At 41.7% G+C, this 57,671-nt stretch carries 52 protein-coding genes and 1 pseudogene (1 of these 53 running past the window's edge); 20 read left to right on the forward strand and 33 right to left on the reverse strand.

The features are described from left to right. Positions 1–1,426, forward strand: a pseudogene (locus tag ACR2F3_RS11570) (glycosyl hydrolase 115 family protein); the annotation flags it as partial. A gap of 6 nt (positions 1,427–1,432) precedes the next feature. Continuing rightward, positions 1,433–2,530, forward strand: coding sequence for a glycoside hydrolase family 43 protein (locus ACR2F3_RS11575; protein WP_432710132.1), 1,098 nt, complete (start codon positions 1,433–1,435; stop codon positions 2,528–2,530). A 95-nt stretch (positions 2,531–2,625) separates the two neighbouring features. On the opposite strand, the gene ACR2F3_RS11580 is transcribed toward ACR2F3_RS11575, so the two are convergent. The 7 genes from ACR2F3_RS11580 to ACR2F3_RS11610 all read right to left on the reverse strand — a co-directional run bounded on the left by ACR2F3_RS11580 (position 2,626) and on the right by ACR2F3_RS11610 (position 12,259). After that, positions 2,626–4,272 carry a glycoside hydrolase family 43 protein gene (locus ACR2F3_RS11580; protein ID WP_432710133.1) on the reverse strand — a complete coding sequence of 549 codons (1,647 nt, stop codon included), beginning with the start codon at positions 4,270–4,272 and terminating at the stop codon, positions 2,626–2,628. Between the two features lie 112 nt (positions 4,273–4,384). Beyond that, positions 4,385–4,894 carry a GNAT family N-acetyltransferase gene (locus ACR2F3_RS11585; RefSeq protein ID WP_432710134.1) on the reverse strand — a complete coding sequence of 170 codons (510 nt, stop codon included), beginning with the start codon at positions 4,892–4,894 and terminating at the stop codon, positions 4,385–4,387. 249 nt (positions 4,895–5,143) lie between these two features. Continuing rightward, positions 5,144–6,355, reverse strand: a complete 1,212-nt coding sequence (locus ACR2F3_RS11590) for a Gfo/Idh/MocA family protein (RefSeq protein WP_432710135.1) — start codon at positions 6,353–6,355, stop codon at positions 5,144–5,146. 2 nt (positions 6,356–6,357) lie between these two features. Further along, the gene (locus tag ACR2F3_RS11595; RefSeq protein ID WP_432710136.1) at positions 6,358–7,719 is read right to left on the reverse strand and encodes a Gfo/Idh/MocA family protein; all 1,362 of its coding nucleotides are present in this window, start codon (positions 7,717–7,719) and stop codon (positions 6,358–6,360) included. A 7-nt stretch (positions 7,720–7,726) separates the two neighbouring features. Next, a complete protein-coding gene (locus tag ACR2F3_RS11600) occupies positions 7,727–9,091 on the reverse strand; it encodes a 3-keto-disaccharide hydrolase (protein ID WP_432710137.1) in 1,365 nt (454 codons plus the stop codon). A gap of 186 nt (positions 9,092–9,277) precedes the next feature. Then, positions 9,278–10,615, reverse strand: a complete 1,338-nt coding sequence (locus tag ACR2F3_RS11605) for a TldD/PmbA family protein (RefSeq protein ID WP_432710138.1) — start codon at positions 10,613–10,615, stop codon at positions 9,278–9,280. 3 nt (positions 10,616–10,618) lie between these two features. Further along, positions 10,619–12,259, reverse strand: a complete 1,641-nt coding sequence (locus ACR2F3_RS11610) for a TldD/PmbA family protein (protein ID WP_432710139.1) — start codon at positions 12,257–12,259, stop codon at positions 10,619–10,621. Positions 12,260–12,513: 254 nt separating this feature from the next. Between ACR2F3_RS11610 and ACR2F3_RS11615 the strand changes: the two genes are divergently transcribed. Beyond that, positions 12,514–14,091, forward strand: coding sequence for a serine hydrolase (locus tag ACR2F3_RS11615; protein WP_432710140.1), 1,578 nt, complete (start codon positions 12,514–12,516; stop codon positions 14,089–14,091). Positions 14,092–14,093: 2 nt separating this feature from the next. On the opposite strand, the gene ACR2F3_RS11620 is transcribed toward ACR2F3_RS11615, so the two are convergent. Beyond that, positions 14,094–14,999: a DUF5996 family protein gene (locus ACR2F3_RS11620; protein ID WP_432710141.1), complete on the reverse strand. Its 906-nt coding sequence runs from the start codon at positions 14,997–14,999 to the stop codon at positions 14,094–14,096. 112 nt (positions 15,000–15,111) lie between these two features. Between ACR2F3_RS11620 and ACR2F3_RS11625 the strand changes: the two genes are divergently transcribed. Then, the gene (locus ACR2F3_RS11625) at positions 15,112–15,564 is read left to right on the forward strand and encodes a rhodanese-like domain-containing protein (RefSeq protein ID WP_432710142.1); all 453 of its coding nucleotides are present in this window, start codon (positions 15,112–15,114) and stop codon (positions 15,562–15,564) included. A 75-nt stretch (positions 15,565–15,639) separates the two neighbouring features. Here ACR2F3_RS11625 and ACR2F3_RS11630 read toward each other — a convergent pair whose 3' ends face one another. Then, positions 15,640–17,151 carry a RagB/SusD family nutrient uptake outer membrane protein gene (locus ACR2F3_RS11630; RefSeq protein WP_432710143.1) on the reverse strand — a complete coding sequence of 504 codons (1,512 nt, stop codon included), beginning with the start codon at positions 17,149–17,151 and terminating at the stop codon, positions 15,640–15,642. An 18-nt stretch (positions 17,152–17,169) separates the two neighbouring features. After that, positions 17,170–20,199, reverse strand: coding sequence for a SusC/RagA family TonB-linked outer membrane protein (locus ACR2F3_RS11635; RefSeq protein ID WP_432710144.1), 3,030 nt, complete (start codon positions 20,197–20,199; stop codon positions 17,170–17,172). A gap of 244 nt (positions 20,200–20,443) precedes the next feature. On the opposite strand from ACR2F3_RS11635, the gene ACR2F3_RS11640 reads away from it, so the two are divergent. The 3 genes from ACR2F3_RS11640 to ACR2F3_RS11650 are packed head-to-tail and all read left to right on the forward strand — an operon-like array spanning position 20,444 to position 21,587. Then, positions 20,444–21,223, forward strand: a complete 780-nt coding sequence (locus ACR2F3_RS11640; protein WP_432710145.1) for a 3-keto-disaccharide hydrolase — start codon at positions 20,444–20,446, stop codon at positions 21,221–21,223. Positions 21,224–21,274: 51 nt separating this feature from the next. After that, a complete protein-coding gene (locus ACR2F3_RS11645; RefSeq protein ID WP_432710146.1) occupies positions 21,275–21,442 on the forward strand; it encodes a DUF6496 domain-containing protein in 168 nt (55 codons plus the stop codon). Positions 21,443–21,464: 22 nt separating this feature from the next. Beyond that, positions 21,465–21,587, forward strand: coding sequence for a hypothetical protein (locus tag ACR2F3_RS11650; protein ID WP_432710147.1), 123 nt, complete (start codon positions 21,465–21,467; stop codon positions 21,585–21,587). Positions 21,588–21,600: 13 nt separating this feature from the next. Here ACR2F3_RS11650 and ACR2F3_RS11655 read toward each other — a convergent pair whose 3' ends face one another. From ACR2F3_RS11655 to ACR2F3_RS11695, 9 genes are all read right to left on the reverse strand, one after another. Continuing rightward, positions 21,601–22,398, reverse strand: coding sequence for an AraC family transcriptional regulator (locus ACR2F3_RS11655; protein WP_432710148.1), 798 nt, complete (start codon positions 22,396–22,398; stop codon positions 21,601–21,603). A gap of 101 nt (positions 22,399–22,499) precedes the next feature. Further along, positions 22,500–23,288, reverse strand: coding sequence for an SDR family oxidoreductase (locus ACR2F3_RS11660; RefSeq protein WP_432710149.1), 789 nt, complete (start codon positions 23,286–23,288; stop codon positions 22,500–22,502). 3 nt (positions 23,289–23,291) lie between these two features. After that, positions 23,292–24,128 carry an amidohydrolase family protein gene (locus ACR2F3_RS11665; RefSeq protein WP_432710150.1) on the reverse strand — a complete coding sequence of 279 codons (837 nt, stop codon included), beginning with the start codon at positions 24,126–24,128 and terminating at the stop codon, positions 23,292–23,294. Beyond that, entirely contained in the window at positions 24,121–24,972 is an 852-nt protein-coding gene (locus ACR2F3_RS11670; protein WP_432710151.1) for a fumarylacetoacetate hydrolase family protein, read from the reverse strand. The genes ACR2F3_RS11665 and ACR2F3_RS11670 overlap by 8 nt, the downstream gene beginning before the upstream one ends. Positions 24,973–24,981: 9 nt before the next feature. Beyond that, complete coding sequence (locus tag ACR2F3_RS11675; protein ID WP_432710152.1) at positions 24,982–25,746, reverse strand: SDR family NAD(P)-dependent oxidoreductase; 765 nt, start codon at positions 25,744–25,746, stop codon at positions 24,982–24,984. A gap of 9 nt (positions 25,747–25,755) precedes the next feature. Beyond that, positions 25,756–27,417 carry a UxaA family hydrolase gene (locus ACR2F3_RS11680; RefSeq protein ID WP_432710153.1) on the reverse strand — a complete coding sequence of 554 codons (1,662 nt, stop codon included), beginning with the start codon at positions 27,415–27,417 and terminating at the stop codon, positions 25,756–25,758. A gap of 2 nt (positions 27,418–27,419) precedes the next feature. Continuing rightward, positions 27,420–27,755 carry an L-rhamnose mutarotase gene (locus ACR2F3_RS11685; protein ID WP_432710154.1) on the reverse strand — a complete coding sequence of 112 codons (336 nt, stop codon included), beginning with the start codon at positions 27,753–27,755 and terminating at the stop codon, positions 27,420–27,422. Then, positions 27,724–28,965 carry an L-fucose:H+ symporter permease gene (fucP, locus tag ACR2F3_RS11690; RefSeq protein WP_432710155.1) on the reverse strand — a complete coding sequence of 414 codons (1,242 nt, stop codon included), beginning with the start codon at positions 28,963–28,965 and terminating at the stop codon, positions 27,724–27,726. Before fucP ends, ACR2F3_RS11685 begins: the two co-directional genes overlap by 32 nt. A gap of 291 nt (positions 28,966–29,256) precedes the next feature. After that, positions 29,257–29,685: a CBS domain-containing protein gene (locus tag ACR2F3_RS11695; RefSeq protein WP_432710156.1), complete on the reverse strand. Its 429-nt coding sequence runs from the start codon at positions 29,683–29,685 to the stop codon at positions 29,257–29,259. 208 nt (positions 29,686–29,893) lie between these two features. Here ACR2F3_RS11695 and ACR2F3_RS11700 point away from each other — a divergent pair, with 208 nt between their 5' ends. The 4 genes from ACR2F3_RS11700 to ACR2F3_RS11715 all read left to right on the forward strand — a co-directional run bounded on the left by ACR2F3_RS11700 (position 29,894) and on the right by ACR2F3_RS11715 (position 35,308). Then, positions 29,894–31,069, forward strand: a complete 1,176-nt coding sequence (locus ACR2F3_RS11700) for an acetyl-CoA C-acyltransferase (RefSeq protein ID WP_432710157.1) — start codon at positions 29,894–29,896, stop codon at positions 31,067–31,069. 191 nt (positions 31,070–31,260) lie between these two features. Further along, positions 31,261–32,901: a peptide MFS transporter gene (locus tag ACR2F3_RS11705; RefSeq protein WP_432710158.1), complete on the forward strand. Its 1,641-nt coding sequence runs from the start codon at positions 31,261–31,263 to the stop codon at positions 32,899–32,901. Positions 32,902–32,932: 31 nt separating this feature from the next. Next, positions 32,933–34,471, forward strand: coding sequence for a peptide MFS transporter (locus ACR2F3_RS11710; protein WP_432710159.1), 1,539 nt, complete (start codon positions 32,933–32,935; stop codon positions 34,469–34,471). 102 nt (positions 34,472–34,573) lie between these two features. Beyond that, positions 34,574–35,308 carry a polyprenol monophosphomannose synthase gene (locus ACR2F3_RS11715; protein WP_432710160.1) on the forward strand — a complete coding sequence of 245 codons (735 nt, stop codon included), beginning with the start codon at positions 34,574–34,576 and terminating at the stop codon, positions 35,306–35,308. Here the strand turns inward: ACR2F3_RS11715 and ACR2F3_RS11720 are convergent. Genes ACR2F3_RS11720 through proS form a run of 4 tightly spaced genes read right to left on the reverse strand, consistent with a single transcriptional unit; the run spans position 35,305 to position 39,339 of the window. Further along, positions 35,305–35,808, reverse strand: coding sequence for a YdeI/OmpD-associated family protein (locus ACR2F3_RS11720; protein WP_432710161.1), 504 nt, complete (start codon positions 35,806–35,808; stop codon positions 35,305–35,307). The genes ACR2F3_RS11715 and ACR2F3_RS11720 overlap by 4 nt on opposite strands. Positions 35,809–35,816: 8 nt before the next feature. Then, complete coding sequence (locus ACR2F3_RS11725) at positions 35,817–36,680, reverse strand: TIGR02757 family protein (RefSeq protein WP_432710162.1); 864 nt, start codon at positions 36,678–36,680, stop codon at positions 35,817–35,819. Positions 36,681–36,682: 2 nt separating this feature from the next. Next, positions 36,683–37,822 (reverse strand): cystathionine gamma-synthase, encoded by a 1,140-nt coding sequence (locus ACR2F3_RS11730; protein WP_432710193.1) that lies wholly within the window; start codon positions 37,820–37,822, stop codon positions 36,683–36,685. A 44-nt stretch (positions 37,823–37,866) separates the two neighbouring features. Continuing rightward, positions 37,867–39,339 (reverse strand): proline--tRNA ligase, encoded by a 1,473-nt coding sequence (gene proS / locus ACR2F3_RS11735; RefSeq protein ID WP_432710163.1) that lies wholly within the window; start codon positions 39,337–39,339, stop codon positions 37,867–37,869. A gap of 102 nt (positions 39,340–39,441) precedes the next feature. Here proS and ACR2F3_RS11740 point away from each other — a divergent pair, with 102 nt between their 5' ends. Beyond that, a complete protein-coding gene (locus ACR2F3_RS11740) occupies positions 39,442–40,317 on the forward strand; it encodes a hypothetical protein (RefSeq protein WP_432710164.1) in 876 nt (291 codons plus the stop codon). A 21-nt stretch (positions 40,318–40,338) separates the two neighbouring features. Then, positions 40,339–41,844 (forward strand): OmpP1/FadL family transporter, encoded by a 1,506-nt coding sequence (locus ACR2F3_RS11745; protein WP_432710165.1) that lies wholly within the window; start codon positions 40,339–40,341, stop codon positions 41,842–41,844. Between the two features lie 71 nt (positions 41,845–41,915). On the opposite strand, the gene ACR2F3_RS11750 is transcribed toward ACR2F3_RS11745, so the two are convergent. Beyond that, complete coding sequence (locus tag ACR2F3_RS11750; RefSeq protein ID WP_432710166.1) at positions 41,916–43,712, reverse strand: UbiD family decarboxylase; 1,797 nt, start codon at positions 43,710–43,712, stop codon at positions 41,916–41,918. A gap of 97 nt (positions 43,713–43,809) precedes the next feature. After that, positions 43,810–44,289 carry a Dps family protein gene (locus ACR2F3_RS11755; RefSeq protein WP_432710167.1) on the reverse strand — a complete coding sequence of 160 codons (480 nt, stop codon included), beginning with the start codon at positions 44,287–44,289 and terminating at the stop codon, positions 43,810–43,812. Positions 44,290–44,455: 166 nt separating this feature from the next. On the opposite strand from ACR2F3_RS11755, the gene ACR2F3_RS11760 reads away from it, so the two are divergent. Then, positions 44,456–45,667: a LysM peptidoglycan-binding domain-containing protein gene (locus ACR2F3_RS11760; RefSeq protein ID WP_432710168.1), complete on the forward strand. Its 1,212-nt coding sequence runs from the start codon at positions 44,456–44,458 to the stop codon at positions 45,665–45,667. Then, positions 45,657–46,301, forward strand: coding sequence for a uridine kinase family protein (locus ACR2F3_RS11765; protein ID WP_432710169.1), 645 nt, complete (start codon positions 45,657–45,659; stop codon positions 46,299–46,301). The genes ACR2F3_RS11760 and ACR2F3_RS11765 overlap by 11 nt, the downstream gene beginning before the upstream one ends. Here ACR2F3_RS11765 and ACR2F3_RS11770 read toward each other — a convergent pair. From ACR2F3_RS11770 to ACR2F3_RS11785, 4 genes are read right to left on the reverse strand one after another with little or no spacing between them, the layout of a single operon-like run. Next, entirely contained in the window at positions 46,298–46,957 is a 660-nt protein-coding gene (locus ACR2F3_RS11770) for a 3-oxoacid CoA-transferase subunit B (RefSeq protein WP_432710170.1), read from the reverse strand. The two genes, ACR2F3_RS11765 and ACR2F3_RS11770, sit on opposite strands and share 4 nt — an antisense overlap. An 11-nt stretch (positions 46,958–46,968) precedes the next feature. Next, the gene (locus ACR2F3_RS11775; protein WP_432710171.1) at positions 46,969–47,670 is read right to left on the reverse strand and encodes a CoA transferase subunit A; all 702 of its coding nucleotides are present in this window, start codon (positions 47,668–47,670) and stop codon (positions 46,969–46,971) included. Between the two features lie 44 nt (positions 47,671–47,714). Then, the gene (locus tag ACR2F3_RS11780) at positions 47,715–50,093 is read right to left on the reverse strand and encodes an endonuclease MutS2 (RefSeq protein ID WP_432710172.1); all 2,379 of its coding nucleotides are present in this window, start codon (positions 50,091–50,093) and stop codon (positions 47,715–47,717) included. A 2-nt stretch (positions 50,094–50,095) separates the two neighbouring features. Then, complete coding sequence (locus tag ACR2F3_RS11785; protein ID WP_432710173.1) at positions 50,096–50,617, reverse strand: DUF4296 domain-containing protein; 522 nt, start codon at positions 50,615–50,617, stop codon at positions 50,096–50,098. Positions 50,618–50,689: 72 nt separating this feature from the next. Between ACR2F3_RS11785 and ACR2F3_RS11790 the strand changes: the two genes are divergently transcribed. The 5 genes from ACR2F3_RS11790 to ACR2F3_RS11810 are packed head-to-tail and all read left to right on the forward strand — an operon-like array spanning position 50,690 to position 55,121. Further along, on the forward strand, positions 50,690–51,379 hold the full coding sequence (locus tag ACR2F3_RS11790) for a YggS family pyridoxal phosphate-dependent enzyme (protein WP_432710174.1): 690 nt from the start codon (positions 50,690–50,692) through the stop codon (positions 51,377–51,379). After that, a complete protein-coding gene (locus ACR2F3_RS11795) occupies positions 51,376–51,840 on the forward strand; it encodes a GNAT family N-acetyltransferase (RefSeq protein WP_432710175.1) in 465 nt (154 codons plus the stop codon). Before ACR2F3_RS11790 ends, ACR2F3_RS11795 begins: the two co-directional genes overlap by 4 nt. 11 nt (positions 51,841–51,851) lie before the next feature. Next, entirely contained in the window at positions 51,852–52,667 is an 816-nt protein-coding gene (locus ACR2F3_RS11800) for a DUF3298 domain-containing protein (RefSeq protein WP_432710176.1), read from the forward strand. 1 nt (position 52,668) lies between these two features. After that, a complete protein-coding gene (locus ACR2F3_RS11805) occupies positions 52,669–53,931 on the forward strand; it encodes an aspartate kinase (protein WP_432710177.1) in 1,263 nt (420 codons plus the stop codon). 14 nt (positions 53,932–53,945) lie between these two features. Then, positions 53,946–55,121, forward strand: a complete 1,176-nt coding sequence (locus tag ACR2F3_RS11810) for a THUMP-like domain-containing protein (protein WP_432710178.1) — start codon at positions 53,946–53,948, stop codon at positions 55,119–55,121. A 56-nt stretch (positions 55,122–55,177) separates the two neighbouring features. On the opposite strand, the gene ACR2F3_RS11815 is transcribed toward ACR2F3_RS11810, so the two are convergent. The 4 genes from ACR2F3_RS11815 to ACR2F3_RS11830 all read right to left on the reverse strand — a co-directional run. Next, positions 55,178–55,378, reverse strand: a complete 201-nt coding sequence (locus tag ACR2F3_RS11815; RefSeq protein WP_196860224.1) for a cold-shock protein — start codon at positions 55,376–55,378, stop codon at positions 55,178–55,180. A gap of 87 nt (positions 55,379–55,465) precedes the next feature. Further along, entirely contained in the window at positions 55,466–56,101 is a 636-nt protein-coding gene (locus ACR2F3_RS11820; protein ID WP_432710179.1) for a peroxiredoxin, read from the reverse strand. A gap of 204 nt (positions 56,102–56,305) precedes the next feature. Beyond that, entirely contained in the window at positions 56,306–57,397 is a 1,092-nt protein-coding gene (locus ACR2F3_RS11825) for a S1C family serine protease (protein ID WP_432710180.1), read from the reverse strand. A 7-nt stretch (positions 57,398–57,404) separates the two neighbouring features. Then, a protein-coding gene (locus ACR2F3_RS11830) for an RNA polymerase sigma factor (protein WP_432710181.1) crosses the window boundary here: on the reverse strand, positions 57,405–57,671 show its 3' end. It continues 300 nt past the right edge of the window; the window shows 267 of its 567 coding nt (coding positions 301–567); its start codon lies off the right edge, out of view — the gene reads right to left on this strand; the stop codon is at positions 57,405–57,407.

Genomic DNA, 57,671 nt, shown 5'->3' on the forward strand with positions numbered 1-57,671 from the left:
CTATGCCTGGGCACCCGATGCCCTACCGGTAGAGAAACTTCAGCAATACACCATCAGCTGGGCAGAAAAACAGTTTGGAAGCACTCATGCCCGTGATATTGCACGTTTAATCGACCTAACCTTAAAATATAACGGTCGGATCAAACCAGAGTTATTAGATGCTGATACCTATAGCTTAAACCACTATAAGGAATTTGAGACGGTAGTGGCTGACTTTAAAAATCTGCTGGTACAGGCAGAATTTATTAACAGCAAACTGCCCGCCAACCAGAAAGATGCATATTACCAATTGGTACTTCACCCGATCCAGGCGGCAGGAAATTTGAATGAGCTGTACTTCGCGGTAGCCAAAAACAGGACGTATGCCAAACAGCAGCGTAATACCACTAACGAACTGGCAGAACAGGTGAAAACGCTGTACCAAAAGGACGAGGAAATTACCAACTACTACAACAAAGTAATGGCTAATGGAAAGTGGGACCATATGATGGATCAGACCCATATTGGTTATACCTATTGGCAACAACCTGAGCAAAATTCCATTCCCAAAACAGAAACCATTACAGTAGCTTCAAAACCTGCTATGGGCATCTATGTAGAAGGTAACGAGAAGGTCTTGCCAACAATTGATTATTACAACCAGGCAAGCCCCTACCTTGAAATCTTTAACAAAGGAAATGGCAACATCAAATACACAGTAAAAACCCCTGCCTATCTTATTCCAACGAAGACAAGCGGGGAAACTAGCACCCAGGAACGTATAGCGTTCAGTGTGAACTGGGACAAAGCACCAAAAGGAAAAACCAGTACTTCGGTGGTGGTAACAGGTAATGATGGCACTAAAATCACTGTTCCGCTAACTGTAGATAACCGCAGATTTAGTGAAGACCAAGTGATTGGTTTTGTACAGAAGGATAACTATATTGCCATGGAGGCCGCACACTTTACTAAAAAAGTAGATAACAGGCCTATTTTTTGGAAAGTGATTCCAGGATACGGAAAAACCAAAGATGGCGTGATGACGGTTCCGGTAACAAGCAGTCCACAGACCCTATCGGAAACCACACCGCATCTGGAGTATACTATATACACACATGATGCTGGTGATTTTAACCTCCATAGCTACATCTCTCCGACCATCGATTTCACCAATAGTGACGGATTGAAATTTGCCGTTTCGGTTGATGACCAAGCACCTGTTATTGTGAATATCAGCAGTGACTACAAAACTGAAGCTGCGTGGCGCAAGTCGGTAGCAGACAACATCAAGATTTTTAAAACTTCACTTAAAATAGATAAACCTGGTAAACACACCATCAAATACTGGATGATTACCCCTGGAGTAGTACTGCAAAAACTTACACTTGACATGGGTGGATTGAAACCAAGCTTTTTAGGACCACAAGAAACTTTTGTAAACCAATAATAAACGATGATGAAAACACTTAAAACGCCCGCTATGTTGCTCCTTGTAGCCATAGCTACAACAGCTTGTCAGCAAAACGACAAGCTAACTTCCGGACAGGAAACGACAGACTCCACTTCGACCAGCAAATACCTGTCTGAACCTGTTATTGAAGCTATTTACACCGCTGATCCATCAGCACATGTTTTCGACGGCAAGATTTACATCTACCCTTCGCATGATATTGATGCGGGAACACCGGAAAACGACATGGGCGAACATTTCGCTATGAAAGACTACCATGTGTTATCGATGGATAGTATAAACGGAAAAGCAACTGATCATGGCGTAGCCTTGTCGGTAGAAGATGTTCCATGGGCGAGCAAACAAATGTGGGCACCTGATGCGGCTTATAAAAATGGTACTTATTACCTGTATTTCCCGGCAAAAGATAAAAATGAAGTATTCAGAATTGGTGTTGCTACCTCAAAAACACCAACTGGTCCTTTTAAAGCGGAAGCCAAACCAATTGAAGGAAGTTACAGCATGGACCCTGCTGTTTTTACAGATACCGACGGCAACAGCTATATGTACTTTGGTGGTATTTGGGGAGGACAATTACAACGCTGGAAAGACGGAAAATACGATCCAAATGGTTCTAAAACCGATTCACAGAAAGAAGATGAACCTGCAATAGCGCCAAGGGTAGCAAAAATGAGTAAAGATATGTTAAGCTTTGACGGTCCGGTAAAGGAAGTTAAAATCTTGACTAAGGATGGCAAGGAAATCTTAACTAAAGATCACGACAGGCGCTTCTTTGAAGCTGCATGGGTACATAAATACAATGGTAAGTATTATTTTACCTATTCAACCGGCGACACGCATTACCTGGCTTATGCTATTGGTGACAGTCCGATGGGACCATTTATTTATCAGGGGAAATTTATGGATCCAGTTCAAGGATGGACAACACATCATTCCATTGCAGAAGTAAATGGCAAATGGTATTTATTTTATCATGATACACAGTTATCAAACAAAACGCATTTGAGGAATGTGAAAGTAACACCATTGGAACACCAGGCTGATGGCAGTATCAAACTGATTGAACCATTGAAAAAATAGACACATTGCTTATTAAAAGAAGAAGCCATATCATATAAAAATGATATGGCTTCTTTCGTACTTAAGAATTCTCAAGTCAGTAAACACGAATATTTTTAATTTCCCTCGTAATCCAACCATTTAAAAGAGGCCTTGCTATTTGAGGTTTCACCATTTGAACTGGCATAAAGAGCGAATAGTACACCGATAAAACCGCCAGCTTGTTTAGTGCTGATAAACTTGCCGTCTACGTTATCTTTCAGCACCTTCCAGTCTCCCGCTTTTTCCGCAAAAAGAAAGTTGTAAATTCCACCTTTGGCATCAATGCGTAAATAAAGTGGCGATGTGGCGTTCGCTAATTCTTGCTCTGCTAAAACCTCTTGTTTACCACCTCTTCCTGGTCCGCGTACCAACTGCACCATAGGTTTACCATCTACAATTGACTTACACAAATAATAGAAGTGTTTTTCACTTTGAAAAGCTAACAAACCTGCTTGTTCTTTTTCGTTAGCAGCCTTAAAGTCGAGCACGGTAGATGCTGATGAATACAGGTGCTGCTGGCGTTTACCAATAAAAGCTGGCTGTGCAGACCCCATAACAGTTTCCGGCAGTAATTTCATAGTCAGCCCTTGCTTTTTGGTTAACGTATACCAGCTTGGGTCATGTGTTCTTAAAAACAACAAAGCAGGATCCAGCTTTTTATCGAAGCTTAGTCTATACTTAAAAGCACCACTTTGTGGTAAGGCACCGGCTTGTTTAACTTCTTTAAAATCGGCGGTATACTTGTATTGTATTTCTTCTATGCCAGGGTTAATGATAGGCCATCCGTCGGTCCAGGTTACCGGTGCAATAAAAGTTTCACGCCCTGTGTTGTAGTAATCCCCTTCGTAAGGTCTTACCGCAAGAAATATGGCGTAGGTCTTACCATCCGGCCCGTCAACCAGCTCGGCATGTCCGGCTGATGTAATTGGGTTAGGACGATTTGGATCGAGGTGACGTTGTGTTAAAATAGGGTTTTTATCGTAAGGAATAAATGGACCTGTAGGCGATTTACTTCTTAAAATTACCTGGGAGTGATTTACCGAAGTACCTCCTTCTGCAGCGCAGATGTAATACCATTCTCCGCGTTTAAACAAATGCGGTCCTTCAATCCACACCGGTTTGGTGCTGATGTCTACACCCCCATTTACCATGAGCATCTCATCGCCTTTAACTTTGAGGTTTTCAGCATCAAATTCATACATGCGGATGGTACGGTGTCCATCATATAAAGGTTTACGATCTGGTGCATCGCTGTTATAAATGATGTAAGCTTTATTATCGGTATCGAAAAATAAAGAGGGATCAATGCCATTTACACCCTTTAGGTATACAGGGTCGCTCCAAGGACCTGCTGGATTTTTAGCCGTAACCACAAAATTTCCCTTGTTATCTATGTTAGTACAGGTAACATAATATGTACCCTTGTTAAAATAGATGGAGGGTGCAAATAGGCCCCTCGAAGTTCCGTCACCAATAAAGGTCATCTGTGAGGGGCGATCGATAACATTGCCAATCTGTTTCCAGTTCTTTAAATCTTTACTGTGAAATACCGGTATGCCAGGAAAATAAGAAAATGTAGAATTGACCAGGTAGTAATCTGTGCCCACACGGGTAACACTTGGATCAGGGTAAAAACCTGATAGCACTGGATTGGTAAAAGTAATTTGTGCAGATGCGTTAAGGCTTAACATTGCAAATACAAAGAATAATAGCTTTCTCATACAAATATATAAATGGTTTCTAAAAGCTGAATATAAGCATATTTACGCAATCGCAACCGATTGCGTAAATAATATTGTCGATACATAACCAGTATCGAGTAGCTTCTTTATCTTATGGATTTAGCACTTTCTCGTAAGCCTTTCTCGGACTATTTCTAAAGTACACCTCCCCACAATACACATAACCCTGCCTGTCAAATGTTTTCATCATCGCAATATTATCAAAGTTGGTATCCACCTTGATGCTATAAATATGGTTATCCAGGGCATATTCTTCAACGCTGGTCATAATTTTTCTCGCTAACCCTTTACCCAGATAATTTTCTGCAATTGCAATCCGATGAATTACAATAAAATCATCATTTGTTAACCATTTTCCTTGAATACCTTCATAAGCAGGTTCATTATTTATGATTACTGCACAATATCCTGCAATCGTTTCTCCATCAGTTAACACAAACCCAGCGCCATCTGCGATATCGTTTTGTACTACATTTACGTTAGGATAACCATCCTGCCATTGTTTGCTGCCGTCTTCCTTCCTGCGGATAATAGCTTGTTGTAAAAGTTCCCAGATTGAGTCAAGGTCCGCAGCGGTAGCCTTTCTAAACTTGTATTCCATTTGTTATAAAATGTGGTGTGAGGGAGAATAAATGATCAAGGTAATAATTTAACAGCTATTTTATATACTGGTACTCTATCCCCTGGTTTCAGCGTCATCAACCCCTTTAGCGAACATTCAGCAGCGCTGTTAGCCATGTAAAATTCTATACACTGGAGTATCCGCGATACATCCAGCAATATAAAATGAAGTCAAAAAATGAATATATCGACAAGTATTTATTGTTAATCGACATGCGGCATCCCCCTGTTAAGTCGCCGCTAAATCATAAGCTGGTTTCCAACTCTCCAGTGATTTATTAGTAATCGAAGTATTTATCATATCAACCGTAATGGCTGTGCGCGCGCCTGTATACACGTTGGAACTAGGCAGCTGTAACGTACTTACACATTGGTGAAAGTCTTTCATGGCATACCAGGAGCCGTCTTTTAGAGGTCCGGTCATAATGGGTGTCCCTCCATCTTTATTCCAGGTGATTTTAGTTGCTCCGGTTACGCCATCTACAGTCTCCTGCATGGCCTTACGTGTTTCCTCTTCGGGATAATAGATCCCTTCATCCATCAGTAAAGATACCGTTCCTTTAGAGCCACGGAACTTAAACAGGTAGCCATCATGGCGATTGGCGCAGGTAGCCCCGAAACTGCCAACCATACCTGCTTTATTGAAACGTAAAATGGATTGTACATTGTCGCAGGTTTCCCGGCCATCTTTGTAGAAATCTATGCCACCTGTTCCCTGCACTTCATCAACATGGGTATCAAAAGCCCAATTTACAAAATCGATCTGGTGCGATAATAATTCCGCTGGCAAGCCACCGGAATATTCTTTGTACATCCGCCAGTTGATTTGCCTTTCCAGTGCCGGATCATGCACTGGGCGACGCCATGTACCATTTCTATCCCATCGGCAATCTATGTTGGTGACCTGCCCCAGGTAGCCGCTACCAATCATCTCCTTCACCTTGTAATAAAGTGGGGTGTAACGGTATTGGTGACCAACCTGTAAAATCTGCTTTGGTTTGTTACGCATCAGGTTAACCAGTTCAATGGCCTCCTGGCGGTTATAAGTCATGGTTTTTTCCAGGTATATATGTTTGCCTGCCTGCAAAGCGTCTTTACTGATTTGGAAGTGACCGTTCAGGGGCACAGAAATGATGACCGCATCAATACCTTTTTGCTCCAGCAGTTTACGGTAGTCTTTATAAGGTGTTGCTTCTGGTGCCAGTTTTTTTGCTTTCTCCAATCGGAAATCTAGCACGTCGCATATGGCTTTAACCCGGTATAAGTCAGGCAGCTCATGCAACACATGGATCAAGCCATTCCCGCGGTCGCCGCAGCCAATTACTGCAATATTTATTTTATCCGCAACAAACATTGGCGTAACGGCTTTTAACACAGAATGTTGTAAAAGAAGGCCACCAGTAGTTAAGCCTGCTTGTTTCAGGAAATTTCTTCTGCTCATGGTTAGTATTTAAATACTTTTCCGCCAGCCATCACTTCCTGGGTTTTTTCGTCGAAAGTGACTTTAGACCCCGTTCGTGCAGCGGCATTGGTCATTATTGTTGCAATAGAATGGTAATAACCAGCTTCTACGGGTGCATTTGGTTGTTTACGGCTACGGATACATTCCATCCAATTCAAAATATGACTGGTTACCAGAGCATCACCGCCAGTATTGGCTGAAGCTACTGCACGCATTTTAGGATCTGCTAAAACCAGCTCTGGCAGCAGGTTTGGCTCCATGCCCATTTCTTTGGCATAGCCTGCACCTAACCCGCCTTTTGGAGATACCGTATTATTTACAAGGTTCAGTTCACCCCCGGTGGCATAGTAAATTTCTGCCGGTCGCTCCTCTCCATTGTTCATTCGGGAACTAAAAGTTACCTGGAAGCCTTTTGTCATGTCGTCCTGCGGGCCATAATCGAATACTGCTGTGGTAGTATCCCAGTTCTTACGTCCATCTTTCCAGGCATAAATACCCCCATTGGCTACTACGCTGCGTGGATGTTTTAACCCTGTAAACCAGTGTACCGTATCAATCTGGTGGCTCATCCATTGACCTGGCATTCCCGATGAATAGGGCCAGAATAAACGGTATTCCAGGTATTTCCTTGGATCCCATGCTTCGTAAGGCCTGTTCATTAAGTAACGTTTCCAGTCAGTATCAGCTTCTTTTAACTGTGCCACCAATGCAGGGCGGCGCCAGCGACCAGGCTGGTTCACATTCCAGGTCAGCTCAACCATGGAAATATCACCAAACTTACCCGACCTGATAAAATCATTTGCAGCCATATAATTCGTACCACTGCGACGTTGGGAGCCTATCTGAATGATCCGGTCTGATTCGCGAACGGCTTTTAAAGCTGCCCGGTTATCTTCCATGGTTTCCGCAAAAGGTTTTTCTACATAGGCGTCGCATCCGGCTTTTACCGCTTCAATGGCATGCAAGGCATGTTGAAAATCTGCCGTGCTTACAAACACAGCATCAAGGTCTTTCATCTGGTATAACTCGTCATTATTGCGGCAACCTTTAATGCTATGCCCCATTTTTTCTTGTAAAAATGATACACCTTGCTCACGACGTACGCTCCACAGGTCTGAAACTGCAACCAGGTCAAAGTTCATGGCTTTGTGATGTCCAAAGAATGGTGGAAACAGTGAGGTACGGAAACGGTCAGAAAAACCAACCACTCCAACTTGTACCCTATCGTTGGCACCGATAATTCGCCCGTAACTTTTAGCACTCATAGCCATGGTCCCTGCATAAGTTCCTGCAGCGGCTATTGCCGCTTGTTTTATAAAATGTCTTCTTGAAGTAGATAGCATCTGTGTGTTATTTTAATTCCTGAATTTTGATACTTCTGAAGGATACGGTATTTCCGTGATCCTGTAAAAGGATGTGGCCTGTTTTAGCCATTCCAAAATTCTCCCAATCTTTGTACTTGCTGGAGGCCACAAGGTCTAAATACTCGGGTGATCCACGTTCAAATTCAATTACTTTATAACCATTCAGGTAATATTCAACTTTATTATCCGGAAATACCTTAATCACCCCCTGGTTCCACTCGCCAATTGGCTTACGTGCTGCAGGGGTTCTAGCCGAAGGGATTAAATCATACAGGGACGCCAGTGTGCGGTTATTATTACGGCCTAATTTTGCGTCAGGATGACGTTCGTCATCCAATAACTGGTATTCCAGGCCAATGGCTGAAGCGCCTTTTTCTTTTTCCGTTACAAAATACTTCACACCACTGTTTGCACCTTCAGTAAGTTTGAAATCAAATTTCAGCACAAAAGCACCATATTCTTTCTCTGTAACAATATCTCCGCCTACGCCACCTTCAGAGCCATCTGATGCCTTAATGGTAAACTCGCCATTGTCAACTACCCAACCTTTAGTGGGAAAACTTGTTTTATAAGCGCCACGCCATCCTTTGGTTGTTTTTCCATCCCATAAAAGGGAGAATCCTTGATGTTTCTCCTGAGGTGAAACATGGTTAGGTATGGTATTCACCACAAATACCTCATCAGCAGGTGATGGTTTAAGGTTAGATGTTTGAATCCGGATGTTGCGCCAGCGAATCTGTTTACCGGTATGCTCGGGTTTATAAATTTCATGTACCTGCAAGGCGATAAAACCTTTAGCTGTTTCCGCATCCACCACATGAGCTGCAGGAATACCGTTCACCCAGGTACGAATGTTGTTACCTATACATTCGATGCGGTATTTGTTCCATTGTCCGTTTTTGAATGCTGGTTTTGCAGCCTGGTTAAGCTCCAAGGGATATAACCAACCTCTGCGGGCCTCATCATATATTCCCCCGCTCCACTGCCGTGCTGATGGATCAACTTCTACCTGATAGCCATGTACACGTCCATTTTTATAATCTGATTTACTTAAACTTCTGATTTGAATCCCTGAATTCATGCTGGTATCTACCATAAGTTCCAGCTCAAGGATGAAATCGCCATAATCCTGATCGGTTACCAGAAAAGAGTTAGGCTCATTAGGTACCGTTGTACCAACAATTTCTTGATTACTAACGGTATATTTTGCTTTGCCATTAAGCTGCTTCCAGCCAGACAAATCTTTTCCGTTGAATAACGGTTTCCAGTCTTTGGCATTATTATTTTGTGCGCTGGCAGTAAATTGAAGCAACACGGCGAAGGCCATCACAAGCCTGAGTCTTTGTTTCATACGGGATATTTTGGTTTTAAATCGTACTAAAAATAGTGATTTATTTGCCAGAACTGCCTTACGCAAACAAAAAGTTACTTTAGATGTGTCAACATTTAAGCGTTAAATGCTATGGCTTGCTAACAGGCCATAAAAAAAGGACTGAACACCTTAACGTGATACAGTCCTTTGATAAGTTATATGTTTTTAAACCGCGTCTGACAACGAAGTAAAGGTGAAATCCCTTATTTTTAATGGAGGCAGGAGGTAATTCTGGTTACTTTCCGCACTGACCGTCCGCTCCGGAATGCCCATCTCTTCTAAATTATTGAGCATAATTACCGGACTTTCATTGAAACGGAAGTTTTTCACCGGAAACTTGATCTCCCCATTTTCAATGTAAAAAGTACCGTCTCGTGTTAAGCCTGTTAAGAGCAACGTTTGCGGATCTACCGATCTGATATACCACAAACGCGTCACTAAAATTCCTTTTTCGGTACCTTTGATGAGCTCAGCCAGGGTTTTGGTACCGCCATCCATAATTACCCCATCTGGCGATGGAATAGCCTTTGCACCTTTTTTAGCGGCCCAGTAGCGTGAACTCGACAAATTCTTCACCACACCTTTTTCAATCCAGTTTACCTTTTCCTGCGGCCTGCCATCGCCTGCCCATGTTCTGCCAGGTAACTCATTATTCCAGGGATCAGAATAAATATTGACCCTTTCGTCCACCAATTGCTCTCCTAATCGGGTTTTACCCCCTGGTTTACTTAGAAAACTCCGGCCCTCGTCAGCCTGGCGGTCGTCAAGGCTATACATGATATTTTCCAGCATCACTGCCACAGCAGTAGGCTCCAGGATTACCGTGTATTTACCTGGTTCTATTGCTCTTGCCGTAGCCGATGCCCTTGCTTTTTGTGCAGCCACCTCGGTATCTGCCTTGGTACTTAATTTACTAAAATCATTATATCCACGGGTAGCGTAACCAGATCCCTTACCATCTTCTGTACGCATGGTGATGTTAAACGCTACATCCGTGTTGGTGTTGTAAGCAAAAAGCCCCTTACTGTTCATCATGGCACTAAAACCTGTACTGTTTTCCAGGAAACCAGCAGCCTGCAGTTTTGCCGCTTTAGCAACATTCAAACTTTGTGCTACGGCGTCTGCCCTTTCTTTAGGTCCTACTTTAGCCGATACCGGTGAAAAAGTAGGTGAGTCCGGTCCATATTTTTGTGGTCCAAGGATAGACATGTATTCAGGGTTCTCCGGTGCCAGCTGTGCCAGTTCTTCCGAGCGGCGAACTACTTTTTCCAGGGAGACATCATCCAGTTCATTGATCGTTGCGATACCCATTTTTTTACCAAAAGCAGAGCTTACCACTAAACTGGTGGAACTTACACCCCCACTGGTATTTACCGAGTTGCGTGCATATCGAATATTGCCGCCATCAGAACTATCAATGTTAACTTCACATTCATCTGCTTTGGAGTATTTCAGCACTTTAGTTAAAAGCGCTTTGGCTTGTTCTTGAGTTAAAATTGCCATAGTCTATCCTATTTTTCTTGCCGTATTGATCACATTAATTCCGTTAAATCTTGCTGTTGCCGAGCCATGCGAAACCGCACTTGATTGCGAAGGCTGTCCTTTTCCATCAAAGAAAGACCCCCCTAAGCGATAATCGCTGGCGTCGCAGATGGCCGTACAGGAATTCCAAAACTCTTGCGTATTGGCCTGGTAAGCCACGTCCTTTAACATCCCCGTAATCTTACCATTTCTAATCTCATAGTAAAGCTGTCCGCCAAACTGGAAATTATACCTTTGCTGGTCTATGGAGAAAGATCCGTCGCCTACGATATAAATCCCTTTTTCCACATTTTTGATTTGATCGGCAATGGTTAAAGGCTTTTTACCAGGTTGCAGGGAAATGTTAGCCATCCGCTGAAATTGAATGCTACTCCAGTTATCGGCATAACAACAACCTTGCGAATGATCCAGGCCAATAATATGAGCCTGGTCGCGGATAGCCTGATAATTCATCAGTACGCCATCCTTAATTACATCCCACTCGCCACACTTCACACCCTCGTCATCATAACCTACGGCGCCTAATGAGCCATTTTCAGTTTTATCCGCCTTGATGTTCACGATATCACTGCCGTATTTGAACTTTTTGCTTTCCCATTTATCAAGGGTCAGAAAGCTGGTTCCGGCAAAGTTAGCTTCGTAACCCAATACCCTGTCTAGTTCGGTCGGGTGACCAGTAGATTCGTGAATTGTTAACCACAAATGTGAGGGATCGAGCACCAGGTCGTATTTACCTGGCTCTACCGATTTAGCAATGAGTTTTTCACCCACCTGCCGAGCCCCTTGTTTGGCGTCTTCCAGCATATCATACCTTCCTTTATATAAGGTACCCGTTGAATGCAGAATTTTATGCTCAGGTTTTGCATCAAGGTATTCGTAACCCATTCCCGATGGCGCACTTAAGGCATTCCTGGTTTCATATTTACCACTTTCTTTATTGATCTTGGTGATGAAAAACGTTGGCCAGATGCGGTGTATATCCTGATCGATATAGGAGTTATCTGTAGAAGCAAAATACTTTTGCTCGTTAACCATAAAAAGAATGGAATTGATATAATCAGCACCACCTTTCATGGCAGCATCGTTAACGGATAATAAAAGGTCCACCTTTTCTTTCATAGGAATTTCGAAAGCATTCTTTTCGATAGGCGCTTTCCAGGTCACTTCGCCATATCCTTGCTGTGGAGCTAGCTGCACAGGTTCCAGCTGCAAGCGCGAGTTCTCTTTAGCAATAGCCACGGCCAGTTCTGCTGCCTGGGCAATCCCGTCTTTGTCTAGCTTATCGGTAGCGGCAAAACCCCAGCTTCCATTAGCAATTACGCGAATGCCAATACCATAAGATTCTGTGTTCACAAGATTCTCCACCTTGTCTTCCCTGGTAACCACATATTGATTAAGGTATCGGCCAATGCGAACATCAGTATAGGTGGCACCCTTGCTTTTAGCGGCGTTTAATGCCACATCGGCCATCACTCTTTTAACGGCGGGATCGACATATTCGAGCGACTTTTCCAGGGGAATCTCATTTCCCCATACAGGTATGGCAGGTAGCATCGCAGCAGCGGCACCCACCCCGGTTAAATAAATAAAATTTCTTCTTTTCAAGTTAGTTGGTTTAAAGGGGTTTATGAAATAAAACTAACTATTATATAACACATTTTAAAGTAAATAGAAAAATTTAATTATTGAATCATAACGTTTGATTAGTGATAAAAAGTTAATGACTGATTTCTCCACCTTAGCATCATCCGTTATGATTAAAACCCTGGCTTGAAGTTCCTGTGTGTATAATCGCACTATCGTTCAAGAAAACTGTAGATGTAATTGAAAATTAGCTAATTTTAGGCACGAAATAAATTATGGATATCTTCTCATTTAAAAAACCTTTATTAGTTGCCGCGTTAATTGTTATTGGTGCCTCCACAACTTTAAAAGCGCAAGTATTAACATCTGCTCAGATAGACAGTATTGTCAATAAAACCTTAACTACATTTAATGTTCCAGGTATTGCAGTGGGGATTGTAAAAGATGGTAAACTCATACATGCCAAAGGTTATGGCCTGCGTTCCATTAAAAGCTCAAAGAAGGTAGATGAGAATACCCTTTTTGGTATTGCATCAAACACAAAAGCCTTTACCGCAGCGGCTTTAGGCATGCTGGTGGATGAAAAGAAAATAACCTGGGACACCAGGGTTACCGATATTATTCCTGAATTCAAACTATACGATAACTATGCCACCCAGGAATTTACGATCCGTGATTTATTAACGCACCGAAGTGGATTAGGCTTAGGAGCAGGCGATTTAATGATCTGGCCTGATTCTTCCAAGGTAACCAAACCACAAATGATTCACAACCTGAGGTATCTTAAACCAGTTTCATCCTTTCGTTCTAAATACGATTATGACAATTTGTTATACATCGTAGCTGGTGATATTGTTACCCGTGTTTCCGGAATTCCTTATGAAGATTTTATTGAAAGCAGGATCATCAAACCACTGGGCATGAACAAAACTGCGGCATCATGGTACCGGTTAAAAGATAAATCCAATATTATTGATGGCCATGCGCCTATCGACGACCGCAGTCTGGTGACAGTAGGTTTAAGTTTTACCGAACTGGCTAACCCTGCAGGTGGCATTTACTCGAATGTTACCGATGTAAGTAAGTGGGTAATTGCCCAAATAAATGAGGGTAAATATGGCGACAAATTGGACAAATCACTATTTAGTAAAACAGTGCAAAAAGAAATGTGGACTCCACAGACCATCACAAAATCAGGATCGCCATACAACACCCACTTTAGCAGTTACGGCTTAGGCTGGAACCTCAGTGATGTAAATGGTTATTTCCAGGCTTCACATACTGGCGGTTTAGCGGGTATTGTTACCCAGGTAACCATTTTACCTGAATTGAAATTAGGTATTATTGTTTTAACGAACCAGCAATCAGGCGCCGCGTTCACCGCCATCACCAATACCATCAAAGATGGCTATTTCGGAATCAAAGGCAAAGACCGCATTTCACAATATAATGAGTCACGACTTGCAGTAGAAAAAGAAGCTAAAGCCATCACCGATAAAATATGGACTGACATCAACAACCAACAAAAAGCCAATGCCGGTAAATATGCACTGGAAGGCGTAGCAGGTTTATACCGCGATAAGTGGTTTGGCGATGTAAGTATTAGTAATGAAAATGGGGGCTTGTATTACGTGGCCAAAAATTCCCCAAAATTACAAGGCAAAATGTACTTTTATAAAGGAAACACCTTCATCGTAAAGTGGAATGAAAGGAGCCTGGAAGCCGATGCGTTTGTAACCTTTACCTTAAACCATGATGCTAAACCCGTAGGTTTTAAAATGGAAGCGATCTCCCCTTTAACAGATTTTAGTTTTGATTTTCAGGACTTAGATTTCGAAAGGGCAATAAACTAAAATTAGTAGGCATCTAAAAGATTCCGGTCCCAATGTGCCAGTTCTGCTCCTATTTGGTAGGTACTTTTCAAAAACGTCAGCAGTTTTTTCCCGGGGTCTGCGGCAGATTGCACAGAGGAATAAGGAAGAATATATTCGCCTAAAGTCTGGTGATAGTAAGCCTCAGCAGGTTCAACTTGTGCGGTTTTATAGCCCTCTGGCTCAGGATAGTGGTAGCAGTAAAAAGCGGCTTCCGGTAAGGCCGCGTTTCCTGGCCAGAAACCACAACTGCTCACCTCCCTGCAATAAGCTTCTTCTGCCACCCAGTTTGGCAATCCCGGCACACCACCTGGATGCTTTGGCGCTTCCCTGCCAGAGAAAAAAGAAAGTGCCATATCAAAACTTCCCCAGAAAAAATGAAAAGGACTGCTTTTACCTTTAAAGCCACCGCGAAATACCATAAAAACAGCCTGCATCATTAGCAGTGCCTGATGAAGTGCAGAAACCTGTTCTTTGTCGTATATGGCATGAACTTCGTCATCCGGGAAACGAATTGGGTCCGCAATTTCTACCGGAACAGGCATAATCTTAATGGGCAGCTGTAATTCATCTAACAACTCAAAAACCTTTTTATAGAACATGGCAACAGACAAACCAGGTAAAGCGAATCCCTTGGCTATGCCGTCACTGGTGGTTATATGTAGCTCATGACTGATAAAGTCAAAATCGACCTGGAAACTTCTACCCTGATACGGCATGGGCTGAGTACTTAGGCCTCTGGCAGTAAGTTGAAGTGCCACGTGCCAGGAATGATTTACCCAGGATAAGGTGGCTAATTTTAATTTACCAATGACCTGTGTAAATAAGTGTAAAGTCTCATAGGTATCCTTCCCTTTTTCGTAGGATAGTAACGGCCATAATTGTCTCATATGTTCAGCTTTACCTTCAGAACAATACAACTACCAAATTGTGTTTTCAAAGCAGAAAGTTTCCTTTATGATATAAACCCTATCTTTACCTTCAGAAATTAGTTTACGATTCATGAAAAAACAAGTCGCAATTCTCTTATCCTTCCTTTGCCTGTTGGCCATAAGTAGTTCAGTAAGTGCCCAAACCATGGGTAAACTTGAAATCTGGAAAAAAAATCAGGTGATCGAACCAAGTACGCTGATGGCGCTAATCAAAAACAAAAAGGCAGCAAAACCACCCATTTACAACATTGGTTTTGTAAGCAATATACCTGGTGCGGTAAGTGTAGGGTCAGCGAATACGTCCAAAGGACTGGCATCTTTAAAAAATGCTGTAAAAGGCGTTTCTAAAACCAGTACTGTAGTTATTTATTGCGGTTGTTGCCCATTCGAACATTGTCCAAACGTTCGTCCAGCGTACACCCTACTTAAAAGTCTAGGATATAATAACACCTTAATTTTAAATCTTCCCACCAGTTTAAAAGCCGATTGGATTGATAAAGGTTATCCCTTAGCTGCGAAATAAAAACGAATATTTTGAAATAAGAAAAGGGTTAACAGCATTACTGCGGTTAACCCTTTTTAACTTTAATACTAATTGTTAGTATCCCGGATTCTGGGTGAAGTTTATATTACCCAGTTGGTTATCAGGAATTGCAAACACTAAATACTTGGGATCATCGGTTGGTTTTTCTTGCCATGGCGTTAAAAACTTGCCAAAGCGAATTAAATCCTGGCGGCGTATTCCCTCCCAGAAAAACTCACGACCACGCTCATCCAAAAGATTATCCAAATTAACGGCGGTAAAAGGTGTCGCTCCCCTGATCGTCCGAATGGAATTTACAATTGGTAAAGCGGCGCCATTCTGCCCGGTTCTTACCATGGCTTCTGCTTTCATCATCAGCACATCTGCGTATCTGTAATATACCCAATCATTTTCAGGCAGATTAGTCGCCGAGTTCGCATAATCAATAGGATATTTTACTACCCGGATACCTGCAACTTCAAGGTGATTGGGATCACGCTCAATAATGCTCACTTCCGGTGTAAAAATTAGTGGGTTCCCCCTACGATCCTTAAGGGCTACCCCGTTTTGGTCAAACTGCTGTCCAACCAGGAAACCTACTTTAATACCTGATACGTTGGTAACACCAGGATAGTTTCCACCCAAACGGGTATCAGTAGTTTCAAATTTATTGTAGAAGTCTGAAAGCGTAGAAAAGCCGTTGTAACCACTTGGGTTTTGATTATAGTGCAATCCAGGCACCCAAATATCTTTCAAACCACCTGCATCAGAACCGCCAATGTTTTGTGCGGTAAAGATATTTTCACGAGATAAGGTGTTATTCCGTGGTGCAAAGTTATCATAGTAGTTTGCCGTTAGTGCATATTTACCACTGTTGATAATCTGGTCAGCAAGGGTGATAACTTGCTGCATATCTGCCGGATCAAACGTAGGTGTTGCTCGGTTCAGAAACGCACCTTTGTTCAAGTAACATTTCATTAATAACACCCTTGCTGCATCTTTATTCGCGTTATGTATTGGTCCGTCAGGAAGCGTAGGCAATATTTCATTCAACTCTGAGATCAGGTAATCAATTTGCTCTTGGGCACCACGAACTTTTGATGGCAAGGTTACATCCTCCCCTGGCTCGCGGTAAGGTACCTGGCCCCAGCCATCAAGGATAGCAAACTGGGCGAAGGCACGTAAGAACCTTGCTTGTGCCGCTTGTAAAGGTGTAGGATTAAAGTTTAATACGTTTGTAGTCACAAAACTCACACTATTTAAATCTCTGAAGGTATCTGAAATTCTGGAGTGATCTGGCGCCCACCGGTGTAAAAACAATGCCCTCCAGGCACCATTATCATCCCAGTCACCCGCTCTGGTTGGCACAATGGCCTCGTCGCTGGTAAATTCCTGCAAAGCCCACCAGCCCCATGGACCCTGAAACGGGTTTCGCATGGCGGTATAGCTGGCGTTTAGTAATGCGGCCACATTCTCTTCGGTAACACCCTTATTACCAATCTGCCCGTGTAGATCTTCATCAAGTTTAGTACAACTTGTTACTGATAAGATAAAAGCAACAAATGCAATGATATATTTATTTTTCATGTCTGTTCGAATTAAATATTAAAGAGAAAAGTTCACGCCAAAATTGAATGTCCTGGCTGTTGGGTACGACACATATTCAATACCTGCAGAAGGCACACCATTAATGCTTTTATCCACGTTAACTTCGGGATCAAAACCTGTATATTTGGTGATAACAAAAAGGTTTTGACCGTTCACAAATATATTAAGCCCTTTAATCGACTTACCAATGTTACCCAGGTTGTAGTTAAGTGTAGCGTTAGCCAGCTTCAAATAATTTCCTTTTTCAATATACCTCGATGAAGCCGCAATAGGATTCGCTAATGATTCCTGGATAGGACTATCTAACAATTTTGATGCAATGTTTCTCCCGGTTCCAAGATTGGCAATTGGCAAAACAGAGTTTGCTGTATTGTTGTAGATATCCTGACCTAACAAGCCGTTGAAATTGGCCGTAAAAGTAAATTGTTTGTAATTTAAAGTAGTACTTAACCCCAGAATCACTTTAGGATTTGGATTACCCACATAATAATAAGTAAAACCTTCATCCCTGTAAGTTGAGAAACCAGCTGGGTCTAATCCTGTAAATTCACGAGTCACCATGGCAAATAACGGAAGACCGCTTTGGATTACCTCAACAGTTACACCGCTTAAACCCTGTCCGCTTAAAGCACCTGTTTTGATTACCCCTACGATGTCTTTCACCTCATTTTTAAGGAAAGTTGCGTTACCGCCAATCGACCAGGAAATATCTTCTTTCTGAACCACGTTAGCATTCAAAGTTAACTCCACCCCTTTATTGGTAATTTTTCCTGGTAAGTTAACCCAGGTTACTGTTACACCAGCATTTGCAGGTACCAATGGAATTTGTGGGAATAATAAATCGGTGGTTGTTTTGTTAAAATAATCAATGGAACCAGTGATTTTGTTTCCAAGAAAAGCAAAATCGGCACCAATGTTAGTTTGCTCATCAGCTTGCCATTTCAACTTTGTATTTTCGTTATTTACACCAACCAGCGATTGTTCGCCACTGGAGTACGTAATGTTATAACGCTGCTGCGCCGAACCGGAAGGAAACTCCTGGTTACCTGTTTTACCATAACCAACGCGGAGTTTCAACTGGTTTAACCATTCTACATCCTTTAAGAACGTTTCATTTTTAATCACCCATGCAGCTGCAAATGAAGGGAAATAACCATATTTATTATCCGTACCAAAACGGGTAGATCCATCCGCCCTGAAAGTTGCCGTTAATATATATTTTTCATCATAATTAAAGATGGCACGTGCGAAGTACGATTGTAATTCTGTAGTAGGATCATTATAGGAGTTAATTACCCTGTTAGCCGGAGCCGTAGCCTGCATGGCATCCGTATAATCCACTGCAATATCACCGAAACCTCTCGAATTACTGTTCACCCCTTTACTTTCATAATTGGTGTACTCATAACCTAAAGTTGCATTCAGGTTCAATTTACTGGCAATCTCTCTGTTTAAATTTAAAGTATTAGTAAATTGTTGCGTTAACAACTCGGTATTTCCAATATTTGCATACCCCCCCAGAAAGTCATTATTAGCTTCAATACCAGGTAAATTCAGGTAACTTCGCGTAGACGAACGTCTAACCCCTGTGCTATAATTTAAACTCACTAACATGCGGTATTCTAACCATGGTGTTATTTTATAGTATGGGGAAACTGAACCTATAACAGTAGTTACCTTAGATTTATCATTGGTGGCTTCAGACATTACCATGGGATTAATGGTTGTTGAACCACGTTCGATAAACAGACTACCATCTGGATTATATAACGGACGTGTTGGATTCCATGCTAATGCCTGACTGATTAAACTGCCCGTAAATCCAGCATCAGTAGTAATCGGAGCAATATTTTCTAGATATTGACTCGAGTTTAAGCCAACATCTAACCCTAATTTTTTACTCTCCAGGAACTTGAAGCTACCGGTAAATGAACCGCTGTATCTTTTAAAATCAGTTTTACGAATTATACCTTGCTGATCCTGGTAACCGAGTGAAGTACGGTAAGTACTGTTCTCCCCACCGCCACTGATACCAACAGAGTAGTTCTGAACAAATGCCGTACGCGTAATGGCATCCATGGCATCAACGTTACTGCCGAAATCACCTGTAGTTTGTCCGTATTTCTGCAAAGCAGCCCTGTACTGATCGCCATCCAGAACATCAACACGTCGGGCCAGGTTACTCACCCCTGTTGAAGCAGAAATGTCAATCTTGGCATCACCAGACTGGCCACGTTTTGTGGTGATTAAAACTACTCCATAGGCAGCCCTCGAACCATAAATTGCGGTTGCCGAAGCATCTTTCAAGATCTCCATGGAAGCAATATCAGCCGGGTTTAAGAAATTGAGTGGATTACCCCCCGGAACAGTTCCCACACCCCCACTTTGTGAAGGACGGGCAGATCCATTAGGAAGCGCTACCCCATCTACAACATACAAAGGCTGACCAGTACCTGTGATGGCAGTATTACCACGGATCCTAACCGTAGATGATCCTCCCGGCTGTCCGCTATTATTTATCATTTGCACACCAGCTACTTTACCCTGAATTAACTGGTCCGGGGCAATAAGCGGCCCCTGGTTGAAGTCTTTTGCAGTAACGGTAGTGGCTGCACCTGTTAAATCACTTTTAGGTACCGAACCGTAACCAACTACGGTAACCATTTCCAGATCGTTTGCCGAAGAAAGTGTTACATTGATGACGGTTCTATTGTTAATGGAAACTGTTTGCGACTGCATACCCACATAGCTGAAAATAAGCTGGGTGACCCCTGCAGGTACATTCACCGCAAATTTGCCTTCTGCATCAGTAAGTACACTGGCTTTGGTGCCCGCAGGCGTCACTGTCGCGCCAATTAAAGTATTGTTCTCATTGTCCCGAACCACGCCACTCACTACCGTTTGCGCAAAGGCCGGAAGCGTAGTGAACAGGTAGAAAATCATGCAGAGCAATATTTTCTGAAACAATGCGAATTTGTTGTGGACGGCAAACACAGTCCATCTTTGAGGTGGTAAAACTAGGTTCATAATTTGGTTAGTTAATGTTTAAAATTATTTGTTACTTGGTGGTCCTTGTAATAATTTTTAAATCGCTGAATAATAGAATACCCAGCTTAAATTTACAGTATTCTTCTTGAACAATACAACAAACGCAATAAAAAATATAATTTGTTGCGGAGGTGCAATTTCCCTAAAAGAAGGAAATATTATTATCTTTAAATGCTCCAAAAATGTACATCCTAAAATAGTATTAAACCGATTATTTAAAGTTATGAAATTAAACACAGCAATTATTACCACCACTTTATTGTGCTCAAGCCTAGGTGCAACTTTTGCACAAGAAAAAGCCAAACCTGAAGATACCGAATTTTATACACCGGTCCCCAAAGTGGTGACGCCTGGAAAAGCCATTGGCGAAGCACCGTCTGATGCCATTATCCTTTTTGATGGCAAAAACCTTGATCAATGGGTGTCTACCAACGATCGCTCTAAAAAAGCCCCATGGACAGTAGCCAACGGCGTATTTACAGTAGACAAAAAAACAGGTAATATTGAAACAAAACAGTCCTTTAACAATTACCAATTACACCTGGAGTGGCAGGTTCCTGCAAAGATTAGTGGTAAAGGTCAAGGACGTGGTAACAGTGGATTATTTCTGGCCTCCATCGGAAAAGGCGACGATGGTTATGAGTTACAAATCCTTGATGCCTATGATAACCCCACGTATACAAATGGTATGGCGGGCAGCATATATAAACAAACCACACCGTTGGTAAATCCTGCAAGAAAACCAGGTGAATGGCAAACCTACGACATCATCTGGATGGCCCCAACCTTCAATGATGATGGCAGCGTGAAAACACCTGCAAGAGTAACTGCATTCTTTAACGGCGTATTGATACAAAACAATTTTGAGCTTAAAGGTCCTACCCAATACATTGGACAAGCTGCATATCGCAAGGCACATGGTCCTTCACCTATTAAATTGCAGTCACATGGCGATCCAAGTGAGCCATTAAGCTTCAGAAACATCTGGATCAGGGAATTGTAAACCTTTTTTAGTCATCAGTTGTTCTAACCGAAAGATCTAATCTGAAAGGTTATGGCAAAATATTCAGAAAAAGCATCGGAGAAAGTAGCTGAAACGATGCACGAACAGAAAAAAGGCACCTTAAAAACCGGGAGCGGAAAGAAAGTTACGTCGAAAAAACAGGCAGTAGCCATCGGACTTTCCGAAGCCCGTAAAGAAGGTGCCAAAGTTCCAAAATAGAAAGATGACTAAATCAAACCCTATGAAGACTGCAAAAAATCCAACCGAAAAAAAAGAAACGGAAACGAAAAAATCTAAAGGCGCTAAACCTGAAGAAAACACTTCCGCAAAGGATGCCAAGAAAGTAAAGGTGACCAAAAAGTAAAAAGACGCTGGTGCTAACGAAGCACCAGAAAATGCTTTTGGTAATTTAACGGACTTTTTCCCGTTATCTCTTTAAATGCTTTATGAAAACTGGCGAAATTATGGAACCCGCTTTCATAACAAACCTGTTTAATATCCAGGGCGTTATCAACAAGCAATTTACAAGCCTTACCCACCTTAATCTCTGTTAAAAACTGAGAATAAGTTTTATGGGTAAGGCTTTTAAAATACCTGCAGAATGACGTTGGACTGATTCTAGCTATTGCAGCAATTTCTTCAAGGGAAATCTTCTTTTTAAAATTCGCATAAGTATAAGCATACACATCCCTAATGCGCTCATCACAATTTTTCTCCTGCACCTGACCATAACCAAGCGACGACAAAAGTTCTAGGTCCTTACATTTCGCAATTTCCAGCAATGACTGCATAAGCAAGATTAGCTTGTCTGTGCCCTCAGCCTGCAACATTTCTTCCAAAAAGCCTGCAACTTTACTCGCACTTTTTCCACGGATACGGATTCCACGATTGGCTTGCTGCAATACTGCCTTTAAACGCCTGTTTTCCGGAAGATTTAAAAAATACTCACCAAAAAAGTTCTCGGTAAAATGAGCTACCCGCACATCAGCATGGTGCTCGCTTCTACTTTTGCTAAGCTCACCTTCAAATCGCCAGTAATGTGGCAAATTCGCGCCAACCAGTAATAAATCACCAGGTGAAAAAGCCGAAATACTATCCCCTATAAATTGCGCACCACTGCCTTGATTAAAATAAATAAGTTCCACCTCTGCATGGTAATGAAGTTTATTATTCATGCTCGGCATTAAATCATGGCGAACACTAAAACTTTCGTTAGGATATTTGGAAATTTTCAAAAGTTGTGGTTTCATAGGCACTAATACTTAGGACCTTAAAACTAATCTTTATTTATGGCCCTGTCAAGATGCACATAACCCCCATCTACATTTAATAACTGTCCTGTCGTGTGGCTCGATTGATCCGAAAGCAAAAATACCGCTGTCTGAGCGATCTCAGCTGCTGTGGTCATGCGGTTTCCTAAAGGTATTTTAGCAGTGATCGATTTCAGTTTTTCTTCAGGATTTTCCATGGTATTAATCCAGGTCTGATATAAGGGCGTAAAACATTCAGCAACAATAATTGCATTAACCCTGATGCCAAATGGCAATAAATCAACTGCCCACTCCCTGGTCAGCGCATTTCTGGCACCATTAGATGCCGCATATCCTGAAGTTCCACCCTGCCCAGTTTCGGCAACTTTGGAGCCGATATTCAGAATCGACCCTTTCGAAGCTTTTAAGGCATCTAAACATTCCTGGGCCATTAAAAAGTAATGAACCACATTTTTATGCAAACTGCTAATAAAACCCTCATAGGTTCCGCTTGATAAACTAACACCGTCGTTTACCCCAGCATTATTAACCAGTCCGTCTATGCGGCCATAAGTTGCCAGTACGGTAGCTACGGCATTTCTACAAGCCAAGGGTTCCGAAAGTTCGGCCTCCACCTGTCCCGCCTGCAGCCCCCGTTGCTGAAGTGCATGCACCACTTTCAGATTATCGCTTTCCTTGCGGCCAATGATAACAGGTATGGCTCCTTCTTCAGCCAGCATTTTAACAATTCCTTCTCCAATGCCTTTGGCACCACCGGTAACCACAACAACTTTATCCTTTAATCCTAAGTCCATAATCTATATACTGATTTGATAAAAATCCAAGGCATTTAGCCCCCAAAACTGCGCCTGTTCATCTTTAGAAAAAGACTTCAGGTAAGCGTCCATTACGCCGAAAACCTCAGCATACGAAGCTGCCAGTAAACAAACAGGCCAGTCTGAACCAAATATTAAGCGCCCTGTACCAAAAGTTTCAAAAAGCACATCGAGATAGGGTCTGAAATCTTCCTTTTTCCAATGCTGCATATCGGCTTCTGTAACCATCCCTGACGCTTTACAGTAGACATTTTCATGTTGAGCGAGGCTTTTAATGTCTTCCGCCCATTCGTCGATATCCTGCGCTTTAATAGCAGGTTTGGCCAGGTGATCCACTATAAAAGCCTGATTAGGATGCGCGGAAACCAATTCTCTTGCGTAAACCAGCTGATCAGGTAATATAAGAAGGTCGTAGGTGTAGCCGTATCGCGTTAAGGCACTGATGCCACGCTGGAACGCAGGGCTTAACATTAGGGCACGGTCTTTTTCACCTTGCAACACGTGGCGAAAGCCTTTTAGTTTTTCATAAGGCATTAAAGACTCCAGCCGTTTTTCTATATCTTCCGCCTGCAAGTCTACCCAACCTACAACACCTTTAATAAATTCGTGCTTCACTGCATTCTTTAACTGAAAGATGTTTTCTTCCCGATTTTGAGCAGACTGTATCACCACACTTCCAGAAAAACCATGCTGTTTAAGCAGCGGTTCCAGTTGCTGTGGCAGGTAATCCTCACGCAGCACCGCCATGTCCTCCGTTATCCAATCGTCGCGTTCAGGGTTATATTTCCAGAAATGTTGGTGACCGTCAATTTTAAGCATAGGCTTTCACTACTTGCTTAGAAGTACCTAAACCGTCAATACCCAGTTCTACTACATCACCAGCTTTAAGATATACTGGCGGGTTAAAGCCCAGACCAACACCAGCTGGCGTTCCTGTAGAAATCACGTCACCAGGCAATAAAGTCATAAACTGACTGATGTAAGAAATAACGAAAGGCACGTCAAATATAAAATTGCTGGTATTGCCGTCCTGCATCATTTCACCATTTACACTTAGCCATAAACGCAATTGGTTTACATTATCAATTTCCGAAGGAGTTGCCAGAAACGGACCTAAAGGCGCGAAAGTATCACAGCCCTTTCCTTTATCCCAGGTACCGTTCCTTTCCAGCTGAAATTCACGTTCTGAAACATCATTGTGCAACACATAACCTGCTACATAATCTATAGCATTCTCTTTCTCTACATAAGATGCCCTTTTGCCAATAACCACTGCCAATTCTACCTCCCAGTCTGTTTTAACCGAGTTTTTAGGCATCACAATTGCATCGTTCGGACCTACTATGGCCGTGGTAGACTTCATAAAAATAATCGGTTCTGGTGGCAAAGCTGCGCCGGTTTCCTTAGCGTGATCAGCATAATTTAACCCAATACAGATCAATTTTGAAGGTCTGCCTATTGGCGATCCTAAACGTACATGATCAGCAATTACGGGCAGTTGTCCTTCTTGTGCCGTTAAAAATGCCTCCAGGCGATTCAAACCATCGTTTTCAAAAAATCGCTCATCGTAATCTTCTCCAAAAGCCGAGGTATCATATTTTACATCATTTATGATTACACCTGTTTTTTCCTCACCTTCTGCACCCCATCTAATTAATTTCATTCCTGTTCTTTAGTTATTTAATTTAATAAAACCTCCGTCTAGCGGATAATCATTTCCGGTTACAAATCCAGCTTCATCTGAGCATAAGTACAAGGCCAGGCTAGCTACTTCTTCCGGCTTGCCCATTCGGCCTATAGGCTGACTGGCAGATAACTTTTCAAATGTTTCCTGCTCTTTACCCGCATAATTTTTAGCAATAAATCCGTCTACAAATGGCGTATGTACCCTTGCCGGGGATATGCTGTTGCAACGGATATGGTCGTCGATATAATCCCGGGCAACCGACAAGGTCATGGCCGCAATGGCCCCTTTACTCATTGAATAGGCGAAACGATCTGTAATGCCCACTGTAGCTGCTATCGAAGCCATATTCAGTATTACCCCACCGCCATTTTTCTTCATCATAGGAATGGCCGCATGCAGACAATTGTAAGCACCCTTTACATTCACGTTGAAAACCCTTATAAAATCTTCTTCCGAAGTGGTATCCGCTTTCCCAATATGGGCAATACCGGCATTGTTAACCAAAACATCAATATTACTTATTTCCTTGAACGTTTCATGCACACGTTGCTGACTGCTCACATCGCAACTGTAACTTTGAGCCTGACCTTGGGCTAACTTAATGTCATTCACCGTTTCTATAGCCGACGATGCATCAAGCTCCAGAATATGAACCTGTGCACCTCTGCTTGCAAAAAGCATGGCTATTGCTCTTCCAATTCCACTGCCACCCCCTGTAATGACAGCAGATTTTCCTTTTAAACTAAACATCTATCTTATTTATAATGAAACTCCTCTTTTCCATGGAATAAAATCATCCTGCCCCAGCCTTACCGAAGTGGGCTTTTCCTGCCCGCTAGCCACAGCAATTACATATTTCAAAATCCGCTCTCCTGCTTCAGCTATGGTCTCGGTACCTTCAATGATAGTCCCGCAATTAATATCGATGATATCTGGCATTTTTTCAAACAACCTGGTATTGGTACTTAGTTTAATCACTGGTGCTATGGGATTACCAGTTGGTGTTCCCAATCCTGTAGTAAACAAAACAATATTTGCCCCTGCGGCAACTTCTGCGGTAGTACTCTCTACATCACTGCCAGGTGTACACAGTAAGTTTAAACCTGCTGTGGTCACTTTTTCCGGATAATCAAGTACTGCAGCCACCGGGGCATTCCCCGCTTTCTTTGCTGCACCTGCAGATTTTATGGCGTCGGTAATTAAACCGTCCTTAATGTTTCCTGGAGATGGGTTAGCATAAAACCCTGATCCCGTAGCTTCTGCCAATTCATTGTACCGGCGCATCAGTTGCATGAACCGACCTGCTGTTTCTACGTCCACACAGCGGTCACTCAATTCTTGCTCTACTCCGCATAACTCAGGGAATTCTGCGAGGATCACACTTCCACCCATGGCAATCAGTAGATCTGAGACGTGTCCTAAAGCTGGATTTGCCGAAATACCAGAAAACCCGTCAGAGCCACCACACTCTAACCCAATGCACAATTTTGATAAAGGTGCAGGCTGGCGTTGTTGCTGGTTAGCCTGCATCAAACCGGCAAAAGTTTGTTTCAGTGCCGCTTCAAGCAATACCTTTTCAGTACCTAACTGCTGTTGTTCCAGAACAAACAAAGGTTTTTTAAAATTAGGATCTCTCTTCCTAATCTCCTCGGTGAGTATACTCGCCTGCGCATGCTGACAACCAAGACTGAGTACTGTGGCACCTACCACATTGGGATGAGTGATGTACCCAGCTAACAAACCGCAAAGTGCTTCTGAATCCTGTCGTGTACCACCGCAACCCATGTCGTGACTTAAGAATTTAACACCGTCGATGTTCTTAAACAACGGATGTTCGGCGGTGGCTTCCGCGGAATGCTGAAAATCGGCCTGTAGAATTTCCTCTACACTTTTCCCTGCGTGGTATAGACTTATCAGTTGCTCTACCTCATTTTCGTAGCTTTTGGCTTTTCTAAAACCAAGTTTATCCACCAGGGCCTCCTTCATTACTTCCAGGTTTCTGTTCTCGCAAAAAACCAAAGGAATGACCAACCAGTAATTAGCAGTGCCCACCGATCCATCTGGCCGGTGGTAACCCAAAAAAGTGGTGTCCGCGAAAGCGGAAACATCAGGTTTGTTCCAGGCAGTTTTCCGTTCACCTAACTGGTAATCGGCTGCTGCGTGTACCAGGTTATTAATGGTTACTGCTGCCCCTTTAGCTACAAAAGTTGAAGCCTTTCCAACCAGCACCCCATACATATAAACCGGCGCCCCAGGTTGAAGATCAGCGGCTGTAAATTTATGTTTGGCCTGCACCGGCGTCAATAGTTCAAACTCGTCCATGCCCGTATTTATCTTGAACCCTGCAGGCAAATCAGTTAAAGCTACCCATAAATTATCCGCCTCATTTATCTGTAAATAAAGGCTTTTTTTGATTCCCATTTCTATAATTCAAATATTTTATTCATCAACACCCATTTCTCACCCGGTTTAGCTCCGGGTACTGCCCGTTGATATTTCCACATCAATCGCTCCCATTCCTGCACTTTAACATTTTGTAGGTCGGCCTCGCTTTTCCGTTCGAAACTAAAGCTATCTACCACCTCCATGATCATCACAAGCCGTTGCTCATACCTGTAAATCTCCATGTTGGCAATGCCACTACTTTTTATACTTTGAATAATTTCCGGCCAAACTTGGCGATGCATTTCTTCGTATTCATTAATCAGCTTTTGATCATTAACCAGATCAAGCGTCAGACAATATCTTCTTATCGGCATTTAATATTTCGTTTTCAGTTTTTACTTGGTATCCTTTTAACCCATATACAAAGACCACAGCAAAACAGGCCAATGGAATGATATAAGCAATAGATGTGGCATAATAATCGGCTAGTAAGCCCATAAAATAAGGAATTAGCGCACCACCTACTATAGACATAATTAAAAAAGAGGAAGCCTTTTTAGTATCATGTCCCAGGTTTTTGATGCTCAGGGCAAATATGGTTGGAAACATAATGGACATGAAGAAAAATGTGGCCAATAGCGCGTAAACCGACACCCATGCCTGGTTAAAGACCACCAGCACACATAGCATCATGTTAATAAATGCGTATGCAGCCAATAATTTCGGCGCTGCAATAAAGCGCATGGCTACCGTACCAACGAAACGGCCGGCAGTAAAAAGGATCAATGCGATTGATAATAAGGTAGCCGCCCTGGCATTAGTGATGCCCACACCATTCTCCGTACAGTAATTGATAAATAGTGCGGCAATTCCTACCTGTGCGGCAACATAAAAGAACTGCGTAACTACCCCCAATGTAAAATGAGAATGCTGCATTAAAGGTTTGTCTACACGCGTACCTTTCACCAACAGATCGTCTTCTTTAATCTCCGGCAAAGTGGTTCTCACAAATATACCAGCCACCACCATGACCACGATTCCTATTATGACATAAACCGTTTTTACAGACTCCAGACTTTCAGGATTATTGCTTTGGCTATCGCCGAAAAACAGGAACGAAGCTATAACAGGCCCCATAAATGATCCGACGCCATTAAAACATTGGCTTACATTGAGGCGGTGAGTGGCTGTTTCAGGACTTCCAAGTACCGTTACATAGGGGTTTGCTGCTGTTTCCAGGAAGGTTAAACCGGATGCCAGGATAAATAGCGCCAATAAAAATAAATTGAAACTTGCTGCTTCTGCAGCAGGGTAAAATAAAAAGGCACCAAAGGCGTAAAGCAATAAGCCCAGAATGATCCCGGATTTATAACCATAGCGGCTCATCAAGTAACCTGCGGGTAAAGCAATGAGGAAATAGGCACCGAAATAGGCCGCCTGCAATAACGTAGACCGGCTTTTGGTTACATTTAGCGTTTCCTGAAAATGTTTGTTTAGAACATCGAGTAGACCATAAGCAAAACCCCATAGAAAAAACAGGGACGTGATCATGATGATGGGCAGAAAGTATTTGTTCTTTGACATAGTTTAGATTTGGTACTCAAAGAAAAGTAAAATTGCAGTCTAAAAGTGTATAGAATTATCCAATTAATCAGCAATTTTATCATAGTGACAGATATCGTAGAGAAGAAGGCGTACTGACTAAAGTAATCCTGGAGCATAACCTGATTGATGCTTATACTAAGGGGCCAGCACTACCGTAATAGCTCCGTATCTGCTAGCCGAATTCTCGAACGTGGGATGGATCTGCTATGGAACAGTCCGCCATTGCCGTCAAGGAATAGCAAAGGAAAGCCAAGCAAGCAGTGAATTATTTTAACTGTTAATGTAATTTTCCAGGGCGTTGATCGTTTGTTTTTGGTCTTCAATAATGAATTTAACCACATCGCCGATGGAAACAAGACCTTTAACTTCATTATTTTCCACTACGGGCAGGTGCCTGATCCGCCTATCGGTCATTATTTTCATACAATTTTCAATTGAATCCCTTAATTTTACGGTAGTCAATTCTGAAGTCATGACTTCTTCAATTAATGTGCTGGCAGACGACTTACCTTGCAAAACTATTTTTCTGGCATAGTCACGTTCGGTAAATATCCCCAGCAGCGCATTATTTTCCTGCACCAACAGTGAGCTGATGTTTTTCTCCATCATGAACTGCAGCGCTTCCAGTACCAGGGTATTTGGTGTAACGCTATAAACTAAGGTCGACTTGGTGGCCAGAAGCTGCTGAACTGTTTTCATAATCAAGTGTTTATAATAAATTTAACTAAAAAACACTTGAAGTACAAAACAAAATTTTACATCATACGACTTGGTAACCATAAAATTTCACAGATTTTACGTTATACTACGCGATCTTAATTAACTTTGGATTTGACCATTATAACTAACCAATGAAACCATCATGGTTTGATTGCTTCATTACCATAACAAAACAAATATAAAACTGATGAGAGAAGTAGTAATTGTTTCTGCATGCCGTACACCAATTGGTAGTTTCGGTGGTGAATTAGCTGGTTTTTCTGCTACCCAACTGGGCGGCATCGCCATTAAAGCTGCCATAGAAAGAGCAGGAATCCGGGCAGAAGACGTTCAGGAAGTGTATATGGGCAACGTGTTATCTGCCAATGTTGGACAGGCACCGGCCACACAAGCCGCAAAGAATGCAGGTCTTCCAGACCTACCCGCAACAACTATTAACAAAGTATGTGCTTCTGGTACTAAAGCTATTATGTTCGCTGCACAAAGCATTGCTTTAGGTGATAACGACATTATTGTAGCTGGTGGAATGGAAAGCATGAGTAATGTTCCCTATTATTTAGACAAAGCTCGTAACGGTTACCGTTTAGGAAATGGACAACTGATTGACGGCCTCATGAAAGATGGCCTTTGGGATGTGTATAACGACTACCACATGGGTTCTGCCGCCGAATTATGTGCTGCAGAATGCAACATCAGCCGGGAGGCCCAGGATGAATACGCCATTTCTTCCTACAAAAAAGCACAGGCTGCACAGGCAGATGGCCGCTTTATGGAAGAAATAGTTGCTATAGAAGTGAAAGACCGCAAAGGCGACGTTACCTTAATCAGTGTTGATGACGAGCCCGCAAAAGTAAAATTTGACAAAATCCAAGGCTTAAAACCTGTTTTTAGCAAAGAAGGAACTGTTACGGCAGCCAATGCTTCTACTCTTAACGATGGCGCTGCAGCACTGGTATTGATGAGTGCTGAAAAAGCCGCTGAGTTAGGCTTAACGCCACTCGCTAAAATTGTAGCCTATGCCGATGCTCAACAGGCACCGGAATGGTTCACCACCGCCCCGGCCAAAGCTATCCCATTGGCGCTGGCCAAAGCTAACCTGGAATTGAGCGATGTGGATTATTTCGAAATTAATGAAGCTTTCTCTGTGGTTTCTTTGGCCAATGAAAAAATATTGAAAATTGATAATCAGAAAGTTAACGTCAATGGAGGAGCTGTTGCTTTAGGTCATCCACTAGGCGCCTCGGGTGCACGGATTGTGGTTACCTTGATTCATGTATTGAAACAAAAACAGGGTAAAATTGGTGTTGCCGGCATATGTAATGGCGGTGGCGGTGCCAGTGCTTTGGTGCTGCAAAACCTTTAAAACCTTAGGCCTGTTTCCGGCAATTGCTATTTAACAGAATGCCGGAAACAGGCTTATACCCCTTCATAAATGGCCTTCTTAGCGCTTTTAAACAGTCGTGTACTGAAATTATAAATTTGATAGTTTGCGTTCAGGTCATTACCTTGCGGGATACTACACTTAGTTAACACATAAAAACACACACAAAGTTGATGACTGAATCTGTAAAAGCGCGGCACCCTAAAGGATTGCCCGTTTTATTTTTTACCGAGATGTGGGAACGTTTCGGTTATTATTTAATGCTTGGAATTTTATTGTTATACCTTAAGGATCCCAAAGGGGGTTTTGGTTTCGACAATGCTGAAGCAGCTGATATTGTAGGTACTTATTTAGGCCTTGTTTACCTCACCCCATTTTTAGGCGGCTTACTTGCCGACAGAATCCTCGGCTATCGCAAATCGATTATTATCGGAGGCGTTTTAATGTCTGCAGGTTATTTCTGTCTCGCTTTCCCTTCTATCGAAATGTTCTGGCTGGCCGTAGTGCTTATAGTACTCGGAAATGGACTATTTAAACCAAACATTTCCACCTTATTAGGCAACTTATACTCCACTCCGGAGACCAAACCCTTAAAAGATTCTGGTTACAATATCTTTTACATGGGAATTAACCTGGGTGCCTTTATCTGTAATTTTGTTGCAGCCTACATGCGCAACGAATATGGCTGGGGTTATGCCTTTGGCGCAGCCGGGGTGGGAATGTTTTTAGGCGTAATGTGGTTTATTTTAGGTGATAAATACATAAAAGCCGCCGACGTGATGAAACCTGCGAACCCGGAAGACATGCCGGTAAGTAAAGTAATGTATTTTGTGATGATTCCCATGTTGGTGTTCGGTATTATTGGCTGGTTCCTTCCTGGAAACATCTTTGGATCTGATTCCACCGATGCGTTCATTGTGGCCTGTATCCCGGTAATCTGTTTTTACGTAAACCTGCTAGTTAAATCGAATAAAGAAGATAAATCTCGTATTGGCGCCCTACTCTCCATCTTTGCCGTGGTGGTAGTTTTCTGGGCCGTATTTAAACAAAACTCCTCAGCGCTAACCAATTACGCTGAAACCTATACCGATCGTCAGATTAGTGAAAGCGCTGCTAAACTGGTACAGCCTTTCGGCATGGTGGTAAAAGTAACTACCGAACCAGATTCCTTCCCTAAACATGATCCTTTCTTTAAGCCATTAAAAGACGCAAATGGGGAGAACATCATGGAACTGACGCCAAATCCATACTTCCATAACCTCAACAAAGCTGATTGGCCTACTGAAAAAGAACCCGTAAATCTGATTTCAACAGAGATTTTCCAGTCAATAAATCCTTTTTTCATCATATTACTTACACCTGTGGTCATCTCTTTCTTTAGTTTCCTGAGGAAAAGAGGAAAAGAACCTTCTACACCGGCTAAAATTGGTTATGGATTGCTCATAACCGGGGTGTCGACGTCTATTATGGCTTTCGCCATTTATTCAACCGACATTACCATGGAAAAATCATCTGCATGGTGGCTTATTGGGTCTTATGCCGTGGTTACCATAGGAGAGCTATTTCTATCGCCTATTGGCTTATCACTAGTATCGAAAGTTGCTCCGGCACGATTAACCTCCCTGATGATGGGTGGTTGGTTCCTTGCTACTTCCATTGGTAACAAACTGTCGGGCGTACTGGCTTCTTTATGGGATAGCTACGATCAGAAGGCCAATTTCTTCTGGGTAAACTGTATTGCCTGTATTTTGGCAGGATTGGTTATTTTTGCGATGCTTAAATGGCTAAGAGAAGTTATTAATAAACATGCATAATCATATCATCAACAAATAATATAAATTATATATGGATCAATCAGAAATCCTTAAGCCCGAAGAACTAGATTCTACACCTAAGGGCCACCCTAAAGGATTATACGTTTTGTTTGCTACCGAAATGTGGGAACGTTTCAACTATTATGGCATGCGTGCCATTTTGGTGCTTTTCATGACCAAGGCTTTATTGTTTGATAAAGCATTTGCCTCCAACCTTTACGGAAGTTACACTGGCCTGGTTTATCTCACGCCGCTTATTGGTGGTTTTGTTGCCGACAGGTATTGGGGAAACCGAAGGTCGATTATTACCGGTGGTATTTTAATGTCCATTGGTAACTTGCTCATGTTTGCCTGTGCATCCATGTATCAAAGTAACCTGCAATTGTCGTCGTTCCTGTTTTTTACGGGTCTAGGATTTATGATTGCCGGTAATGGTTTTTTCAAACCGAACATCTCTTCGATGGTTGGGCAGTTATATCCTGCCAATGACAAACGGATCGATGCAGCTTACACCATTTTTTATATGGGTATTAACGTAGGTGGTGCATTAGGGCCTTTTATCTGTGGTTACTTCGGGGATACCGGAGATCCTGCAGATTACAAATGGGCCTTCCTTTGTGCGTCAATTGCCATGGCTATTGGTGTAGTGGTTTTCATATACCTGAAAGACAAATATATCCGTCACCCTAATGGTGCCCCACTAGGATTGTCACCATTAAAATCAGATGTAGTTAAACCAAATCCGGCTTTAGTATATGTATCTTTATTGGTTTTCGTAGCCATCTGTGTTGGTATGTTATACATTGACGCCACGGTTTTCAGCTACTTGAGTTACCTATTAATTGTTGCTGTAGTAGGAATCGCCTATATGATTTTTACAGATAAAAGCCTGACCAGGGTGGAGAAAAAGAAAATATCAGTGATCTTTATTGTTGCCTTTTTCGTAGTTTTCTTTTGGAGTGCTTTCGAGCAGGCAGGTGCATCATTAACCTTCTTTGCAGAAGAACAAACGCAGCGTGACTTAGGCTTCTTTACCGTACCAGCAAGTTGGTTCCAATCGTTAAATTCTATTTTCGTTGTTGCTTTTGCGCCGCTTTTTGCCTGGTTATGGATTAAATTAGGCAAAAGAGAACCTTCTGCTCCAACTAAAATGGCCTTGGGTTTATTTTTATTAGCCATTGGGTATTTCATTATTGCCAAAGGTGTAAACGAGATTGGCCCAGGTGTAAAAGTGAGTATGATCTGGTTAATCGGTATGTATGCCTTCCATACCTGGGGTGAGTTGTGCTTGTCACCAATTGGTTTATCGCTGGTAAATAAGCTGGCACCCGTAAAATTTGCTTCACTATTAATGGCGGTATGGTTTCTTGCAAATGCAGGATCTAATGTTCTTGCTGGAAAGTTAAGTGCCCTTTATCCTGACGGAACCAACACAACAAGTTTTGCAGGATACGAAATGCACACTACAAACGATTTCTTTATGCTGTTCGTATTTATGGCGGGTACTGCTGCTGCAATCCTATTCTTACTGAGTTCATGGCTACAGAAGACAATGAATTCGACCACATAAGTTTCATTTTTTAAAATATAACCCGCAGGTGTAGCTACTCTGCGGGTTTTTTAATATTTATTCAATACTTTCGTACCTTTTATTACTTTATTAAAATTATACGTGTCAGACAGCTTAATCATCATTCCAACCTATAATGAAAAGGAAAACATTGAAAAGATCATTCGTAAAGTGTTCTCTCTTGAATTCCCTTTTGATATTCTAATTATAGACGATGGCTCCCCTGATGGCACTGCGGACATTGTGAAGGCTTTACAGCCTTTATATCCCGGCCGTTTACACTTAGAGCAGCGAATTGGAAAACTTGGCTTAGGAACGGCCTATATCCATGGATTTAAATGGGCATTAGAGCACCAGTACGAATACATCTTTGAAATGGATGCTGATTTTTCACACAATCCTGACGACCTGATTAAATTGCGCCAGGCCTGTGTTGATGGTGCTGATGTAGCCATTGGATCGAGGTATGTTAGGGGTGTAAATGTAGTCAACTGGCCTATGAGCCGTGTGTTGATGTCGTATTTTGCGTCTATGTATGTGCGTTTCATTACCCGCATCGACATTCAGGATGCCACCGCAGGGTTCAAATGTTACCGCAGAGTGGTGTTAGAGACGATTCCACTTGACAAGATTAAGTTTGTGGGTTACGCTTTCCAGATTGAAATGAAATTTACAGCCATTCAATATGGCTTCAAGGTAGTGGAAGTACCCATCATATTCACCGATCGTACGGAAGGTGTTTCAAAAATGAGCACCAGGATTTTCAGGGAAGCGTTTTTTGGCGTGATACAGATGAAGATGAACAGCTGGTTCAGAAATTACGACCGTAATGACTAGGCCTTAGCTGCACGTATCATTGCACCAAAGTCCAGGCCCTGTTCCATAGCGTTTACAATCATGGTAAGTCTTTTCAATTTCGTTTTCTCTGTTTTAGCCGTATTGAACCAGTTGATGTAATAGTGTTGATGCGATTTAGGCATGGATACAAAATGCGCCATCCATTTAGGGTCATCAGAAAGGCAAATCGCTAACTCCTCGGGCATTTCTATCTTAAATTCTACATCATCGGCTAACTCCAGACTTAACATAGCCCCCTGCTCCTTTTTAAGTTGTTTCCGCAGGCTTGTTTTTAAAGCGAGGATAAAATCGCCGTCGCCCATAGGTGTTAAAGCAAGTCCATGGATAGCCAGGTTATCCAGCCGTCCTTTTACCCTGAAGCTCTTTTTACAATCTGGTTTAATTTGATAGGCAATTTCCCTTGGAATAAACACATAGGTCCAGCCTGTCTTCTCGCCCATTTGTTCGAATTTTTCTATTTCAGCGTTGAAAGTAACCATGCTTAAATTTAAAACTTTTCTTCGACTCCTAATCCAAACAACGCAAAATCATATTTGACAGGATCAACCGGATCAAATTGCCGCAACTGCTGTGTTAATTCAACTGCGGTTTGCCAATCGGTTTGTTTCCTGGAGATTAAACCAAGTCTTCGCGCTACACGGTCTACATGAACATCGCAGGGACAGATGAGCTGGGAAGGTTTCAGGGTGGTCCAAATGCCAAAATCTACGCCATGGTTATCCCGTCGTACCATCCAGCGCAGAAACATGTTAAGCCGTTTGCAGGTAGACTTTTGTTTGGGTGAGGATACGTGCTTGATGGTTCGCCGTGGGAAGTCTTCCAGGCTAAAGAAGTAAGAACGGAAATGATTGAGGGCTTGTTCGATTTCAAAATCTGCGTGTTGCAGTTCCTGTGCAAAACAGGCTGGTGAGGAATAACTTTCAGCGGTTGCAACAGGGAGGTCAACTAAATATTGGGGGTTAAATGCAGACAGGTGTGGCGGAATAAAGGCTGCTTCCAGACTATCATATTGCAGGTAATGCGCTTTGAAGAAAGTTACGAAATACAGCAAGTCGGTATCATTAAAAGTTCGGTGTTTAAACCCCAGGAGGTTTTTCAGATCGTCATCAGAATGGTGCAGCATAAACTGATATGGCGCGCCATCCATCCTTTCGAACAGTTCTGTGCATTTATTGATAATGGTTTTACGCTGGCCCCAAGCCAAAATTGCCGCAAAAAATGCGGCAATTTCGATATCCTGTTTAAGTTTAAAGCGGTGTGGAATGCACACCGGATCATTTGTTATAAAAGCTGGCTGGTTATATTGAGCCACCTTGGCATCCAAAAAATCTTTGAGTTCCAGGAATTCCAAGGTTATTTCAATGCTTGTTCTAAATCTGCGATTAAATCGTCGATATCCTCTACTCCTACACTTAAGCGAAGCAGGTTATCGGTTACCCCAACTTTTTCACGTTCTTCTTTAGGGATAGAACCATGGGTCATGCTGGTTGGGTGATTAATTAAGGATTCTACACCCCCTAATGATTCGGCTAATGTAAAGACTTTAAAAGAAGAAGCTACACGGAAAGTTTCGGCTAAATCAGCTCCTTTTAACGTGATGGATACCATACCACCGAAACCACGCATTTGTTTCTTTGCGATATCATGATTAGGATGATCCTCGAAACCTGGCCAATAGATCTTATCGATTTTCGGGTGGTTTTTAAGGTAATGTGCAACCTTTTCGCCGTTTTCACAATGTGCTTTCATACGCAGGTGTAAGGTTTTGATCCCTCTTAAAACCAGGAAAGCATCTTGTGGTCCTGGTGTAGCACCACAGGCGTTGTAAACAAACCATAAATCTTTATACAACTGGTCGTCGTTTACCAATAATGCACCCATCACCACATCAGAGTGACCACCGATGTATTTGGTAACCGAATGCATCACAATATCGGCACCTTGATCCATTGGGTTCTGCAAATATGGAGACGCGAAAGTATTGTCGACCGCCAGAATGATCTTGTGCTGTTTGGCAATTTTAGCAACCCCCTCAATATCTACAATTTGCATGGTAGGATTGGTTGGTGTTTCTATCCAGATCAATTTGGTTTTTTCTGTAATATGTGGGGTAATATTTTCAGGTTTTGATAAATCTAAAAACTTAAAAGATATCCCATACTTAGTATAAATTTTAGTGAACATACGGTAAGACCCACCGTAAAGATCGTTACCGGTAATCACCTCATCACCAGGCTGCAATAACCTTAAAACGGCATCTGTAGCACCCATTCCACTCGAAAAAGCAAGGCCGTATTTGGCATTCTCCAGGGCAGCAAGACAGTTTTCTAACGCTTGTCTGGTTGGATTGGTTCCTCTTGAGTATTCAAACCCCTGGTGATCGCCAGGTGATTTTTGACAATAAGTAGATGTCTGGTATATGGGAGTCATTACTGCTCCAGTACTTGGATCAGGTTCCTGACCAGCATGGATCGCTTTAGTTGCAAATTTCATCATCATTAATATTTAAATAATTCAACATCCTCTAGCCTGTGCAATTAGTATGCACGGGCAAATAATACACGTTGCGTAGAGGGTTTACCTGAATAAACACAAACGCCGTCCTCTTGTTTGTTATTTAAAGGAATGCAACGGATAGTGGCTTTGGTTTCTTCTTTAATTTTCTGTTCAGTTTCTGGAGTGCCATCCCAGTGTGCAGCGATAAAGCCTGTTTTATTATCCAGCAGGTCTTTAAATTCCTGGTAAGAATTAGCCTCAGTGATGTGTTCCTCGCGGAAATTGGCCGCTTTTTTATAAATGCTGTTTTGAATTTCTTCAAGAAGTTGAGGAATGTAAATTTCCAGGCCTTCTTGGTTAACGGTGAATTTCTCACGTGTATCTCTTCTGGCAAGCTCCACAGTTTTGTTTTCCATGTCGCGACCACCAATCGCTAGGCGAATAGGCACGCCTTTCAATTCGTATTCAGCGAATTTAAAACCAGGACGTTGTGAATCACGGTCGTCATATTTCACCGAGATACCCATGCGTTTTAGCTTAGGCATTAACTCATCAACAAAGGCAGTAATTTTAGCCAAATCATCGTCGTTCCTGTAAATAGGAACAATCACCACCTGGATAGGCGCTAATTTCGGTGGAAGTACAAGTCCGGCGTCGTCACTATGGGCCATGATTAACGCACCTATTAAACGGGTGGAAACACCCCACGAAGTTGCCCAAACATGCTCTATCTTACCTTCTTTACTGGTGAATTTCACATCAAAGGCCTTGGCGAAATTCTGACCAAGGAAATGGGAGGTTCCAGCCTGCAAGGCTTTACCATCCTGCATTAATGCTTCGATGCAGTAAGTATCTAAAGCACCGGCAAAACGTTCATTGGCTGTTTTTTTACCCTTAATAACAGGCATGGCCATAAAGTTTTCAGCGAAGTCGGCATATACATCAAGCATACGTTCTGTTTCCTCAACCGCTTCTTTTGCGGTGGCGTGAGCGGTATGTCCTTCCTGCCATAAAAACTCCGCTGTACGCAGGAACAAACGGGTACGCATTTCCCAGCGCATCACATTGGCCCATTGATTAATCAGTAAAGGCAGGTCACGATAAGACTCGATCCATTTTCTATACGTATTCCAGATGATGGTTTCAGACGTTGGTCTGATGATCAGTTCTTCTTCTAATTTAGCAGTTTCATCAACGATGATATTACCGGTACCGTCGTTCTTTAAACGATAATGTGTCACAACGGCACACTCGGTGGCAAAGCCTTCAACGTGTGACGCTTCTTTTGAAAAATATGACTTTGGTATGAGAAGTGGAAAATAGGCATTACTATGTCCGGTATCTTTGAATTTCTGATCTAAAATACCTTGCATTTTTTCCCAAATGGAGTAACCATATGGCTTAATCACCATACATCCCCTCACATCGGAGTGGTCTGCAAGATCGGCTTTTATAACAATGTCGTTATACCACTGGGAATAATCTTCGTTTTTGCTTGTAATACCTTTGCTCATAACTCTCTGGAACGTTTTTTGTGTTAAATAACTTGTAATATAGGCAGCAAATTTATAAATTTATAGCTATATTAACGTAACACACACAAACAAATCAATACCATGAAACCGATTGGATTAATTACGAGTGTACTGGCAGCAGTTACGGTGATGATGGCATCATGTTCAGCACCGAGATTAGCACAAACAAATACAGTCAATGATGACGTCTATAACTCTGTGGCACAAGCGCAGGAATATGTAGCTCCTAAGCCTAGTGAAGCTTCGCGATACAGGGATGATGCAGAATATGATGAATATGGATCAAGCGATCCTTTTTATGATATGGATTATTCTTCCCGCATTAACAGGTTCTACTATGGCAGTCCGTTCCGCAGCTATTTTGACCCTTTCTATTATGACTATTATGGTTATAACAGCATTTATGGCTTAAACTATTTTTCACCATGGTACAGACCAGGTTTTTCTATGGGCTTTGGTTTCGGTTGGGGTTGGGGTAATTACGGCTGGGGAGTTTTCTCACCTTATTATGCCTGGAACCCATATTATGGCGGAGGTTATTTAGGTGGCATTTATGGCGGTTACTTTGGTGGCTACCCAGGTGGGGGTTTTGTAAACCGTTTACCTGGCACTACTAACTATGGTCCGAGACCAATCCGAGGAAGTTCAGATGGTATGGGCAGAACCGGACCGGTTCGTTCAACCAATGGTGTGATCTCTAATTCAGGTAGTCGTGCGGACAGGTATAACCCTAACCGCGGTACAGGAATTAACACGAACTCCAATACTAGAAGTAGAACAAACCGTGGCAGTTCTGACACTTACAGACCTACAACTCGTTCCAATGCACCAACAAGACCTTCTTACACCCCTCCTTCTTCAACAAGAAATGATGGTGGTGCAACAAGAAGTAGCGGAAGTGCCGGTGGTGGCGGAGGCGGTGGTAGCAGAAGTTCAAGAACCGGAGGCAGAAATTAACAAAACACTCTTTCACACTAAATGAAAAAATTTATCTCTCTACTTGGGTTAGCTATAGTAGCTAACACAGGAGTATTATATGCCCAATATGCAAGTGACGCACTTCGGTTTTCACAAACGAATTACGGAAGTTCTGCGCGATTTAAAGGCTTAGGAAATGCACAGATCAGTTTAGGTGGCGACATTAGCTCGGTTAGCGGTAATCCTGCCGGACTGGGTATGTTTACCCGTTCTGAATTCAGTATTACGCCTGAATATAATCACAGCATGAATGATGCGTTATACCTTGGGCAACGCACGAAAAGCAGCCTGGACAAAGTAAACCTGAACAATGCCGCTATGGCTTGGTACAATCCCACGGTAAGACGTGCGGGTTCTGACTTGAATAAAGGAGTGCTGAGCTTTGTATGGGGTATTGGCTTTAGCCGGAACAATGATTTTAATAACAACGTGGCTTTCGGTGGCCAGAATGCAAATAGCTCTATCGCTGATTTCTTTTCTGAAGATGCCTCAAGCTATAACGCCATCCCAAGTGCATTACCAAAGGGTTCATTAGCCAGAATGGCTTATGATACCTTTTTGATTGACGAATATGGTGATGACAATTACTACGAACCTGCAACAGCTTTAAATAACAGCCAGGGATATTCACAAACGCGATATGGATCAACATCAGAAATTAACTTTTCCGGTGCGATGAATATCTCTAACCAGTTATATATTGGTGCAAGTGTTGGCCTGGTAAATGTGCGTTATGGTTACGACTCCCAGTTTACGGAAGGTGGAACTAATATTTCTACCAACCCTGAAAATGAAATGGCGGGTAACCGTTATGATTTGTCTTATCGCCAAAGTCAGGCAACAGATGGGTCAGGAATTAACGGTAAAATCGGCATCATCTATAAACCCATAAATATCCTTCGATTTGGCGCTACTTATCAAACGCCAACCTGGATGAATATACAGGATACGTATTCGGAAGTACTGGATGCTAGTTATAGCAGTGGAAACAGATATACCAATGATCCTTCAAATAGTGTATTCGAATATAACTTAAGAACACCTTACAAGGGATCACTAGGTGCCAGTTTAATTTTAGGACAACATGGTTTGATCACAGCTGATGTGGACTACATTGATTATACGTCAATTAAGTTCAGTAATGCAGAAAACAACTATGCCCCTACGACCATCGTAAACAACAATACGGAAGTAAAAGATATGTTCACTGACGTTATTAACTACCGTGTGGGTGCAGAGTATAGAATTGACCAGTTAACTTTAAGGGCTGGTTACGGGGTAAACGGAACACCATACAAAGTTGATCCGGGCAACAAGTTTGAAACATCATTTTATAGCGGTGGCCTTGGTTACAAAATCAACCAGTATTACGTTGATGTTGCCTACCAAAGGGTAGAAACAAACAGTACTTACAGTCCTTACCTTTTAAACGACTTGTCTGAACCTGTAGCAGCGGTTAAACAAAACAGAAATAATGTTTTCTTAACTTTCGGCGTGAGGTTCTAAGCGAAATAACGCGCATAAAAAAACCTGGCTAATCACTAAGCCAGGTTTTTTTTATGCGCTTATATATTATATTATGATGTTTTGAATCTTTCAATGTTCTTTTCAACCACAGGATCTTTAATCAACTCCGGAGCGTGATGTGGTTTTTTCCTTGCATCGATAATTAAAGGACCTTTACATCCCCAGTGTTTATTTTTTATGAAACTCCCTACGCCATCAACATCTGTTGCCGGGTTACTACGGGTAAAGGTTACCCATACCAGGTTATTAATGTTTGCTGCCGTAAAGGTTGCATCATCACAAAGTACAATCAGCGCAATGCCATCCAGGTTTTGTGGAAGTAAAGTCGCTTTCAATTCGGCAAGTTCCTCTGCCGCACGGGTGGCATTCACATACGGTTCACCCTGCAACGCAAGCACACCAGGTATCGCCAGATGAAACTTAAGACTAAGGTTTTGCGGAACCGTTGTACTTAACTGTCTTTTTACAGGTCCGGCAGCGGCTAGTACGAGTTTTGAACCACTATTTAAGCCATCGCCCGTATAATCGAGCGTATCAATGGTCGTCTGAGTATGGAAATGCAGATCTCTGCTGAAGTCCATACGGGATAAGACATGACCAAGAAATTCAGCGATATGGTGAGTTGTTAATTGTTCATTATCTTCTTTAGCGGCGATAAAAAGGTACTTCGCCAGGCTCAGTTGGTTTTTACCTAGGATATGATTTGAAATTGTCAGAATCTCCTGTGGCTTTCTTTCTTTTAAATAAGGGGTATAACGTTCACTGCCTATCGCAAATAACAATGGGTGTACGCCAGCTGCATCAACTGCGTTTACCTCCTTCAATCCGTGTATTTCCTGAGGAATTGCAGAACCGGTGATTTCGTGGATCAGGGCACCAAAGCTGGTATCTTCCTGCGGCGGGCGCCCCACTACAGTAAAGGACCAGATGGCATCTTTACGGTGGTAGACCTGATGAACTTTCATTACCGGGAATGGGTGTTTAAGACTATAATAACCTAGGTGGTCGCCGAAAGGGCCTTCATCCTTGTTATCCTGAGGGTAAACCGTGCCTGTGATCACAAAGTCTGCATCGGCAGAGATACAGAAACCTTCATCATCGTAAAAATAGCGGAAACGACGGTTCCCTAATGCACCAGCAAAGGTCATTTCTGAAAGCCCTTCTGGCAAGGGCATTACTGCAGCTAATGGATGTGCCGGCGGACCGCCAACAAAGATACTCACCTTTAAAGGCAAGCCTTTTGCATTCGCTTTGCTTTGGTGTACACCAATACCGCGATGAATCTGGTAATGCAAACCCACCTCCTGATCTTGAATATAATCGTTACCTGCCATCTGTATCCGGTACATACCCAGGTTGCCATTGAGGACGCCTGGTTTATCTACGTCCTCGGTAAAAACCTGTGGCATGGTAATAAACGGACCACCGTCCATGGGCCAGTTCACAATTTGAGGTAAGGCGCTGATGGTTGTTTTCTCGAAGGTAGACTTGAAAAGACTTTGTTTCATTGGTAATGCCGACAAAGCGGCAAGGCCAACACCGGCAGATTTAAACGGGTTTTTTAAAGCCTTCATTGGATCACCTCGTAAAGCCACCAATTGCTGCACGTTTTCCAGGCTATCACGAAACATAAACTTTGACCGCTCCAGGGTACCAAATAAATTAGATACGGCTGGAAATTTACTGCCTTTGACCTTTTCAAAATAGATAGCAGGCCCCTGCTCTTCGTATACCTTTAAGTGTATTGCAGCCATTTCAAGATTAGGATCTACTTCCTCCTTAATTCTTAACAGGTGCCCATGTTTTTCTAAATCAGCAACGCATGCTGCCAAACTCTTATATCCCATCTATGCCAAAGGTATTAAACAATTTTGTTATAAAGGAAAACCCTATAAATAGAAAAACCACACCCATGGGCGTGGTCCTCACAAAAGAAAGGTATACTTACTTTTTGTTAGCGAATGAACGCAACATCCAGGTAGTTTTTTCTTTGAACTGCATAAAACGGTTCACCATGTCATTGGTCCCATCGTCATCAGCTTCATCAGTAGCTAATAAAAGTTCTCTTTCCAAAGCTATTAATTGAGACATGTCCCTTAGAATCTCGTCGATCATGTCAAAATCTTTCATCCCAATGGTATCAACTTCCTTTATGGTCGATTCTCTAATATAATCTTCAAATCGGCTATGTGGTGGTTTACCAAGGGTAAGAACGCGCTCAGCAATTTCATCTATCGTTGCCTGGGCTTCAGTATATAGTTCCTCAAATTTCACATGCAGTGTAAAGAAATTATTTCCTTTAATGTTCCAATGGCACCCTCGTAATTTCTGGTAATGAACATGATAATTTGCAAGGTATTCGTTAAGTAAATCAACAATTGGTTTCACTTCTTTTTCGTCCAAACTAATTTCTTTGGCATCCATAATATTTGAATTTTGGTTATATCAAGTTCCAAACACCAGGCGGTGTGAAAGGTTTTAAATAATTCCAAATTCATACAATACCGGCAGTATAATGCCGTTTTCTATACAGAATTTAACCTCTTAATTTTTATTTGTAAATTTGCCAAACCTTTTCAAGAAATCATTGATGCAAAAATATAATATCGTATTCCTGTTAGCCGTTTTTTTCTCCTTCTCTCAAACGGCAACAGCCACTGCTCTACCCCTGGATTCTATTGGTGTTGAAAATTTGAACGGAAAGAAACTGATCATTCACAAAGTGGCTCAGCATGACACCTATTACTCAATTAGCCGCAGGTATAATGTGCCTCATAAGGAAATCATGGCTTATAATGAGAACAAGTATCTTCAAATAGGTGTGATCATTAAAGTACCAACAGCACTAACTTTCTCAGGCAATACCTCAGGTATTGGCGCTGCTATAGTTAGTGAAAGCGAAAATACCCCATCCTATATAGAACATATGGTGCAGAAGAAAGAGAACCTTAATTTCTTAGCCGGAAAATATGGCACCACCGTAAACGAGATTAAACGCATCAACAATTTAAACAGTATCAACCTAAGTATAGGTCAGGTATTAAAAATGCCAAGCCAGAACGCACAAGCAGAAAATACAAACACAAATACCGTAGTTACTCCAGCTGTAGCTATACAACAAACTCCAACCACCACCAAGCCTGTTCAAGCTAACGTACCTCCTACTCCGCAACCACAACCAGTTAGGCAGCCACAACCTGTTAGACAAGAACCGAAATCAGTAAACACCAACGCGGCTGTTAAACCTACCGATACCACCTATGAAGATTTGATTGTGCATACCGTTGCTTCAAATGAAACAATTTATTCCATTGCCACCTCATACAACATGACGATGGACCAGGTTAAAGCAAAAAACAATCTAACCGGTAATACATTACGCATTGGGCAAAAACTGTTAATTAAAGGACAATATGGACAACGCAGACCTCAAGCCCCTGGAATTGGCGCTGATACCATAACGTCTATTACCGACCCTTCGCTTAGAGGTGCTCCAAGTCGTTATGGTTTAAACCAGATCGATGAACGCGGTTCGGCTATTTCCATTCAGGATGCTGACCTGGATCCTAACAAAATGTTAGTGTTACACCGTTCTGCGCCTATCGGAACCGTGATGAAAATCACCAATCCAATGAGTAACCGCTCTACATTTGCCAAAGTGGTTGGTAAATTCACCGAAAATGAATCTACTAAAGATGTTGTTGTTGTGATGACCCACGCTGTGGCAGAAGCATTAGGTGCCCTAGACAAAAAATTTTATTGCAATATAACATACAGCGGACAAGAGAATAATGAACAATAAACCAATAATTATTGGAATTGCAGGTGGTAGCGGTTCTGGTAAGACTTTTTTTTTAAATTCCTTTTTACACCATTTTAAGAACGACGAGGTTACTTTAGTTTCACAGGATGATTATTACATCCCTGCAGGTGAAATGACCCAGGAAGAAAATAAGTTGTACAACTTTGATCTGCCTACGACAATTGACCATGAACAGTTTAGTAACGACATTAAGAAGTTGCTAAAAGGCGAAGTGGTTTATAAAAAAGAATACAATTTTAATAACCCATTGGCGGTTGTTAAAATCCTGGAGATTAACCCCGCTCCGATTATTATTGTAGAGGGTTTATTTATCCTGTACTTTCAGGACATTGCGTCCCAGTTAGATTATAAAATATTTATTGAGGCAGAAGAGTCAGTGGCACTAGAACGCCGTATCAGAAGGGATGGCATGGAAAGAGGTTACCCCGAAGATGATGTACGCTATAAATGGCATGCGCACGTAATGCCTTCTTATAATGAGTTTCTGTTACCTTATAAGGGTACATGTAACCAGGTGATATTGAACAATGACAATACCCCTGATCATATTATTTCTACAACTGAAAAAATTGCTGCCGATTTAAAAGAGAAGTTCTGTAAATCGACCAGTTAATCTATTTGCATTTCCGGTGTATCATCATCGGCAAATAACCTGCCTGAGGTTGCGTTTCTTATGTAATCCACACTCACACCGGGTGCCCTTTCCAGAAGATGGAAACCACCCTCAGGCAAAATATCCAATACGGCAAGCTCTGTAACTACTTTCTTAATGCAGCGTACACCTGTTAACGGCAAGGTACATGCTGGCAGTAACTTACTTTCGCCAGCTTTATTCACATGCTGCATGGCTACAATAATATTCTTAGCAGAAGCTACCAGGTCCATTGCTCCGCCCATTCCCTTCACCATTTTACCTGGAATTTTCCAATTAGCAATGTCGCCATATTCCGATACCTCCATGGCACCTAAGATAGTCAGGTCGATCTTTTGACTTCTAATCATTCCGAAACTCATGGCAGAATCGAAAAATGACGAGCCAGGGAGTGTTGTAATGGTTTGTTTCCCTGCATTGATCAGATCAGCGTCTTCTTCCCCTTCAAAAGGGAACGGCCCCATACCCAACAGGCCATTTTCGCTTTGCAACTCTATATTAATATGTTCGGGAATGTAATTAGCTACCAGCGTAGGAATACCAATCCCTAAATTAACGTAATAACCATCCTTTATTTCCTTTGCGATACGTTTCGCAATTCCATTTTTGTCCAGCATATTACAGGGGCTTAAATTCTTTTTCTAACGGTAAGTTGTTCTATTCTCTTTTCGAAATGGGCACCCTGAAAAATGCGGTGTACGAAAACGCCAGGCGTATGTATCTGATTAGGGTCTAATTCACCAGCTTCAACCAGAATTTCCACTTCTGCTATGGTGGTTTTCCCTGCCATAGCCATTACCGGATTGAAGTTCCTGCTCGTTGCCCGGTAAATTAAATTACCGGCAGTATCGCCTTTCCAAGCCTTCACTAACGCGAAATCTGCATCAAAAGCATATTCCATCAAATAGTCCTTCCCCTTAAAATTTCGTGTTTCTTTGCCTTCGGCTACCTCTGTACCTACCCCGGCAGGTGTAAAAATAGCAGGTATGCCATAACCGGCTGCCATGCAACGCGTGGCTAATGTACCTTGCGGAATAAGCTCAACTTCAAGCTCCCCGCTTAACAACTGACGTTCGAACTCCGCATTTTCTCCAACATACGAAGAAATCATCTTTTTCACCTGTCTACCTTGCAGCATGAGGCCAATACCGAAGTTATCGACCCCTGCATTATTTGAGATACAGGTGAGTTCTTTTACCTGCTTTTTAACTAATGCAGCAATACAATTTTCTGGAATTCCACATAAGCCAAAACCGCCGAGCATGAGGGTCTGACCATCTTCTATATCACGGATCGCCTCCTCAGCACCCGACACTACTTTGTTGATCATATATTTGGTTTGTGGCTAATTTATAAAAACTAAGCGAAAATCAATTATTTTAAATAGACATAAGAGATGCCATCGCCACCGCGATCAGGGTGTTCATCTTCCACACGGGTAACCTGACTGTACTTTTTAAGGTATTCCCTAATTATTTTCCTGAGGATACCGTCGCCCTTACCATGAATGATCTTGATGAAGGGAAAGCCCATCATTACCGCACGATCCAGGTATTTTTCTACTTCCTGTAACGCATCTTCGCCACGACGACCACGCAGATCAAGTTCAGCAGAAAAAGAACCAACAGCCTCTGAAATGCTTCCAGAGTAAGAACTCGATTGCATAGCCTTTTTGGCCTGGGTATTACTGATTTTCTGGACCCTGTTTTTTTTCAGCACGGAACGCAGGTCGCCAAGCGCCACCACAAGGTTGTCGCGGTTAATCTCCAGCACCTGACCGGTGGTATCACTGTTGTTCAATTTTACCCAGTCGCCAACCTCAATTGGTGTATTTAAAGCTACCGGCGACGTCACTACAGGTTTCTTCTCTTCTTTCACCTGGTTTTGCACCAACACCTCATTCAGTTTCTGGCGCAGCTGTTTGGTGGCCACTTTATCCGCCTGTTTTTCCTTAATTTCGGCAATGGTGTTTTCCACCAGTTTATTGGCATTTTTTATTATCGCCTGTGCCTCCATTTTCGCTTCCTTTAGCAAGGTTTTACGATTTTCATCAAGGAAGATTCTTAATTTCTCATTCTCCGCAACCAGGTTCTTCACCTTGTTCTGCTGAGTAGACAAGAAGATCTTGGTGTCGTATATCTGTTTTTTCTCCCGCTCCAAATCCACCAGTAAAGTATCAATCCGGTTTTGATTGGTACCTATTTTTTCACGTGCAAGTTTTAGCACCTCCGGTTGAAGACCAATATTCTGTGCAATTTCAAAAGCATAGGAACTACCTGGCTTTCCAATTTCAAGCACATATAGGGGCTTCATTTTATCGTTATCAAACAACATAGAGGCATTTTCCAATCCCTGCGTATTCCCGGCAAAAAGCTTCAGGTTAGAATAATGCGTAGTAATCACCCCTCTAACCTTCTTATTATTCAATACCTCTAATACTGCTTCAGCCATTGGCCCACCAAACTGAGGATCGGTACCGGTACCAAATTCATCAATTAGCACCAGTGATTTAGGGGTGGCATGAGCAACAAAATACCGCATTTTCTTTAAATGGGCACTGTAGGTACTCAAATCACTCTCAATAGACTGGTCATCACCTATATCAGCAAAAATCTGATCAAAAATTCCAACCTCACTCGACTCATGCACCGGTATCAGTAAGCCCGACTGGATCATCAGCTGCAATAGTCCAACTGTTTTCATACATACCGATTTCCCTCCCGCATTGGGTCCTGAGACCAGCAATATTCGCAAGTTTTCATGAATCTGCATATTCAATGGCACCACTGTCTTTTTATCTTCTTTAAAAGAAAGCATTAATAAAGGATGGCGGGCATTAACCAGTTTTGTTTTCGCTTCTTTTACCAGTACCGGCATATCTGCCTCTACCTCAATGGCGAACAAAGCTTTGGCCCTTACAAAATCCAACTTCGTTAAAAACCCATGGTAAGATATCAGTAAAGGTGTGTACGGACGAAGTTCTGTGGTGAGGGCAATCAGTATTTTAATAATTTCCCGGCGTTTATCAAACTCCAGGTCACGTAGTTTATTATTAAGGGTAAAAACCTCTTCCGGCTCCATGTAAACAGTCTGGCCACTGGCCGACTCGTCGTGTATAAAACCTTTTAATTTACGTTTGTTCTCCGCCAGGATAGGAATACAGATCCTGCCATCACGTACAGTTAGACTACCATCAGCCACCCAGTTGCTACTAACGGCTTGTTTATAGATACTGTCCATTCGGCGGCGCACTTCCTGCTCAGCTTTTGAAATATCAGCAATGATCTGTAATAATGTAGGCGAAGCATTTGGCCTGATCTTTCCCTTCGGGTCTAAAACCTGTTCAATTTTTTTCAAGATGTTCTTCTCAACCGGAAGATGCTCAAAAAGCGCTTCCAGGTTTGGATAAACTTCCTTGCGCTCGTCAAAAAAACGAATCACAGAAAATACCGTTTGCAGTGAAGTATACATCTGGTATAATTCCTCTTCCACCAGGTAACTTCCTTCTACTTTTATTTTATCGGCTAAATATTTTATGTCAAAAAAAGCATTGATTTGCAGAGGTTCCTGGTTTTCAAGAATGCTTTTAAACTCTTTAGTTTGTCTTAAAAACTTATTAATTTGGTCATACTTAGTCATGACCTGCATCTTACTCACCATATGCTGGCCCATCGGACTTAAGCAGTTTTTATGAATAAGTGCTCTCACTTCGTTGAAACCCAGTCGCTCCAAACAATTCTCCGGATATAACATGACTACAGCGTTGATTGATTTTTTACGACTTTAACTTTCTTCCCTTGCCCACTTTTCAGATTTCTTCTTAACAACTTTTTGAGACTGTCTTTTTGAAGAGAATCTTTTTTCTTTTTCACCACCTGTTTAATGGAATCAGCCTTAATAGAATCTTGTCTTTTCTTTTGTAATTTCTCTATAGCGAGGTTGTGTAGTTTTTCTACTTTCACTTTATTTTTCTTAAAATCTGTTTCCAGTTTAACGTACATCGCATTCATAATCTCTGGATTCGAATAATAGAAATCCATACTCTTCGCATAGCTTGCAGAATCGATGCCAAATTTTTTGTATACGCCTTTATAATATGCTGCTGCGACTTTTCTTGCCGAGTCTTGCACCGGGATCGTGCTGATATAAGCATCAACCATGTGCATATCATATAAGATTTTCTGCATTTGATCTGGTTGAATGATCTCTTTTGGTACTGGAGATTTACACCCGTAGATGACTGCACAAATAAACCCCAGGAGTAGAATCTTCTTCATTAATCTTTAAACATTGTTATTTCTTAGCGCATTTTGCCCCAAGGTTGTTAATTTTACCAAAAATACTGATAAATGAGCATAGCCGATAACTTATTGAAATATAAAAAGGAATTAGAGGGTACAGGCGCAAAGCTGGTAGCCGTGTCAAAGTTCCATGATGCAGCTGAGGTAATGGAAGCCTATCAGGCTGGTCAACGTGTATTTGGAGAAAACCTGGTACAAGAGCTTGTGGAAAAACAGGCCCAGTTACCCGACGATATCGAATGGCATCTTATTGGCCATTTACAAACCAATAAAGTTAAATACATCGCCCCTTTCATCAGCTTAATTGAGTCGGTGGATAGCCTTAAACTACTCATCGAAATCAACAAACAAGCATCTAAAAATAAACGCGTAATCGACTGTCTTTTACAGGTATACATTGCCGATGAAGACACTAAATTTGGATTAGGTTATGATGAGGTGATTGAAATTTTACGTTCTGAAGAGTTCCCTACCTTAAAGAATATCAGGATTGTTGGTTTAATGGGCATTGCCACCAATACCCAGTCACAAAAACAGATCAGAGATGAATTTCAGGAACTTAAGGTGCTTTTTGATGGGATTAAAGTTACTTATTTCCGCAAGGATGATTACTTTAAGGAACTTTCCATGGGCATGTCGGCAGATTATAAACTGGCTATCGACGAAGGCAGCACCATGGTAAGAATTGGAAGCAACATATTTGGTAAACGCGTCATTAAACATTATAAAGCAGAATGAATATCAACATACGCACCGCAGTAGCAGCAGATTGTCCGGCAATACTAGAATTGATCCACGAACTGGCCCTTTACGAAAAGGCCCCCGAAGAAGTTACCGTAACCCTGGAGGAATTTATTGATGCAGGTTTCGGCAAACAACCGGTATGGAAAGCTTTCGTTGCAGAAGCAGACAACAGAATCGTTGGTTTCGCGTTGTATTATACACGTTATTCTACATGGAAGGGTTGTCGTTTATACCTGGAAGATTTTATCGTTACTGAAGAATACCGTGGAAAAGGCATTGGCAAATTGCTTTTTGAAACCGTTATAAAGGAGGCCCGCGATAAGGGATATAATGGCATGAGCTGGCAAGTGCTCGACTGGAATGCCCCTGCCATTAACTTCTATAACAAATACAATGCGTATATGGAAGCGGGATGGTTAAACGCTTCGCTTTCAACAGAAGCACTTCAGCATTAAATTAAATTGTTATGAAAAAAATCTTTGCAGTTTTCCTGGTGGCCATCATGTTTGCCTGCCAGCAAAAAAAAGATCATACGGAAAATGGCATAAATGGCAATCTGACTCAGGAAGTAACGGCAGATACGCTAACTTATTCCTATGATTCAGTAAAAGTTTACAGTAAAACTCCACTATCTCCAAATAGACAAGTCATTGACACCGCCAAAGCAGTAATCACATACCCGGTGTTTGCCAATAAAAAGCTTAACCAACTGGTTGAAGAAAACGCATTATTTTCATACAATCCCGATAAGGAAAAGCCAAAATCTTATAAGGAAAGTGTCACAAATTTCATTGCTGACTTTGACGCTTTCAAAAACGAAAACAAAAGCAGCTTTCAAACCTGGTTTAGAAACATCGACATTAATGTGCTGCCCCAATGGAAAAACTATGTCGGTTTACAATACACACTGGTGGAATATACAGGAGGTGCCCATGGAAGTACTATAATTACCTATAAAAACTATAATGCCAGGACGCTGAATTTACAAACTACCGACTCTTTGATTAAGCCTGGCACCAAAAAGGAGTTAACTAAAATTGCTGAACAGATCTTTAGAAAAGATGAAAAACTAAGTCCTACGCAAAGTTTAGATAACTATTTCTTTGAAAAAGGAATCTTTGTGTTACCTGAAAATTTTAAGTTGAATAAAAATGGAATCACATTTCTATACAATATCTACGAAATAAAACCATATTCTTCTGGAAGAACAGCGCTTTTTATTCCTTACAACGACATTAAACAAATCCTTCAAGCTAATCCGATATTACCTGCAATTAATTAATATGGAAGTTTACAAATTTGGTGGAGCATCTGTTTGCGATGCAAAATCCATCCAAAATATGGCGGAACTGATTATTAAATCAGACGCCAATCAGTTATTGGTTGTTGTTTCTGCAATGGGAAAGACAACCAATGCCTTAGAAAGCCTAACACATGCTTTCATCAGCAATAATGGCGAAAGTTTCAACATATTAGAACAAATCAAAACCTATCACTATGACGTGATGAACGAACTGTTCGCTGATCACCAGCATCCGGTTTTCAATGATGTAGCGAATGTATTTGTAGAAATTGAATGGTTATTGGAAGAGGAAGCCATTGATGCGCCCGACTACATTTACGACCAGATTGTGTCGATCGGGGAAGTTGTCTCTACAAAAATCATTGCAGCGTACCTACAGTCCATAGGAAAGAACGTTATCTGGGCTGATGCACGTAACTATATCAAAACCGATAATAATTACCGCGAGGCAATTGTTGATTGGGAAAAAACAACCCAGGAGATACAACGTCATTTATTTCATCTATTAGAAAAGTCTGTGGTCATCACCCAGGGATTTATTGGAGGCACCAGTGAAAACTTTACCACCACACTTGGCCGTGAGGGTTCCGATTATTCTGCAGCCATTTTTAGCGCATGCCTTAATGCCACTTCCCTTACCATTTGGAAAGACGTACCGGGAGTGCTCAATGCCGACCCAAAGTGGTTTGAACACACCCAAATGATTCCTCAATTATCATATCATGATGCCATTGAGCTGGCTTATTATGGCGCAACGATTATACATCCGAAAACTATCAAGCCACTACAAAATAAAAACATTCCTCTTTACGTACGTTCCTTCGTAAGTTGCGGAAGCCCGGGAACTGTCATTAACGGCCAGGTCACTGAATCACCATTTCCTTCTTTCATATTCAAGATGAATCAGGTACTGATTTCTATCTTTCCTAAAGACTACTCTTTTATTATAGAAGATAGTCTAAGCGATATTTTCAGTATTTTCCATAAACACAAGGTAAAGGTGAATACCATGCTCAACTCCGCACTTAGCTTTTCGGTAAGTGTTGATCAAAATGAGCAAAAGGTACTAACACTGATTGCCGAGCTTAAGGAAAAATACCATGTAAAATATAATACAGGGCTCGAACTGGTTACCATTAGGTATTATAACCAGGAAACCATTTCGAGGTTAACCGAAAACAAACAAATACTTTTGGAAGTGAAAAGCCGTAATACCTGCCAGATTCTCATGAAATCATTATAAGAACCTCAGCATTGTTGAATAAAGAAATACTCAATCCAGAAATTCAGGAATATATCAACTCGCATTTACAGGTTGATGTACACCAGCTTGCTATGGCTAAAAGCCCATTTACTGGTGTTACAGCACAGGAACTTGCTAATCAGATTACTTCAAAAAACAAAGCAGAGAAGAAACTTCCTACCTGGTACAAGGCGAACTATATCTACTACCCTGCGGCGCTGTCTATAGAACAAACGTCATCAGAGAAAACTGCCGCCTACAAAGCAGATCTTGTTGGCACGAAAACAGTGGTTGACATTACTGGTGGCTTTGGTGTAGATAGCTTTTATTTTGCAAAGAATGCCGCAAAGGTGCTGCATTGCGAAATTAACCAAGAGCTGTCACAAATAGCGGAACATAATGCTTCGGTTCTTGGCGCCACTAACATGACTTTTCTGGCAACAGACGGTATTGACTACCTGCAGCAGACAGCGGAAACTTTTAACACGATCTATGTAGATCCAGCAAGAAGAGGCGGACTTGGTAAAGTGTTCATGCTTAAAGACTGCACACCTAATGTGGTTGAACATATGGATCTGTTACTGAAAAAAGGCGAACAGGTAATCATCAAAACCTCACCTCTGTTGGACATCAGTGCCGGCTTAAAAGAATTAAAACACGTAACGAGAGTTCATATCGTTAGCACAAAGAACGAATGTAAAGAGTTATTGTTTATTCTGGCGAAGACTCCTGCAGATGAGGTGAAGATCGTTAGTGTAACTATTAACGATACCATCAAAAAGTTTGAGATGGCCATGGACCAGCGCGCAGAAATTACCATTGCAGACCAACTACAAACTTATATTTATGAACCAGACGTGGCTCTGCTTAAAAGTGGGGGCTTCAATGTCATTGCCGAAGCTTATGGTTTGGAAAAGCTCCATGAACAAACACAGATTTATACTTCCGATGTATTTAAGCAAGAGTTCCCTGGACGCATATTCGAGGTAGAGGAAACAATCAGTTCTGCTACATTAAAAAAAAAGAAAGACATCAAGGCAAACATCATTGTAAGGAGCTATCCGGAGAAACCAGCAGCGTTGGCAAAGAAATATAACATTAAACCAGCAAAAGATGACTTTCTGATTTTTACTAAAACGAAAATCTCAAACAACCTAATTATAAAAGCTAAGTTAATACAATATTATTAAAGAAAAACGCCCTTCCGTCGTAGCGGAAGAGCGCTTTTCTTTAAGGGTGCGAAGTGTTAGTTGTATTTCCTAACTCTTACCGCCTGGTAGCCTTTTTGTCCTTCTGCTATATCAAATTCTACAGCATCGTTCTCTTTTAGGCTATCAATGCCCCCCTGCACGTCTTTAAAGTGTACAAAAATGTCTTTGTTGTTTTCGTAAACAATAAACCCATACCCCTTTTCCGAATTAAACCATTTTACTTTCCCGGTGTTCATAATCTTAGTCTTAAATAAATAATAAATTTTATCTTGGTAACTAAAATTATCATTTTAATTGAACTAAACCAAAAATAAATGAAATTTTTATTTATTTGGTTGCGGGGTTGTTCTAAGGTATGGTTTTATCTCTTTATAGCCCTTTGGAAAGCGGCTAGGGATCTCTTCAGTCTTGATGGAGTTCATTACAATGACGTCCTCGCCATCCTCCCAATCAGCTGGCGTGGCCACACTATATTTGGCAGTCAGCTGCAAAGAGTCGATTACGCGAATCACTTCATTGAAGTTCCTACCAGTAGAAGCCGGATAGGTAAGCATCAGTTTTACTTTTTTATCAGGAGAGATAATAAATAACGAACGCACCGTTAATGTTTCTGAAGCATTGGGATGTATCATATCATAAAGATCAGCGATCTTCCTGTCTTCATCTGCAATAATTGGAAACTCTACGTTTGTGTGCTGCGTTTCGTTGATGTCATTGATCCAGCCTTTATGCGACACTGCCGAGTCAACACTTAAGGCTAAGACCTTCACATTTCTTTTTTCAAATTCGTCTTTCAAGGCTGCCGTACGACCAAGTTCTGTGGTACATACTGGTGTATAATCTGCTGGATGAGAAAACAACACACCCCAGTTGTCTCCCAGAAATTCATAAAAGTCAATTTTGCCAATCGATGTCTCTGCTTGAAAGTTTGGCGCTACATCTCCTATTCTTAAGCTCATAATCTACTTATTTAATGTTCAACTTTATTCTATTAATAACTACAAATTTAGTATACTATTTGACATAACAGCAGGTTTCCTGAAAATGTTAGACAAAACTGAAAAACCAGCAATTACAATGAAGCATAAAAGCTCAGAATAAAATTAAAAAAAAAATCCCCGACACCATCAGGCATCGGGGATTGTACAAAATATGTGTAGTTATTAATTATATACTTTCACCATAAATACATAATCTTCAATTTTTTCAATCTGTTTAGTTCTGGTCAAACCTTGTAAAGGGCTCTTCTTAACGTGAGTCACTTTTTTACCTAAAGAATCCTGTGGAATGGCGCCTAAGGCTTCAAGGATATATTGAGATTTTACAGCAAACGCTGCACCTTCAACCTGGTATTCCCTCGCACTAATAACGCCGATAACATTACCTTCATTATCCAACAGCGGACCACCACTATTTCCAGGATTAACCGGGATCGATACCTGGTAAGCTGTAGTATCACCTGCATGACCAGTTTTTGAACTCACATAGCCTTCACCTAATACAGCGTCATCTTTAGGGAAACCCAAAGTATACACATTCTCTCCCATGCCAATGTTATTGCTTTTCAACTTGTAGGGTAGGGTTGATAAAGTAGAGAAGTTCTGGTCAACAATTTTCAAGATGGCCAGGTCGTATTGCGGATCCTGATAAACCACTTTCGCTTTAAAAGCTTCACCTTTACTATTCTGTACATATACAGAATCAGCACCACTTATAACATGCAGGTTTGTACAAATATACCCGTTGGTGGTTAGGGCAAAACCAGTGCCGCCAACTTTAGCCGGTGTAGTCGGAACAGTTGTTACGGTACTATTATTCAGGTTCTTGATCAGTTTATTCTGTGAATTTTTGATTTTAACCAATTCACGGCTCATCACTTCATAACTGCCGTTTTGTTTGGTGTTATATTGTATAGAATAAATGGACACCATGGCAAGCAAAGCAAATGAAGCGGCTACCGCAATTGCCGATTTATGATTTTTCCATAATTGCACAATCATCGAAGGTTTAGGTTTCAATGCTTCTTTTAAAGCCGGTATATCCATGGTTTCATGGATAGCATTCATTTGGTTCTTCAAGGAATTGATGGCTCCGTAGTCTTTTAAGGAAGCCAGGAAAACCTGATGCGAAACTACCTTATGATCAACCGAAGGATCATTGGCACGCAATTCCTCAAAAGCTTTGGCTTCTTCCTCAGAGAGCTTTCCCGAAAGGTAATCATCTATAATCGCTTCTAACGCTAGTTCGTTTCTCATTTCGTAGTTATGTTTGAAAAAACAATTTCTTTAACCGTTGCAAACATTTATATTTCTGCGTTTTCGCATTATCCGTATTGGTGTAACCGAATTTCTCCGATATCTCCTGCATGGATAAATTATTAATATAAAAGTCCTGAATAATCGTTTTGCAAGGTTCTCCAAGATGAACAAGGGCCGACTGCATTTTCTCAAATTGCCTGTCCTTTTCCTCGTGTAATTCCATATCAGTCTCCACCGCTTCAATATCCTCAAAATCCGCCACGTTTACAGC

Origin of the sequence: Pedobacter sp. (assembly GCF_045627485.1) — a bacterium.
In the GTDB taxonomy this organism is placed as follows: domain Bacteria; phylum Bacteroidota; class Bacteroidia; order Sphingobacteriales; family Sphingobacteriaceae; genus Pedobacter.

Coding starts and splice junctions, on each gene's coding strand:
- ACR2F3_RS11575 (WP_432710132.1), top strand. CDS start 1,433: ATGATGAAAACACTTAAAACGCCCGCTATGTTGCTCCTTGTAGCCATA.
- ACR2F3_RS11580 (WP_432710133.1), bottom strand. CDS start 4,272: ATGAGAAAGCTATTATTCTTTGTATTTGCAATGTTAAGCCTTAACGCA.
- ACR2F3_RS11585 (WP_432710134.1), bottom strand. CDS start 4,894: ATGGAATACAAGTTTAGAAAGGCTACCGCTGCGGACCTTGACTCAATC.
- ACR2F3_RS11590 (WP_432710135.1), bottom strand. CDS start 6,355: ATGAGCAGAAGAAATTTCCTGAAACAAGCAGGCTTAACTACTGGTGGC.
- ACR2F3_RS11595 (WP_432710136.1), bottom strand. CDS start 7,719: ATGCTATCTACTTCAAGAAGACATTTTATAAAACAAGCGGCAATAGCC.
- ACR2F3_RS11600 (WP_432710137.1), bottom strand. CDS start 9,091: ATGAAACAAAGACTCAGGCTTGTGATGGCCTTCGCCGTGTTGCTTCAA.
- ACR2F3_RS11605 (WP_432710138.1), bottom strand. CDS start 10,615: ATGGCAATTTTAACTCAAGAACAAGCCAAAGCGCTTTTAACTAAAGTG.
- ACR2F3_RS11615 (WP_432710140.1), top strand. CDS start 12,514: ATGGATATCTTCTCATTTAAAAAACCTTTATTAGTTGCCGCGTTAATT.
- ACR2F3_RS11620 (WP_432710141.1), bottom strand. CDS start 14,999: ATGAGACAATTATGGCCGTTACTATCCTACGAAAAAGGGAAGGATACC.
- ACR2F3_RS11625 (WP_432710142.1), top strand. CDS start 15,112: ATGAAAAAACAAGTCGCAATTCTCTTATCCTTCCTTTGCCTGTTGGCC.
- ACR2F3_RS11630 (WP_432710143.1), bottom strand. CDS start 17,151: ATGAAAAATAAATATATCATTGCATTTGTTGCTTTTATCTTATCAGTA.
- ACR2F3_RS11635 (WP_432710144.1), bottom strand. CDS start 20,199: ATGAACCTAGTTTTACCACCTCAAAGATGGACTGTGTTTGCCGTCCAC.
- ACR2F3_RS11640 (WP_432710145.1), top strand. CDS start 20,444: ATGAAATTAAACACAGCAATTATTACCACCACTTTATTGTGCTCAAGC.
- ACR2F3_RS11645 (WP_432710146.1), top strand. CDS start 21,275: ATGGCAAAATATTCAGAAAAAGCATCGGAGAAAGTAGCTGAAACGATG.
- ACR2F3_RS11650 (WP_432710147.1), top strand. CDS start 21,465: ATGAAGACTGCAAAAAATCCAACCGAAAAAAAAGAAACGGAAACGAAA.
- ACR2F3_RS11655 (WP_432710148.1), bottom strand. CDS start 22,398: ATGAATAATAAACTTCATTACCATGCAGAGGTGGAACTTATTTATTTT.
- ACR2F3_RS11660 (WP_432710149.1), bottom strand. CDS start 23,288: ATGGACTTAGGATTAAAGGATAAAGTTGTTGTGGTTACCGGTGGTGCC.
- ACR2F3_RS11665 (WP_432710150.1), bottom strand. CDS start 24,128: ATGCTTAAAATTGACGGTCACCAACATTTCTGGAAATATAACCCTGAA.
- ACR2F3_RS11670 (WP_432710151.1), bottom strand. CDS start 24,972: ATGAAATTAATTAGATGGGGTGCAGAAGGTGAGGAAAAAACAGGTGTA.
- ACR2F3_RS11675 (WP_432710152.1), bottom strand. CDS start 25,746: ATGTTTAGTTTAAAAGGAAAATCTGCTGTCATTACAGGGGGTGGCAGT.
- ACR2F3_RS11680 (WP_432710153.1), bottom strand. CDS start 27,417: ATGGGAATCAAAAAAAGCCTTTATTTACAGATAAATGAGGCGGATAAT.
- ACR2F3_RS11685 (WP_432710154.1), bottom strand. CDS start 27,755: ATGCCGATAAGAAGATATTGTCTGACGCTTGATCTGGTTAATGATCAA.
- fucP (WP_432710155.1), bottom strand. CDS start 28,965: ATGTCAAAGAACAAATACTTTCTGCCCATCATCATGATCACGTCCCTG.
- ACR2F3_RS11695 (WP_432710156.1), bottom strand. CDS start 29,685: ATGAAAACAGTTCAGCAGCTTCTGGCCACCAAGTCGACCTTAGTTTAT.
- ACR2F3_RS11700 (WP_432710157.1), top strand. CDS start 29,894: ATGAGAGAAGTAGTAATTGTTTCTGCATGCCGTACACCAATTGGTAGT.
- ACR2F3_RS11705 (WP_432710158.1), top strand. CDS start 31,261: ATGACTGAATCTGTAAAAGCGCGGCACCCTAAAGGATTGCCCGTTTTA.
- ACR2F3_RS11710 (WP_432710159.1), top strand. CDS start 32,933: ATGGATCAATCAGAAATCCTTAAGCCCGAAGAACTAGATTCTACACCT.
- ACR2F3_RS11720 (WP_432710161.1), bottom strand. CDS start 35,808: ATGGTTACTTTCAACGCTGAAATAGAAAAATTCGAACAAATGGGCGAG.
- ACR2F3_RS11730 (WP_432710193.1), bottom strand. CDS start 37,822: ATGAAATTTGCAACTAAAGCGATCCATGCTGGTCAGGAACCTGATCCA.
- proS (WP_432710163.1), bottom strand. CDS start 39,339: ATGAGCAAAGGTATTACAAGCAAAAACGAAGATTATTCCCAGTGGTAT.
- ACR2F3_RS11740 (WP_432710164.1), top strand. CDS start 39,442: ATGAAACCGATTGGATTAATTACGAGTGTACTGGCAGCAGTTACGGTG.
- ACR2F3_RS11745 (WP_432710165.1), top strand. CDS start 40,339: ATGAAAAAATTTATCTCTCTACTTGGGTTAGCTATAGTAGCTAACACA.
- ACR2F3_RS11750 (WP_432710166.1), bottom strand. CDS start 43,712: ATGGGATATAAGAGTTTGGCAGCATGCGTTGCTGATTTAGAAAAACAT.
- ACR2F3_RS11755 (WP_432710167.1), bottom strand. CDS start 44,289: ATGGATGCCAAAGAAATTAGTTTGGACGAAAAAGAAGTGAAACCAATT.
- ACR2F3_RS11760 (WP_432710168.1), top strand. CDS start 44,456: ATGCAAAAATATAATATCGTATTCCTGTTAGCCGTTTTTTTCTCCTTC.
- ACR2F3_RS11765 (WP_432710169.1), top strand. CDS start 45,657: ATGAACAATAAACCAATAATTATTGGAATTGCAGGTGGTAGCGGTTCT.
- ACR2F3_RS11770 (WP_432710170.1), bottom strand. CDS start 46,957: ATGCTGGACAAAAATGGAATTGCGAAACGTATCGCAAAGGAAATAAAG.
- ACR2F3_RS11775 (WP_432710171.1), bottom strand. CDS start 47,670: ATGATCAACAAAGTAGTGTCGGGTGCTGAGGAGGCGATCCGTGATATA.
- ACR2F3_RS11780 (WP_432710172.1), bottom strand. CDS start 50,093: ATGTTATATCCGGAGAATTGTTTGGAGCGACTGGGTTTCAACGAAGTG.
- ACR2F3_RS11785 (WP_432710173.1), bottom strand. CDS start 50,617: ATGAAGAAGATTCTACTCCTGGGGTTTATTTGTGCAGTCATCTACGGG.
- ACR2F3_RS11790 (WP_432710174.1), top strand. CDS start 50,690: ATGAGCATAGCCGATAACTTATTGAAATATAAAAAGGAATTAGAGGGT.
- ACR2F3_RS11795 (WP_432710175.1), top strand. CDS start 51,376: ATGAATATCAACATACGCACCGCAGTAGCAGCAGATTGTCCGGCAATA.
- ACR2F3_RS11800 (WP_432710176.1), top strand. CDS start 51,852: ATGAAAAAAATCTTTGCAGTTTTCCTGGTGGCCATCATGTTTGCCTGC.
- ACR2F3_RS11805 (WP_432710177.1), top strand. CDS start 52,669: ATGGAAGTTTACAAATTTGGTGGAGCATCTGTTTGCGATGCAAAATCC.
- ACR2F3_RS11815 (WP_196860224.1), bottom strand. CDS start 55,378: ATGAACACCGGGAAAGTAAAATGGTTTAATTCGGAAAAGGGGTATGGG.
- ACR2F3_RS11820 (WP_432710179.1), bottom strand. CDS start 56,101: ATGAGCTTAAGAATAGGAGATGTAGCGCCAAACTTTCAAGCAGAGACA.
- ACR2F3_RS11825 (WP_432710180.1), bottom strand. CDS start 57,397: ATGAGAAACGAACTAGCGTTAGAAGCGATTATAGATGATTACCTTTCG.